Source organism: Micromonospora sp. WMMD975 (assembly GCF_029581215.1).
In the GTDB taxonomy this organism is placed as follows: domain Bacteria; phylum Actinomycetota; class Actinomycetes; order Mycobacteriales; family Micromonosporaceae; genus Micromonospora.
Map to the genome: position 1 here is coordinate 456,177 of NZ_CP120739.1, position 57,671 is coordinate 513,847.

General features: G+C 71.8%; 50 protein-coding genes and 2 pseudogenes (2 of these 52 cut by a window edge). 40 read left to right on the forward strand and 12 right to left on the reverse strand.

All coding sequences use genetic code 11. The features are described 5' to 3' along the window. Positions 1-962 carry the 5' portion of an alkaline phosphatase D family protein gene (locus O7613_RS02120; RefSeq protein WP_282291759.1) on the reverse strand. The gene continues 751 nt to the left of window position 1, outside the view, so 962 of the gene's 1,713 nt are visible here — the first part of the coding sequence; the start codon lies at positions 960-962; its stop codon lies beyond the left edge, outside the window. Positions 963-1,111: 149 nt separating this feature from the next. Between O7613_RS02120 and ftsY the strand changes: the two genes are divergently transcribed. The 10 genes from ftsY (at position 1,112) to O7613_RS02170 (ending at position 12,827) form a co-directional block, all read left to right on the forward strand. After that, positions 1,112-2,293: a signal recognition particle-docking protein FtsY gene (gene ftsY / locus O7613_RS02125; RefSeq protein ID WP_282291761.1), complete on the forward strand. Its 1,182-nt coding sequence runs from the start codon at positions 1,112-1,114 to the stop codon at positions 2,291-2,293. An 8-nt stretch (positions 2,294-2,301) separates the two neighbouring features. Beyond that, a complete protein-coding gene (locus O7613_RS02130) occupies positions 2,302-3,165 on the forward strand; it encodes an aminoglycoside phosphotransferase family protein (protein WP_281584466.1) in 864 nt (287 codons plus the stop codon). Between the two features lie 166 nt (positions 3,166-3,331). Beyond that, a complete protein-coding gene (locus O7613_RS02135) occupies positions 3,332-4,690 on the forward strand; it encodes an ammonium transporter (protein ID WP_282291763.1) in 1,359 nt (452 codons plus the stop codon). A gap of 25 nt (positions 4,691-4,715) precedes the next feature. Beyond that, entirely contained in the window at positions 4,716-5,054 is a 339-nt protein-coding gene (locus tag O7613_RS02140; RefSeq protein ID WP_174537509.1) for a P-II family nitrogen regulator, read from the forward strand. 17 nt (positions 5,055-5,071) lie between these two features. Continuing rightward, the gene (locus O7613_RS02145) at positions 5,072-7,441 is read left to right on the forward strand and encodes a [protein-PII] uridylyltransferase (RefSeq protein ID WP_282291764.1); all 2,370 of its coding nucleotides are present in this window, start codon (positions 5,072-5,074) and stop codon (positions 7,439-7,441) included. 188 nt (positions 7,442-7,629) lie between these two features. Next, positions 7,630-8,763 carry a sensor histidine kinase gene (locus O7613_RS02150; protein ID WP_282291765.1) on the forward strand — a complete coding sequence of 378 codons (1,134 nt, stop codon included), beginning with the start codon at positions 7,630-7,632 and terminating at the stop codon, positions 8,761-8,763. Beyond that, on the forward strand, positions 8,760-9,416 hold the full coding sequence (locus O7613_RS02155; protein ID WP_282291767.1) for a response regulator transcription factor: 657 nt from the start codon (positions 8,760-8,762) through the stop codon (positions 9,414-9,416). Before O7613_RS02150 ends, O7613_RS02155 begins: the two co-directional genes overlap by 4 nt. Positions 9,417-9,524: 108 nt before the next feature. Then, complete coding sequence (gene ffh / locus O7613_RS02160; protein ID WP_282291769.1) at positions 9,525-11,078, forward strand: signal recognition particle protein; 1,554 nt, start codon at positions 9,525-9,527, stop codon at positions 11,076-11,078. A gap of 69 nt (positions 11,079-11,147) precedes the next feature. Further along, on the forward strand, positions 11,148-11,729 hold the full coding sequence (locus O7613_RS02165) for a Uma2 family endonuclease (RefSeq protein ID WP_282291771.1): 582 nt from the start codon (positions 11,148-11,150) through the stop codon (positions 11,727-11,729). A gap of 18 nt (positions 11,730-11,747) precedes the next feature. Next, positions 11,748-12,827: an amidohydrolase family protein gene (locus O7613_RS02170; protein WP_282291773.1), complete on the forward strand. Its 1,080-nt coding sequence runs from the start codon at positions 11,748-11,750 to the stop codon at positions 12,825-12,827. Positions 12,828-12,833: 6 nt separating this feature from the next. On the opposite strand, the gene O7613_RS02175 is transcribed toward O7613_RS02170, so the two are convergent. After that, positions 12,834-13,409 (reverse strand): TetR family transcriptional regulator, encoded by a 576-nt coding sequence (locus tag O7613_RS02175; RefSeq protein ID WP_282291775.1) that lies wholly within the window; start codon positions 13,407-13,409, stop codon positions 12,834-12,836. 91 nt (positions 13,410-13,500) lie between these two features. Here O7613_RS02175 and proS point away from each other — a divergent pair, with 91 nt between their 5' ends. The 12 genes from proS (at position 13,501) to O7613_RS02235 (ending at position 21,792) form a co-directional block, all read left to right on the forward strand. Next, positions 13,501-14,907 carry a proline--tRNA ligase gene (gene proS, locus O7613_RS02180; protein WP_281584458.1) on the forward strand — a complete coding sequence of 469 codons (1,407 nt, stop codon included), beginning with the start codon at positions 13,501-13,503 and terminating at the stop codon, positions 14,905-14,907. A 75-nt stretch (positions 14,908-14,982) separates the two neighbouring features. Continuing rightward, positions 14,983-15,630, forward strand: coding sequence for a DUF402 domain-containing protein (locus O7613_RS02185; RefSeq protein ID WP_281584457.1), 648 nt, complete (start codon positions 14,983-14,985; stop codon positions 15,628-15,630). 242 nt (positions 15,631-15,872) lie between these two features. After that, the gene (rpsP, locus tag O7613_RS02190; protein WP_282291778.1) at positions 15,873-16,364 is read left to right on the forward strand and encodes a 30S ribosomal protein S16; all 492 of its coding nucleotides are present in this window, start codon (positions 15,873-15,875) and stop codon (positions 16,362-16,364) included. After that, entirely contained in the window at positions 16,339-16,599 is a 261-nt protein-coding gene (locus O7613_RS02195; RefSeq protein ID WP_176308690.1) for an RNA-binding protein, read from the forward strand. Before rpsP ends, O7613_RS02195 begins: the two co-directional genes overlap by 26 nt. Then, entirely contained in the window at positions 16,599-17,138 is a 540-nt protein-coding gene (gene rimM, locus O7613_RS02200; RefSeq protein ID WP_281584455.1) for a ribosome maturation factor RimM, read from the forward strand. The genes O7613_RS02195 and rimM overlap by 1 nt, the downstream gene beginning before the upstream one ends. A 13-nt stretch (positions 17,139-17,151) precedes the next feature. Continuing rightward, entirely contained in the window at positions 17,152-17,940 is a 789-nt protein-coding gene (gene trmD / locus O7613_RS02205; RefSeq protein WP_281584454.1) for a tRNA (guanosine(37)-N1)-methyltransferase TrmD, read from the forward strand. Positions 17,941-18,083: 143 nt separating this feature from the next. Further along, positions 18,084-18,443, forward strand: coding sequence for a 50S ribosomal protein L19 (gene rplS, locus O7613_RS02210; protein ID WP_091064199.1), 360 nt, complete (start codon positions 18,084-18,086; stop codon positions 18,441-18,443). 171 nt (positions 18,444-18,614) lie between these two features. Beyond that, complete coding sequence (gene lepB, locus O7613_RS02215; protein WP_281584453.1) at positions 18,615-19,496, forward strand: signal peptidase I; 882 nt, start codon at positions 18,615-18,617, stop codon at positions 19,494-19,496. After that, entirely contained in the window at positions 19,493-20,125 is a 633-nt protein-coding gene (lepB, locus tag O7613_RS02220) for a signal peptidase I (RefSeq protein ID WP_282291780.1), read from the forward strand. The genes lepB (O7613_RS02215) and lepB (O7613_RS02220) overlap by 4 nt, the downstream gene beginning before the upstream one ends. 37 nt (positions 20,126-20,162) lie before the next feature. Continuing rightward, a complete protein-coding gene (locus tag O7613_RS02225; protein ID WP_282291781.1) occupies positions 20,163-20,630 on the forward strand; it encodes an NUDIX domain-containing protein in 468 nt (155 codons plus the stop codon). Then, on the forward strand, positions 20,624-21,472 hold the full coding sequence (locus O7613_RS02230) for a ribonuclease HII (protein WP_282291783.1): 849 nt from the start codon (positions 20,624-20,626) through the stop codon (positions 21,470-21,472). Before O7613_RS02225 ends, O7613_RS02230 begins: the two co-directional genes overlap by 7 nt. Then, positions 21,469-21,792, forward strand: coding sequence for a DUF2469 domain-containing protein (locus tag O7613_RS02235; RefSeq protein WP_007075222.1), 324 nt, complete (start codon positions 21,469-21,471; stop codon positions 21,790-21,792). Before O7613_RS02230 ends, O7613_RS02235 begins: the two co-directional genes overlap by 4 nt. Before the next feature lie 7 nt (positions 21,793-21,799). On the opposite strand, the gene O7613_RS02240 is transcribed toward O7613_RS02235, so the two are convergent. Together O7613_RS02240 and O7613_RS02245 are read right to left on the reverse strand one after the other, a co-directional pair. Continuing rightward, the gene (locus O7613_RS02240) at positions 21,800-22,906 is read right to left on the reverse strand and encodes a sulfite oxidase (RefSeq protein WP_282291785.1); all 1,107 of its coding nucleotides are present in this window, start codon (positions 22,904-22,906) and stop codon (positions 21,800-21,802) included. Then, positions 22,903-23,553 carry a class I SAM-dependent methyltransferase gene (locus O7613_RS02245; protein WP_281584448.1) on the reverse strand — a complete coding sequence of 217 codons (651 nt, stop codon included), beginning with the start codon at positions 23,551-23,553 and terminating at the stop codon, positions 22,903-22,905. Before O7613_RS02245 ends, O7613_RS02240 begins: the two co-directional genes overlap by 4 nt. 203 nt (positions 23,554-23,756) lie before the next feature. Between O7613_RS02245 and O7613_RS02250 the strand changes: the two genes are divergently transcribed. Next, the gene (locus tag O7613_RS02250) at positions 23,757-24,386 is read left to right on the forward strand and encodes a M23 family metallopeptidase (protein WP_282294457.1); all 630 of its coding nucleotides are present in this window, start codon (positions 23,757-23,759) and stop codon (positions 24,384-24,386) included. A gap of 18 nt (positions 24,387-24,404) precedes the next feature. Here O7613_RS02250 and O7613_RS02255 read toward each other — a convergent pair whose 3' ends face one another. Then, positions 24,405-25,586, reverse strand: a complete 1,182-nt coding sequence (locus O7613_RS02255; RefSeq protein WP_282291788.1) for an aminotransferase class V-fold PLP-dependent enzyme — start codon at positions 25,584-25,586, stop codon at positions 24,405-24,407. 44 nt (positions 25,587-25,630) lie between these two features. Beyond that, positions 25,631-26,647 (reverse strand): tyrosine recombinase XerC, encoded by a 1,017-nt coding sequence (locus O7613_RS02260; protein WP_281584445.1) that lies wholly within the window; start codon positions 26,645-26,647, stop codon positions 25,631-25,633. Positions 26,648-27,210: 563 nt separating this feature from the next. Here O7613_RS02260 and O7613_RS02265 point away from each other — a divergent pair. Beyond that, a complete protein-coding gene (locus O7613_RS02265) occupies positions 27,211-27,552 on the forward strand; it encodes a hypothetical protein (protein WP_282291789.1) in 342 nt (113 codons plus the stop codon). Between the two features lie 194 nt (positions 27,553-27,746). Here O7613_RS02265 and O7613_RS02270 read toward each other — a convergent pair. From O7613_RS02270 to O7613_RS02280, 3 genes and pseudogenes are all read right to left on the reverse strand, one after another. Then, a pseudogene (locus O7613_RS02270) lies at positions 27,747-28,904 on the reverse strand (DNA-processing protein DprA); the annotation flags it as partial. Further along, a complete protein-coding gene (locus O7613_RS02275; RefSeq protein ID WP_281584442.1) occupies positions 28,901-30,421 on the reverse strand; it encodes a YifB family Mg chelatase-like AAA ATPase in 1,521 nt (506 codons plus the stop codon). The gene O7613_RS02275 and the pseudogene O7613_RS02270, both read right to left, overlap by 4 nt. Position 30,422: 1 nt before the next feature. Continuing rightward, a complete protein-coding gene (locus O7613_RS02280) occupies positions 30,423-30,782 on the reverse strand; it encodes a YraN family protein (protein WP_281584441.1) in 360 nt (119 codons plus the stop codon). 511 nt (positions 30,783-31,293) lie between these two features. Here O7613_RS02280 and O7613_RS02285 point away from each other — a divergent pair. The 3 genes from O7613_RS02285 to O7613_RS02295 all read left to right on the forward strand — a co-directional run bounded on the left by O7613_RS02285 (position 31,294) and on the right by O7613_RS02295 (position 42,485). Continuing rightward, a complete protein-coding gene (locus O7613_RS02285) occupies positions 31,294-34,836 on the forward strand; it encodes a LamG domain-containing protein (RefSeq protein ID WP_282291791.1) in 3,543 nt (1,180 codons plus the stop codon). Positions 34,837-34,996: 160 nt separating this feature from the next. Beyond that, positions 34,997-41,986: an RHS repeat-associated core domain-containing protein gene (locus O7613_RS02290; protein ID WP_282291793.1), complete on the forward strand. Its 6,990-nt coding sequence runs from the start codon at positions 34,997-34,999 to the stop codon at positions 41,984-41,986. Continuing rightward, positions 41,979-42,485 (forward strand): hypothetical protein, encoded by a 507-nt coding sequence (locus O7613_RS02295; RefSeq protein ID WP_282291794.1) that lies wholly within the window; start codon positions 41,979-41,981, stop codon positions 42,483-42,485. Before O7613_RS02290 ends, O7613_RS02295 begins: the two co-directional genes overlap by 8 nt. A 317-nt stretch (positions 42,486-42,802) precedes the next feature. On the opposite strand, the pseudogene O7613_RS30725 reads toward O7613_RS02295, so the two are convergent. Beyond that, positions 42,803-42,898: pseudogene (locus O7613_RS30725) on the reverse strand (GntR family transcriptional regulator); the annotation flags it as partial. Positions 42,899-43,033: 135 nt separating this feature from the next. Here O7613_RS30725 and O7613_RS02300 point away from each other — a divergent pair. From O7613_RS02300 to O7613_RS02340, 9 genes are all read left to right on the forward strand, one after another. Then, on the forward strand, positions 43,034-43,276 hold the full coding sequence (locus tag O7613_RS02300) for a hypothetical protein (RefSeq protein ID WP_282291796.1): 243 nt from the start codon (positions 43,034-43,036) through the stop codon (positions 43,274-43,276). A 188-nt stretch (positions 43,277-43,464) separates the two neighbouring features. Beyond that, positions 43,465-44,469: a hypothetical protein gene (locus O7613_RS02305; RefSeq protein ID WP_282291798.1), complete on the forward strand. Its 1,005-nt coding sequence runs from the start codon at positions 43,465-43,467 to the stop codon at positions 44,467-44,469. 327 nt (positions 44,470-44,796) lie between these two features. Beyond that, on the forward strand, positions 44,797-45,696 hold the full coding sequence (gene rpsB, locus O7613_RS02310; protein ID WP_282291800.1) for a 30S ribosomal protein S2: 900 nt from the start codon (positions 44,797-44,799) through the stop codon (positions 45,694-45,696). Positions 45,697-45,827: 131 nt separating this feature from the next. Continuing rightward, positions 45,828-46,655 carry a translation elongation factor Ts gene (tsf, locus tag O7613_RS02315; RefSeq protein ID WP_281584438.1) on the forward strand — a complete coding sequence of 276 codons (828 nt, stop codon included), beginning with the start codon at positions 45,828-45,830 and terminating at the stop codon, positions 46,653-46,655. Between the two features lie 156 nt (positions 46,656-46,811). Next, a complete protein-coding gene (gene pyrH, locus O7613_RS02320) occupies positions 46,812-47,579 on the forward strand; it encodes a UMP kinase (RefSeq protein WP_282291803.1) in 768 nt (255 codons plus the stop codon). 84 nt (positions 47,580-47,663) lie between these two features. Then, the gene (frr, locus tag O7613_RS02325; RefSeq protein ID WP_281584437.1) at positions 47,664-48,221 is read left to right on the forward strand and encodes a ribosome recycling factor; all 558 of its coding nucleotides are present in this window, start codon (positions 47,664-47,666) and stop codon (positions 48,219-48,221) included. A gap of 259 nt (positions 48,222-48,480) precedes the next feature. Beyond that, positions 48,481-49,767, forward strand: coding sequence for a phosphatidate cytidylyltransferase (locus O7613_RS02330; RefSeq protein ID WP_281584436.1), 1,287 nt, complete (start codon positions 48,481-48,483; stop codon positions 49,765-49,767). Between the two features lie 104 nt (positions 49,768-49,871). Then, a complete protein-coding gene (rlmN, locus tag O7613_RS02335) occupies positions 49,872-51,017 on the forward strand; it encodes a 23S rRNA (adenine(2503)-C(2))-methyltransferase RlmN (RefSeq protein ID WP_282291805.1) in 1,146 nt (381 codons plus the stop codon). Positions 51,018-51,039: 22 nt separating this feature from the next. After that, on the forward strand, positions 51,040-52,230 hold the full coding sequence (locus O7613_RS02340; protein ID WP_281584434.1) for a DivIVA domain-containing protein: 1,191 nt from the start codon (positions 51,040-51,042) through the stop codon (positions 52,228-52,230). 70 nt (positions 52,231-52,300) lie between these two features. Here the strand turns inward: O7613_RS02340 and O7613_RS02345 are convergent, their stop codons facing one another. Continuing rightward, positions 52,301-52,525 carry a DUF2631 domain-containing protein gene (locus O7613_RS02345; protein ID WP_281584433.1) on the reverse strand — a complete coding sequence of 75 codons (225 nt, stop codon included), beginning with the start codon at positions 52,523-52,525 and terminating at the stop codon, positions 52,301-52,303. A 192-nt stretch (positions 52,526-52,717) separates the two neighbouring features. Between O7613_RS02345 and O7613_RS02350 the strand changes: the two genes are divergently transcribed. Together O7613_RS02350 and O7613_RS02355 are read left to right on the forward strand one after the other, a co-directional pair. After that, complete coding sequence (locus O7613_RS02350; RefSeq protein WP_282291807.1) at positions 52,718-54,298, forward strand: Rieske 2Fe-2S domain-containing protein; 1,581 nt, start codon at positions 52,718-52,720, stop codon at positions 54,296-54,298. Positions 54,299-54,406: 108 nt separating this feature from the next. Beyond that, positions 54,407-55,042, forward strand: a complete 636-nt coding sequence (locus O7613_RS02355) for a TMEM175 family protein (RefSeq protein ID WP_281590453.1) — start codon at positions 54,407-54,409, stop codon at positions 55,040-55,042. A 53-nt stretch (positions 55,043-55,095) separates the two neighbouring features. On the opposite strand, the gene O7613_RS02360 is transcribed toward O7613_RS02355, so the two are convergent. Then, a complete protein-coding gene (locus tag O7613_RS02360) occupies positions 55,096-56,691 on the reverse strand; it encodes an NAD(P)/FAD-dependent oxidoreductase (RefSeq protein WP_282291809.1) in 1,596 nt (531 codons plus the stop codon). Between the two features lie 68 nt (positions 56,692-56,759). On the opposite strand from O7613_RS02360, the gene O7613_RS02365 reads away from it, so the two are divergent. Then, on the forward strand, positions 56,760-57,176 hold the full coding sequence (locus tag O7613_RS02365) for a 50S ribosomal protein L7/L12 (protein WP_282291811.1): 417 nt from the start codon (positions 56,760-56,762) through the stop codon (positions 57,174-57,176). A gap of 94 nt (positions 57,177-57,270) precedes the next feature. Further along, positions 57,271-57,671 carry the start of an alkaline phosphatase PhoX gene (locus tag O7613_RS02370; RefSeq protein WP_282291813.1) on the forward strand. The gene runs 766 nt beyond the window's last position, so the window shows 401 of its 1,167 coding nt (coding positions 1-401); it begins with the start codon at positions 57,271-57,273; its stop codon lies off the right edge, out of view.

Here is a 57,671-nt window from a genome sequence, read left to right on the forward strand (position 1 = left end):
CGGGTCCGCCCCAGGTCCAGCGCGTAGCTCCACTGGTACTGCACGGCCCGCCAGCGCTCGGTGTCGTGCGCCAGGTCGGCCTCGGTGTCCACCCGCTCACCGAACTCGTGCAGCACGCCGGTGGCGTCCTCGGCGGCCGTCACCTTCGCGTACACCGGGTCGGCGGCGATCTCGTCCGGGCTCAGGTTGCCCAGGTGCTGGTACACCCAGTAGGAGGCGAGGCCGCTGCGGATCCGCTCGGCCCACCACGGCTGCTCACGCATGTCCGCCCGCCACGACTGCGAGGTGTTCCAGTCGTCGATGACCTCGTGGTCGTCGAAGATCATCACGCTCGGCACGGTGGAGAGCAGCCAGCGGATCTCCGGATCGCGCCAGGACTCCAGGTAGAGCTTCGTGTACTCGTCGAAGCTCACCACCTGGGTCGCCGGGGCGTCCTTCGGTCGCCGCCGGCGTCGCTTCAGCAGCTTGCGCACCGTCGGCGAGGTCTCGTCGGCGTAGACCTGGTCGCCGAGCAGCACCAGCAGGTCGGGCAGCGCGACCTCCTCGGGTGCGGCCATCACCCGCCGGGCGTACGCGTCGAGCGCGTCCGGCGGCAGCTTGCGCGCGGTGGAGTGCTGGGTGGTCTCCCGGCAGGAGCCGAAGACCAGGTTCACCGGCTGGTCGGCGTCGTCGGCCGCGCGGGTGCGGATCACGCTGGGCGGGAAGTCGCTGTCCGGCAGTGGCCAGGCCACCTCGTCGTCGACCAGCACCTCGTAGCGGGTGGCGGCGTCCGGGGTGAGCCCGGTCACCACCACGAGCGCGTAGTGGTGGTCGTACGCGGAGAAGGTGGGCGCGCTGCCGCCCGCGCCGTCGGCCGTGCGGACGGTGACCACCGCGGGCGCGCTCGTCTCCACCCAGATCGTCGCCCGCGTGTCGACGACCCGACGCAGCAGCGGGCCGATGAGCAGGCGGGAACCGGGCACGAGGCTACCTCCGACAAGATCGTTTCGGTCACTTCCTACCCCGGCCGGCGGTTGCGGTACGCCGTCCAGCAGCGAGCGTACCCGCAGGTTGTTCGCGTGCCGAGGCGGTGAGTGGGACGCCGTCGCCGGCATCTGACAGGATTTCGGGCATGAAGGAATACCTCCTCGTCGCCCTCGCCCTGCTCGGCGTGCTCATCATCGGCGGCCTGAGCCTCGTGGTGCCCCGGCTGCGCCGGCGCCCGGAGCCGCCGCTGCCGCGCACGGAGGTCGACACCCGCACCGAGGAGGATCTGGCCGGCCCGCCGGTGGAGGCCCCGGAGGCGGACCTGAGCACCGGCGTGGTGGTCGAGGCGCCGCCGGTCGAGGCGCCGCCACTGGAGGTGCCCGAGCCCACCGCCGGCCGCCTGGTCCGGCTGCGCTCCCGGCTGTCCCGCTCCCAGAACGCCTTCGGCAAGGGCCTGCTCGGCCTGCTCAGCCGGGACCGGCTCGACGAGGACACCTGGGAGGAGATCGAGGACAGCCTGATCACCGCCGACGTCGGCATCGACTCCACCCGGGAGATCGTCGACCGGCTGCGGGAGCGGACCCGGGTGCTCGGCACCCGCACCGGCGACGAACTGCGGACGCTGCTCGCCACCGAGCTGGTCAACGCGCTCGACCCGAGCCTGGACCGGTCGCTGCGGACCACCCCGACCGACGGCGTCCCGGCCGTGGTGCTCGTGGTCGGCGTCAACGGCGCCGGCAAGACCACCACCTGCGGCAAGATCGCCCGGGTGCTGGTCGCGGACGGCCGGAGCGTGCTGCTCGGCGCGGCCGACACGTTCCGGGCCGCCGCCGCCGACCAACTGGAGACGTGGGGCGGCCGGGTGGGCGCGGAGACGGTCCGCGGGCCGGAGGCCGCCGACCCGGCAAGCGTCGCGTTCGACGCGGTCCGGCGCGGCATCGACACCGGCGTCGACACCGTGCTCATCGACACCGCCGGCCGGCTCCAGAACAAGGTCGGCCTGATGGACGAGTTGGGCAAGGTCAAGCGGGTGGTGGAGAAGCACGGCCCGATCGACGAGACGCTGCTGATCCTCGACGCCACCACCGGCCAGAACGGGCTGGAGCAGGCGCGGGTCTTCACCGAGGCGGTGAACGTCACAGGCGTGGTGTTGACCAAGCTCGACGGGACGGCCAAGGGCGGCATCGTGATCGCCGTGCAGCGCAAGCTCGGCATCCCGGTGAAGCTGGTCGGCCTCGGCGAGGGCAAGGACGACCTGGCCCCGTTCGACCCGGCGCAGTTCGTCGACGCGCTGCTCGGGACCGAGCCGCTCGGCCGGGACGCGTAGCCTCTCCCGTGACGAACGACGATCGCGCCTACGCGGGGTGGCGCGACCCCGACCACCCGGCGCCGCGCCTCGGGAGACCGTACGTGACTTCGCAGGAGATCCCGCTGCACGGCGGGAACGTCAGCACCGTGGTGCGGGTGGGCGACACGGTCCGGCGCAACGCCGGCCCGTGGACGCCCTCGGTGCACGCCCTGCTGCGCCACCTGGAATACGTCGGCTTCACCGGCGCCCCGCGCGCGCTCGGCATGGACGAGCGCAACCGGGAGGTCCTGTCCTACCTGGAAGGGGAGTGCGGGGAATATCCGTTGGCCCCGCACTGGGTGACCGACGAGGCCCTGGTCACCGTGGCCACCATGCTGCGGATGTTCCACGACGCCCAGTACGGTTTCACGCCGCCGCCCGGCGCGGTCTGGCGCTCGTTCGGGCCGCCCCCACCGGACACCGAGGTCATCTGCCACCACGACGCCGCGCCGCACAACGTGATCTGGCGGCCCGACGGCACGCTCGGGCTGATCGACTTCGACCTCGCCTCGCCCGGCGCCCGGATCTACGACGTGGCGTACGCGGCGTGGACCTGGGTGCCGATCTTCTCGGACCGGGACTCGATCACGCTCGGTTGGAAACACCCCGACCGGCCGCGCCGGCTGCGCCTGTTCGCCGACGCGTACGGGTTGATCCCGCGGGACCGGCACCGGCTCATCCGCACCATCCGCAAGCGCATCGTCGACCACGTCGAGGGCATCCGGCGGATGGCCGCCGCGGGTGAGCCGGCGTTCGTCCGGATCGTGCACAAGGGCCACCTCCGCCGGCCGATCCGGGACCTGCGCCTGCTCGACTACGAACGTCACCACCTCGAGCACGCGCTGCGCTGAGCAAGATCCACGTTCTTCACACGCCGGAAACAACCCGTCACGTGTCGGAAATCGAGCGGTGTCGGTGCCGGAAACAGCGGCCGACCAAGCTTCCGCGCAACCGGCTGACGGGCGATGCTGCCAGGACTCAGTCGGAGGGAGGAATACGACACCGAGAGGAGGCAGCGTGGAGATCGATACCGGGAACACTGCCTGGCTGCTTGTTTCAACTGCGCTCGTGCTGCTCATGACCCCCGGTCTCGCGCTGTTCTACGGCGGCCTGAACCGGTCCAAGGGCGTTCTGAACATGATGATGATGAGCTTCTCGTCCATCGGGCTCATCAGCATCCTGTGGTTGTTCTACGGTTTCACCGTCGCCTTCGGCGAGGGCGGCAAGTTCTGGGGTGACCTGGGCCAATACCTGGGCACCAAGACGTTCGTCGGCGAGAGCGACATGTGGGGCGAGACCGGTATCCCGCTCTACGTCTTCATCACCTTCCAGATGATGTTCGCCGTCATCACCGTGGCCCTGATCAGCGGGGCGCTGTCCGACCGGGCGAAGTTCGCCGGCTGGCTGCTGTTCGCCTTCGGCTGGGCCACCCTGGTCTACTTCCCGGTCGCCCACATGGTCTGGGGCGGTGGGCTGATCGGCGGCGACATCGGCGCGCTGGACTTCGCCGGTGGGACCGCGGTGCACATCAACGCGGGCGCCGCCGCGCTGGCGCTGGTGCTCGTGCTCGGCCGGCGGGTCGGCTGGCCACGGGAGAGCATGAAGCCGCACAACGTCCCGATGGTCGCCCTCGGCGCCGGTCTGCTCTGGTTCGGCTGGTTCGGCTTCAACGCCGGCTCGGAGTTGACCGCCGACGGGGTCACCGCGTTGGCCTTCGTCAACACCCAGGTGGCCACCGCCGGCGCGCTCCTCGGCTGGATCGTGGTGGAGTGGCTGCGGGACCGTAAGCCGACCCTGGTGGGCGCCTCGTCCGGCGCGGTCGCCGGTCTGGTCGCGATCACCCCGGCCTGTGCGTTCATCACCCCCGCCGCCTCGGTGCTGCTGGGTCTGGTGGCCGGCGCGGTCTGCGCCGTCGCGGTCGGGCTGAAGTACCGGCTCGGCTACGACGACTCGCTCGACGTGGTCGGCGTGCACTTCGTCGGTGGCTGGATCGGCTGTCTCTGGATCGGCCTGTTCGGCACCGCCTCGGTGAGCGAGCTGGTGACCTCCGACGGCCTGCTCGTCGGCGGCAACGCCTCGCTGCTCGGCAAGCAGTTCCTGGGCGCGCTGATCGTGACCGTCTACTCCTTCGTGATCGCGTACGCCCTCGGCTTCGTGATCGACAAGACGATCGGCTTCCGGGTCTCCGCCGAGGCCGAGGTGGAGGGCATCGACGTCGCGGAGCACGCGGAGAGCGGCTACGACCTGTCGCCCACCACGGGCAGCAGCGCCGGTGGCGCGTTCGCCATGGCCGGGCTCGGCGGCACCAGGCCGACCTCGGAGTCCGCCGACGAGGCGGACGAGTCCGCGCCGGTCAGCGAGAAGGTCGCCGGTTAACGTTCCAGGGATGGAGGGGTTGGACATGAAGCTGGTGACCGCGGTCATCAAGCCGTACCAGCTGGACGCGGTGAAGGAGGCCCTGCACGCGCTCGGCGTGGCCGGGCTGACCGTCAGCGAGGTTCAGGGCTACGGCCGGCAGAAGGGGCACACCGAGGTCTATCGGGGTGCCGAGTACACGGTGGAGTTCCTGCCCAAGATCCGGGTCGAGGTGCTCACCGATGAGATCGACGTGGACAAGATTGTCGACGCGATCGTCGGCGCCGCCCGGACCGGCAAGATCGGCGACGGCAAGGTCTGGGTGACGGGCGTCGAGGAGGTCGTCCGGGTACGCACCGGCGAGCGCGGGCTCGACGCCCTCTGAGCACGGAATTCGCCGACGTGACCTCGTTGACCACGGCAACCGGCCCCGGTGGGGGCGGCGTGTCCGCGGTCAACGAGGTCGTCGGCGTCCCCGGAGGCGTCGGTCAGGCGGCCCGGTCCGCCCGGGCCGACGCGTTCGACGCCTGGCTGCGTCGGATCTTCCCGGGCCGGGCCGGCGTGGCGCTCGTCGCGGTGGGCGGGCTGGGCCGCCGCGAGTGCGCCCCCTACGGCGACCTCGACCTGGTGCTGCTGCACGCCGGAGTGCCGGGCATCGACGAGTTGGCCGCCTCGCTCTGGTATCCGATCTGGGACGCCGGGCTGCGGCTCGACCACTCGGTGCGGACCGTCGCCGAGGCGCTGTCGGTGGCCCAGGACGACGTGAAGGTCGCGCTGGGCCTGCTCGACGCGCGGCACGTGGCAGGCGACCCGGCCCTGACCGACCAACTCGCCCGCACCGCCACCGACCACTGGCGGCGCACCGCGATCCGCCAGCTACCCGGGCTCCGCGAGATCACCACGGCCCGCTGGGAGGCCCACGGCGAACTGGCCTTCCTGCTGGAGGGCGACCTCAAGGAGGCCGCCGGCGGGCTGCGCGACGTCGGCATCCTGCGGGCCATCGCCACCGCCGGCGTCACGGACGCGCTCCGGCCGGCCGTCCACGCCGCGCACCGGCGCCTGCTGGACACCCGCGACGCCCTGCACCAGCAGGTGGGCCGCCGGGTCGACCGCCTGGTCGCCCAGGAACGCGACGGCGTGGCCGCCCTGCTCGGGCTGCGACAACCCCCGCTCGCCGTGCCCAACGGCGCCGTGGCCGACGCCGCCGTGCCCGACGCCGGGCCGGGCAGCAACGGGGCCGGCCCCGGCGACGCCGCCCCGCCGGCCGAGGGGGACGCGCTGCTGCGACTGGTGGCCGGGGACGCGCGTACGGTCCGCCACGCCCTCGACGACGCCTGGCGGGCCGCCGACCGGATCCGCTCCGGCCGGCACCGCGCCGCCCCCGGCCGGCCGCTGCGTCGCCCGGTCGCCCGCGACGTCGTCGAGCAGGACGGCGAGCTGGTGCTCGCCCGGACCGCGATCGGGGCCCGACCCGACCCGAGCCTGTCCCTGCGGGTCGCCGCCGCGGCGGCCACCACCCGGCTGCCCATCGCGCGCGCCACCTGCGAGTGGCTGGCCGCCTACTGTCCGCCGCTGCCCGCGCCCTGGCCGCCGGCCGCCCGGGCCGCGCTGATCACCCTGCTCGGCGCCGGTCCCGGTCTGGTGCCGGCCTGGGAGACCTGCGACAGGTACGGGCTGATCGACGGCTGGCTGCCCGAGTGGACCCGACTGCGCAGCCTGCCCCAGCACAACCCGGTGCACCGGTTCACCCTGGACCGGCACCTGGTGCAGACCGCGTACGAGGCGAGCCGGCACACCCGGGACGTGGAGCGACCGGACCTGCTGCTGCTCGGCGCGTTCCTGCACGACATCGGCAAGGGACTGCCCGGGGACCACTCGACCGTCGGGGCCCCGCTGGCCGAGGCGGTGGCCGCCCGGATCGGGCTGCCGCCGGCCGAGGTGGCGCTGATCGGCGCGCTGGTCCGGCTGCACCTGCTGCTGCCCGACGTGGCCACCCGGCGGGACCTGTCCGATCCGAAGACGATCGCCGGTGTCGCCGAACGGGTCGGCGACACCACCACCCTGGAACTGCTGCACGCCCTGGTCCGGGCGGACGCCGCCGCCACCGGCCCGGCCGCCTGGTCGGGTTGGAAGGGCCGGCTGGTCGCCGAGCTGGTGTCCCGGGTGCGCACCACGCTCGACACCGGCGTGGTGCCCGCCCCGCCCGCCCCCGACCCGGCGCTCGTCGCCGGGCCGCTGCCGGTCGTACACCTGGCGGAGGACCGGGTGTCGGTGGCCGCCGCCGACCGGCGTGGGCTGCTCGCCACGGTGGCCGGGTGCCTGGCGTTGCACCGGCTGGAGGTGATCTCCGCGGATGCCGCCACGGTGGACGGGCGGGCCCTGGTCGAGTGCCGGGTGCAGCCGCGTTACGGGCTGGCCCCGGACCCGATCGCGCTCAGCGCCGACCTGCGCCGCGCGGTGGCCGGCGACGTCTCGGTCATCCAGCGGCTGCGCGGCCGGGCGCTCGCGGCCCGGAGCCGGGGCGCCGCGCCCCGCGTCGTCTGGCACCGCGAGGCGGCCACCGACGCGGTGCTGCTGGAGTTGCGCGCCGCCGACGCGGCCGGCCTGCTGTACCGGGTCGCGTGCGCGCTCGACGAGGCCGGCGCCCAGGTGCGCGCCGCCCGGATCTCCACCCTGGGCGGGGACGTCGTCGACGCGTTCTACCTCATCGGCGGCTGGCCCCCCGACGAGCAACGCGCCCGCGTCGAGGCCGCCGTCCTCGCCGCCGTGTAAGGCGGGGCCCCCGCTTAACGCCTCCGGTAGAGGCGGGGCCCCCGCTTAACATCCACGGCGTGCGGTACGCCCGCTGACGTACCCCGGGAACCGCCGCCGGGCCGACGCGCCGGCGGCCCGGCGGCGGGATCCTCGGGCGTGAACCTGCCAGGGTGGACGCGGCGGGACGGTCGGGCCGGGACGGGGGCGTGGACGTGGATCGCGGGCGCGGTGACCGGCAGCGGTGGCTCCTCGACGGACTGCTCGGCCTGGCCCTGCTGGCGATCGGGCTGGCCGGCACCGCGCCGGCCGGGGAGAACCAGGGCGTGCACGCCGGTCCCGCTGCCTACCCGCCGGTCGTGGTGGCGGCGCTCGCGGTGACGGTGCGCCGGCGGTGGCCGCTGCCCACCCTGGCCGTGGTCGCCGCCGTGACCACCGCGTACCTGATGCTCGGCCAGCCGTACGGTCCGATCCTGCTGGCGTTCCTCGTCGCGGTCTACACGGTGGCCGCGCACCGGCCGGTGCGGGTCGCGGCGGTGGCCGGCGCGGTCGTGCTGGCGGCGCTGCTGGCGTACGTCCTCGTCGGTGTGCGTCCGCCCGGCCCGGTCGGTCTCATGCCGGTGGCCGCCTGGGTGGTGGTGCCGTTCGCGGTCGGGGTCACCGTGCGGCTGAGTCGGGAGGCCGCCGCCCGGAGCCGGACCGACGAGGCCCGGCGGCTGGCCGACGCGGAGCGGCTGCGGGTGGCCCGGGAGGTGCACGACGTGGTAGGTCACGGGCTCGCCGCGATCCACCTTCAGGCCGAGGTGGCGCTGCACCTGCTGGCCCGCCGGCCCGAGCAGGCCGAGGTGGCGCTCACCGCGATCAGCCGGACCAGCAAGGAGGCGCTGGACGAGCTGCGGGTCACGCTGACCGTGGTCCGCCGCGAGGAGCCCGCCGACGAGCGCGCGCCGGTGCCGGGCCTGGGCCAGCTCCCGCAGCTGCGCGAGCGGCTGGCCGGCGCCGGGGTGCCGGTCACCGTCGAGACGACCGGGGCGCCGCGCCCGCTGCCGGTGGCGGTGGACCTGGCCGCGTACCGGGTGGCGCAGGAGGCGCTGACGAACGTGCTGCGACATGCCGGGCCGGCCACCGCGACGGTTCGCGTCGGATACGCGCCGGGCGAGCTGACCGTCGAGGTCACCGACACCGGCCGGGGGCCGGCGACCGGGCCGGGCCGGACCGGCGGCTTCGGCCTGGCCGGCATGCGCGAGCGGGTCACCGCGCTCGGCGGTACGTTCAGCGCCGGGCCGGCCGCGCCCGCCGGTTTCCGGGTGTACGCCACGTTGCCCACCCAGGAGGTCGCATGATCCGCGTGCTGCTCGCCGACGACCAGGACCTGGTCCGGATCGGGCTGCGGGCCCTGGTGGACAGCGAGGACGACCTGACCGTCGTCGGGGAGGCCGCCGACGGGCTGGCCGCCGTGGCGCTGGCCCGCCGGGAACGCCCGGACGTGGTGCTGATGGACGTGCGGATGCCCGGTGTCGACGGCATCGAGGCCACCCGCCGCATCGTCGGCGACCCGGCGCTGGCCGGCACCCGGGTGGTGGTGCTGACCACGTTCGAGCTGGACGAGTACGTCTTCGACGCGCTCCGGCACGGGGCGAGCGGTTTTCTCACCAAGGACACCCGCCCGGTCGAGTTGCTGCGGGCGATCCGCCTGGTCGCCGAGGGGGAGGCGCTGCTGTCCCCGTCGGTGACCCGCCGGGTGGTCCGGGAGTTCGCCACCCGGCCGGCCCGGGTGCCGCGCCCGCATCCCCGGCTCGGCGCGCTCACCGACCGGGAACGTGAGGTGGTGGGGCTGGTCGGGGAGGGGTTGAGCAACGCCGAGATCGCCGGCCGGCTGGTGGTAAGTCCGGCCACCGCGCGTACCCACGTCAGTCGGGCCATGGTCAAGCTTGGCGCGCGGGACCGGGCCCAGCTCGTGGTCTTCGCGTACCAGTCGGGCCTGGTCGTCTCCTGACAGCCGGCCGGGTCGGAGCGGAGCGGGAGGCGGCGGGCTACCCTAACGGTGGGCTGGACAGCCGGCCCGGCCGCTGTGCCCGCCGATGACGACAAACGGGATGTTCGCGTGTTTGACACCTTGAGTGACCGCCTGTCCGGGATCTTCACCAAGCTCCGTGGCAAGGGCCGGCTCACCGACGCCGACATCGACGCCACCGCGCGCGAGATCCGGATGGCGCTGCTGGAGGCCGATGTCGCCCTGCCGGTGGTCAAGGGCTTCATCACGGCGGTGAAGGAGCGGGCCCGCGGGTCCGAGGTCTCCCAGGCGCTCAACCCGGCCCAGCAGATCGTCAAGATCGTCAACGAGGAGCTGATCAACGTCCTCGGTGGCGAGGGCCGGCGGCTCCAGTTCGCCAAGAACCCGCCAACGGTGATCATGCTGGCCGGCCTCCAGGGTTCCGGCAAGACGACCCTCGCTGGCAAGCTGGCCCGCTTCCTCAAGGGGCAGGGGCACCAGCCGCTGCTTGTCGCCGCCGACCTCCAGCGTCCCAACGCCGTCGGGCAGCTCCAGGTGCTCGGTGGCCGGGCCGGGGTCGAGGTGTACGCCCCGGCGCCCGGCAACGGCGTCGGCGACCCGGTGCAGGTCGCCCGCGACTCGATCGAGCACGCCCGCCGGGCCGCCCGCGACATCGTCATCGTGGACACCGCCGGCCGGCTCGGCATCGACGCCGAGATGATGCAGCAGGCCGCGAACATCCGCGACGCGGTCCAGCCCGACGAGGTCATCTTCGTCATCGACGCGATGGTCGGCCAGGACGCGGTCCGCACCGCCGAGGCGTTCCGCGACGGCGTCGGCATCACCGGCGTGGTCCTCTCCAAGCTCGACGGCGACGCCCGCGGTGGCGCGGCGCTGTCGGTCCGGGAGGTCACCGGCCAGCCGATCCTGTTCGCCTCCACTGGCGAGAAGCTGGAGGACTTCGACGTCTTCCACCCCGACCGGATGGCCAGCCGGATCCTCGGCATGGGCGACGTCCTCACGCTGATCGAGCAGGCCGAGGCGGCCTTCGACTCCGATCAGAAGGAGAAGATGACCGCCAAGCTGATGGGCGGGGAGACCTTCACGCTTGAGGACTTCCTCGATCAGCTCATCGCGGTCCGACGGATGGGCCCGATCGCCAACGTGCTGGCCATGATGCCCGGCATGGGGCAGATGAAGGACCAGATCGCCGAGCTTGACGACAAGCACTTCGACCGGGTCACCGCGATCATCAGGTCGATGACCCCGACCGAGCGCACCAACCCCAAGATCATCAACGGGTCGCGGCGGGCCCGCATCGCCAACGGTTCCGGCGTCACCGTGATGGACGTCAACCAACTGCTCAACCGCTTCGCCGACGCGCAGAAGATGATGAAGCAGATGGGCGGCATGATGGGCCTGCCCGGCGGCGGCCGGCGCAAGGCGACCAAGTCGCCGAAGAACAAGCGCAAGGGCACGAAGGGCGGCAACCGGCCGCGTACCGGGGCCGGCGCGGCGGCCGGCTTCCCCGGCGGCATGCCGCAGCTCCCGCCGGGCCTGGACCCGGGCGACCTGGCCGGCGGCCAGGGCCTGCCCCCGGGCTTCAAGCTGCCAAAGATCGACTTCAACAAGCTCGGCAAGGGCGGCGACAAGGGCCCGCGCTGAGGCGTGTCGGTGACGGTGGGCGACGCCATCTTCTCCTAGGGTGATGTCACCCCTTGGAAGGAGATGTCGATGACCGTGGCCCCGATCCTGCCGGAGCGGCCCGAGTGGACGGTCGACGACCTGGGCGACCTGCCCAAGGACCTTCCGTACGAACTGATCAACGGAAGGTTGATCGTGCCGTCGCCCACTCTGCTGCACCAGGACATGTGCGTCGAATTGCTGCTCGCACTTCGTGTGAACTGCCCGAAGGAGTTCCAGGTCGGGATCGACCTGTCGATGCGGGTCGACCACCGGAACGAGCCCCGGCCGGACGTGGTAGCGGTCGTCCGGGGGAACGCCGACCGGAGCCCGCTGCCGGTCGAGGACGTGGTGCTCGCCGTCGAGGTCGTTCCGACCGGATGGCACTTCGGCGACCTGTACGACAAGGCGAACGTTTACGCACGCGCCGGCGTCCAGACCTACTGGGTGGTGGACCCGACGCACGAGCGGATCGCGCTCACCGAATACACGCTCGGCGGCGCCGCCCGCGAGTATGAGCAGGTGACCCACACCGAGGACCTGTTCGTCACCGAGCGGCCGTGGAAGGTCTCCGTCGACCTGCCGGCCCTGACCGCGCGCCGCAACGACCTGCTGGCCGGCGCGGACGAGTGATCGGGTAGGACTGTGCACATGGCTCTGCATGTGCGCGGTGTGTTCCTTCCCGACGACGAGGTCCGGGACGCCTGGCTGGTCGGTGACCGGGTCACCTTCGAACCGGTGCCGGGCGCCGAGACGGTGGCCGACGGCGGGTTCGTGCTGCCCGGCCTGACCGACGCGCACTGCCACATCGGCATCGCCCGTGGCGGCGCCCCGATCACCTCGCTCGACCAGGCCCGGGAGTTGGCCCGGATCGACCGGGACGCCGGCGTGCTGGCCATCCGGGACGCCGGCTCGCCGTACCCGTACCCCGAGTTGGAGGACGAGCCGGGACTGCCGCGACTGGCCCGCGCCGGCCGGCACGTCGCGCCGCCCAAGCGCTACCTGCGCGACATCGGTGTCGAGGTCGGCGCGGCCGAGGTGGCCGCGACCGTGGCGGCGCAGGCCGCCGCCGGCAACGGCTGGGTCAAGCTGGTCGGCGACTGGATCGACCGGGGGGTGGGCGACCTCGCGCCGGCCTGGGACGCCGACACCATGGCCGCGGCGGTCGCCGCCGCGCACGCCGCCGGGGTACGCGCCGCGGTGCACACGTTCTCCGAGTCGGCGGTGGCGACGATGGTCCGGGCCGGGGTGGACTCGGTGGAGCACGGCACCGGCCTGAGCCCCGACCTGATCGACCTGATGGCCCGGCAGGGCACCGCGCTGGTCCCCACCATGATCAACATCCGGACCTTCGGCCACATCGCGGACCAGGCCCGGGAGAAGTTCCCCGGGTACGCCGACCACATGATCGCCCTGCGGGACCGCTTCCCCGACGTGGTGCGCGCCGCCCACGAGGCGGGCGTGCCGATCTACGTCGGCACCGACGCGGGCGGCGGCATCGACCACGGGCTCGCAGCCCAGGAGATGCTGCTGCTGCACGAGCGGGCCGGGATGTCCGCCGAGGACGTGCTGGCCGCCGCCTCCTGGCGGGCCCGGGAGTGGCTCGGCTTTCCCGGCCTGGTCGAGGGCGGCCTCGCCGACCTGGTGGTCTATCCCGAGGACCCACGCCGCGACCTGCGCGTGGTCACCGCACCCACCCGCATCATCCTGCGCGGCCAGGTGATCCGCTGACCGGCCTCAGCGTGCCGCGGTGGCAGCGAGGAAGAGGTGCACGGCCAGGTCGGCCAGGTGGGCGGCGGTGTCGTCCACCGGGGCTGACGGCAGCACGATGTGGCTCACCACCAGTCGGACGATGCTGTCCGCGGCGAACGCCAGGGCCGCCGGGTCGGCGTCCGGCAGGTGCCGACCCGCCCACTCCAGCAGCGCCCCGGTCGACTCGGCGAGCACCAGCTCGGACCGGGTGGTCAGATAGGGCAGCAGCTCGTCCGAACCGCCCCGCGCGCTGGTCAGGATCGCCTTGATCAGCGGATTGTCGGCGGCCGAGGCGAGCGTGCGGCCGATCGCCGCGTACGCGGCGGCACGGACGTCGGCGCCGTGCTCGTCGAGCGCGGCCCGGACCTCGCCGACGAACCGGTCCACCTCGTGCCGGGCGAGCGCCTCGGCCAGGCCCGCCTTGGTGCCGAACTCGTTGTAGACCGTCTGCCGGCTCACCCCGGCCGTCTCGGCCACCGCGCCCATCCGGACGCCGTCCCAGCCACCGGCCACGGCCTGTGCCCGGGCGGCCTCGACGATCGCGTCCCGTGCCTCACCCATCGCCGTCGAAGTCTACGGCCGCCGGCGCGACACGGCGGGGGTCGGCTCCCCGGCGCAGCGGCGGCGCGCGCGGCGCATAGGATGTGCGGTCATGGCACGCGTGCTCACTCCCCGTGCGGAGGACTTTCCCCGCTGGTACCAGGACCTGATCGCCAAGGCGAAGCTGGCCGACAACGGCCCGGTTCGGGGCACCATGGTCATCCGACCGGCCGGCTACGCCATCTGGGAGCGGATGCAGGCCGAGATGGACGCCCGGATCAAGGCGGCCGGCGCGGAGAACGCGTACTTCCCGCTGTTCATCCCGGAGAGCTACCTCAAGCGGGAGGCCGAGCACGTCGAGGGCTTCTCGCCGGAGCTGGCCGTGGTCACCCACGGTGGTGGCAAGCAGCTCGCCGAGCCGGTGGTGGTCCGCCCCACGAGCGAGACGGTGATCGGCGAGTTCATGGCCAAGTGGGTCGACTCGTACCGGGACCTGCCGCTGCTGCTCAACCAGTGGGCGAACGTGGTCCGCTGGGAGCTGCGCCCGCGGATCTTCCTGCGTACCAGCGAGTTCCTCTGGCAGGAGGGGCACACCGCGCACGCCACCCGGGACGACGCGCGCGCGTACGCGCGGCGGATCCTGCACGAGGCGTACGAGGACCTGATGGTCAACGTGCTCGGCATCCCGGTCGTGGTGGGGCTGAAGACCGCCCGGGAGCGTTTCGCCGGCGCCACCGCCACGTACACGTGCGAGGGCATGATGGGCGACGGCAAGGCGCTCCAGCTGGGCACCAGTCACGAGCTGGGCCAGAACTTCGCCAAGGCGTTCGACATCAGCTACTCCTCGGCCGAGGGTGGCCGGGAGCACGCCTGGACCACCTCGTGGGGCACGTCGACCCGGATGCTGGGCGGGCTGATCATGTGCCACGGCGACGACAACGGGCTGCGGGTGCCGCCGAAGCTGGCGCCGGTCCAGGCGTACGTCATGATCGTGAAGGACGGGGACGGCGTGGGTGAGGCGGCGGCCAAGGTCCGCGACGCGCTGCGCGACGCGGGTGTCCGGGTCGCGCTGGACGACCGGACCGACACCGCGTTCGGCCGCCGCGCCGTCGACGCCGAGCTGCGCGGCTACCCGGTACGCGTCGAGATCGGCCCCCGCGATCTGGCCGCCGGCAACGCGGTGGTGGTCCGGCGTACGGACGGCTCGAAGGCCCCCACGCCGGTGGCCGACGTGGTCGGCGCGGTGCTTGCCGCGCTCGACGCCGACCAGCGGGCGTTGCACGACCAGGCGCTCGACTTCCGCCGGTCCCGCACCGTCGAGGTGTCGACGCTTGCCGAGGCGATCGAGGCGACCGCCACCGGCTGGGCGATGGTGCCCTGGTCGGCGGTCGGTGTGCCCGGTGAGGCCGAGGCGAACGCGCAGGGCGTGACGGTCCGGTGCCTGCTGCGCGCCGACGGCTCGGTGCCGGACACCGAGGACGAGCCCGACCTCGTGGCCATCCTCGCCCGCGCCTACTGAGGTGTAAGGCGGGGGCCCCGGTTAACGCCTGAGGTAGAGGCGGGGCCCCCGCTTAACAAGTGAGGGATGGTGAGCGTGCGCTTCGAACCCGGCCGGCTGGTCCTGCACCGCAACGTGCGGCATGGGCGGATCGGGTGGGTCCGGGCGGCCCGCGTGGTCTCCGACGACGATCGCGGGCTGCTGCTCTGGGTGGCGCGGAACGCGCCGGTGGCGTACGAGGTGACCGCCGCCGGGCTGGGCATGCGGGCGGTGCCGTTCACCGAGTGGATCACCTCGTCGTACGCGCTGAAGCGCGACACGTGGAACGGGCCGTCGGTGCTGAAGTTCCTGCCCACGGGCGCCGCCCACTCGGTGTGGTGGTTCACCGACGAGCGGGGCCGGTTCCAGAACTGGTACGTCAACCTGGAGGAGCCCGGTGTCCGCTGGGACGACGGCGCGGTGGCCGGCGTCGACATCGTGGACCAGGACCTCGACGTGGTGGTGCACCCGGACCTGACCTGGGAGTGGAAGGACGAGGACGAGTTCGCCGAGCGGCTCGGCTTCCCGGAGCACTACTGGGTGACCGACGAGAAGGCGGTACGCGCCGAGGGGGAGCGGGTGATCCGGCTCGCCGAGGCGGGCGCGTTCCCGTTCGACGGGACGTGGCGTGACTTCACGCCACCGGCGGACTGGAACATTCCGGACGACATGCCGCCCGGCTGGGACCGCCCGCCGGTGCGCTGAACACGTGTCCTTCGTCACCGTCCGGCCCGCCCGGGGCGTACGCGCCGGGTCCGGTGTGAGCGTTCCGGCGCGGATCTGGCAGAATGGTCCGCTGGTATCCGGCGCGCGTCCGGCGCCCTCTAACCCGGGCGCGTCGCCAGTTCACCGAGCAGTCTCCGGCCCAAACCCCACTGTGCCGGTCGGCGCTCACCCGCCACACCGCCCGTACGGGCCGGTGAGATCGCAACAGGAGCGAAACAACTGTGGCCGTAAAGATCCGGCTCCTGCGGATGGGCAAGATCCGCAACCCGCAGTACCGCATCGTCGTCGCCGACTCGCGCACCAAGCGTGACGGTCGCGCGATCGAGTTCGTCGGTGTGTACCAGCCGAAGGAGGACCCTTCGGTGATCGAGGTCAGGTCGGAGCGGGTCCAGTACTGGCTGTCCGTCGGCGCTCAGCCGAGCGAGGCCGTGCAGCGCCTGCTGGAGCTGACCGGTGACTGGCAGAAGTTCAAGGGCCTGCCGGCGCCGCCGCCGCTGAAGGTCGCCGCGGAGCGGGCCGACCGCAAGGCGGCGTACGAGGCCGAGGCGAAGGCCGCCGCCGGTGTGGCGGAGACCCCGGCCAAGCCGGCCAAGAAGGCCGCCAAGGCGGAGGCCCCGAAGGCGGAGGCCGAGGCGCCGAAGACCGAGGCGCCGAAGACCGAGGCGCCGAAGGCCGCGGAGCAGACCGGTGCCGAGTCCGGTGAGCAGGCCTGACATGCCGCTGCGTCCCGCCCTGGAGCACCTGGTCAAGGGCATCGTCGACCACCCGGACGACGTCCGGGTGCGGATGGTCGATTCCCGTCGGGGCAAGCGGCTCGAGGTCCGCGTGCACCCGGAGGATCTCGGCACGGTGATCGGGCGGTCCGGCCGGACCGCCAAGGCGCTGCGCCAGGTGATCGGCTCCATCGGTGGGCGTGGGGTACGCGTCGACATCGTCGACTCGTACTGATGCTTCTCGTCGTCGGTCGGATCGGTAAGCCGCACGGCATCCGCGGTGAGGTCACCGTGGAGGTGCGGACCGATGAGCCCGAAGCGCGCTTCGCCCCCGGTTCGGTGCTGGTCACCGAGCCGGGGGCGGTTCCGGCCGAGCCGGGCGCCTGGCGGGTGCCGCCGGAGTTGACCGTGGAGTCGGCGCGCTGGCACCAGGGCCGCCTGCTCGTCGCGTTCGCCGGCGTGGCGGGCCGGGACGTGGCCGAGGCGCTGCGCAACACGCTTGTCGGCGTGGACAGCGCCGACGTCGACGCGCCGGAGGACCCGGAGGAGTTCCACGACCACCAACTGGTCGGGCTCGCGGTGGTCACCCCGGACGGTGAGCGGCTCGGCGAGGTGGACCGCATCGACCACGCACCCGCCTCCGACCTGCTTGTGGTGCGGCGTCCCGAGGGGCGCACCGCGCTCATCCCGTTCGTCAAGGCGATCGTGCCCGAGGTGGATCTCGCCGGCGGTCGCGTCGTCGTCGACCCGCCCGGCGGTCTGCTCGACCTGTAGCTGGAGCCACCGCATGCGCGTCGACATCGTGTCGATCTTCCCGGACTACTTCGCCCCGTTCGACCTGTCGCTCGTCGGCAAGGCCCGCGCCAACGGCACGCTGCGGCTGGCCGTACACGATCTGCGGAGCTGGACCCACGACGTGCACCGCACGGTCGACGACACGCCCTACGGGGGTGGTCCGGGCATGGTCATGCGGCCGGAGCCGTGGGGTGAGGCGCTCGACGCGCTGGCCCCCGACGAGCTGAGCCCGGACGGGCACACGCTGCCCCGGCTGCTCGTGCCGTCGCCGGCCGGTGTCCCGTTCACCCAGGCCATGGCGTACGAGTTGGCGGCGGAGTCGCACCTGCTCTTCGCCTGCGGCCGGTACGAGGGCATCGACCAGCGGGTGCTCGACCACGCGGCGACCCGGATGCGGGTGACCGAGGTCTCGCTCGGGGACTACGTGCTCTTCGGCGGCGAGGTGGCCGTGCTTGTCATCCTGGAGGCGGTCACCCGGCTGCTGCCCGGGGTGCTCGGCAATGCCGGCTCGCTGGACGAGGAGTCGCACGCGCACGGGTTGCTGGAGGCCCCGCTCTACACCAAGCCGGCGACCTGGCGCGGGCTCGACGTGCCCGAGGTGCTCCGCTCCGGCGACCATGCCCGGATCGCCCGCTGGCGGCGCGACGAGGCGCTGCGGCGTACGGCGGCCCGGCGCCCCGACATGGTCGATGCGCTGCCGTCGGAGAGCCTGGACGGGCGGGACCGGGCGGCCCTGGACCGGGGTGGGTTTCCGGTGCCTCCGGAGCGTGTGGCAGAGTAGAGGGGTTGCCGCATCCGTCCACGCCGTGGGCGGCTGCGAGGACCCTCGACCGGGGCCGGTGTCACCGGCCACCACCCGGGGGTCAGAATCACCCGTTCGCGCATCGACTGACGATGCGCCGTGAGCCTCACGAGGACACCGCGATGAACATCCTGGACGCCCTTGACGCCCAGTCGAAGCGCGCCGACCTGCCCGACTTCCGCGCCGGTGACACCGTCAAGGTGCACGCGCGGGTCGTCGAGGGCAGCCGGTCCCGGGTCCAGATCTTCCAGGGCGTCGTGATCCGTCGCCAGGGCGACGGCCTGCGCGAGACCTTCTCGGTCCGCAAGATCAGCTTCGGCGTCGGCGTGGAGCGGACCTACCCGCTGAACAGCCCCGGCATCGACCGCATCGAGATCGTGACCCGTGGTGACGTGCGGCGCGCCAAGCTCTACTACCTGCGCGAGCTGCGTGGCAAGAAGGCCAAGATCAAGGAGCTGCGGGAGAAGCAGCCGGCGAACTGACCCAGCGTTCGCCACGCCGCCCGAGCTGCGCGGATGTCGTATCGACCGGATCGCATTACCCTGGTCGGTACGGGCGCAGCCGGACAGCGCGAAGCGGTCCACTGCCGCCCGTGGGGTCTCCGCGAGGAGACTCCCGGGCGGTAGTGTCGTTTCCGCGGACCGGAGAGTGGCATGGTGCAGATGCTTGACGAGGACGGCACCGTCGATCCCTGGCGCCGGCGGCCCCGGCGCTCCCGCCGGCAGATGCCGCTCTGGCAGGAGTTGCCGCTGCTGCTGATCGTGGCGTTCTGCCTGGCGGTGCTGATCCGCACGTTCCTGCTCCAGGCGTTCTTCATTCCCTCCGGGTCGATGGAGAACACGCTGCTCATCGGCGACCGCGTGTTGGTCAACAAGGTCGTCTACGACATGCGTGACCCGATCCGGGGCGAGGTCGTGGTGTTCCGGGGCACCGACCGCTGGGTCGCTCAGGAGGCGCCGGCCCCGCCGACGAACCTCACCGGCAGGATCGGGCGCACCCTCGGTGATCTGATCGGCGTCAGCCGCCCCGGCGAGAAGGACTTCATCAAGCGCGTCATCGGAGTGCCCGGCGACAAGGTCTGGTGCTGCGACGACGGTCGGGTCGTGGTCAACGGCGTGCCGCTGGAGGAGCAGGCGTACGTCTCCGAGGACTCCCCGGTCGACCTTCCGCCCAACCCGAAGGAGTGCCGCTCCCGGCAGTTCACCGAGGTGGTGGTGCCGCCGGGGCAGATCTTCGTGATGGGCGACCATCGGCTGGTGTCGCAGGACGCCCGGTGTCAGGGTCCGGTGCCGATCGACAACGTCATCGGCCGGGCCTTCATGATCGTGTGGCCGTCGCAGCGGTGGACCAGTCTTCCCGTACCGGAGACCTTCGCGGGCCTGCCCCGCCCGGAGGCCGCGGCGGACCGTCCGGCCCCGGCCGACCCCGACCCGGTGGGCGGAGTCGTGCTGATCATTCCGGTCACGGCCACGCTCACCGTTCTCGCGGGTTCGGGGCGACTGCGCCGTACCCGGGGACGTAGGCTCCTCCCGTGATTGACGAGCAGACCGAAAAGCCGCGCAGCTCCTTCTGGAAGGAGCTGCCCATCCTCCTCGGTGTGGCGATCCTGGTCGCAGTGCTGGTTCGCGCCTTCGTGCTGCAGACCTTCTTCATCCCGTCGCCGTCCATGGAGAACACCCTCAAGATCGACGATCGGGTGCTGGTCAACAAGTTGGTCTACGACTTCCGTTCGCCGCACCGCGGCGAGGTGATCGTCTTCAAGGCGCCCACCGAGTGGAGCGGCAACCCCGACGGCGAGGACTTCATCAAGCGGGTGATCGGTGTCGGCGGCGACCACGTGGTCTGCTGCGACCGCGCCGGTGGGCAGGAACGGCTGATCATCAACGGCAAGCCGATCGACGAACCGTTCGTCTACCCCGGAAACAAGGTGGCCGACCAGGACTTCGACATCACGGTGCCGGAGGGTCGGCTGTGGGTGATGGGCGACCACCGGGAGGCGTCCGGCGACTCGCTGGAGCACTGGCAGCAGTCCGGCGAGGACATCACCGAGGCGACCATCCCGGAGGGTGAGGTCGTCGGGCGGGCCTTCACCATCTTCTGGCCGTTCGACCGTGCCACCTGGCTGACCGTGCCGGAGCAGTTCGACGGGATCCCCAATCCCTGAGTCGGCAGCGGTCCCCGGCGTCTGGCAGGCTGGTGCGGTGACCGTCCACACCCCACGTCGCGCCGCCCGGGTGCTGCTCGTCGACGCGTCCGAGCGGGTGCTGCTGTTCGACGGCAGCGATCCGGGCCGACCGGGGCACCGCTACTGGTTCACCCCCGGCGGCGGGCTCCACCCGGGAGAGTCCCCGGCCGAAGGCGCGGCGCGTGAGCTGGCCGAGGAGACCGGCCTGCGACTGGCCCCGGCCGAACTGGGCGCGCCGGTCTGGTCCGAGACGATCGATTTCCCGTTCGACGGCGTGTGGTACCGCCAGGAGCAGGAGTTCTACCTCGTCCGGGTGCCCGGGTGGGAGGTCGACACCGCAGGCTTCGACGAGATCGAGCGGGCCAGCGTGCACGGGCACCGCTGGTGGGCGGTGGCCGAATTGGCCGCCACCGCCGAGCGTTACTACCCGACCGACCTGCCCGACCGGCTCGGTCGCGTGCTGGCCGGGAGTGACGGATGCTGACCCCGCCGCGCACGGTGGTGCGCCGCGACGGCGGGCTCTACGCGCTGGAGCGGGCCCTGCAACGACGGGGCTTTCGGCACGTGGCGGGCGCCGACGAGGCCGGCCGGGGAGCGTGCGCGGGGCCGTTGGTGGCCGCCGCCGCGGTGCTGCCCGAGGGGCGACGCGGTGAGATCGACGAACTGGCCGACTCGAAGCTGCTCACCCCGGCGGCCCGGGAACGGGTCTATCACGAGGTGGTGGCGCGGGCCCTGGCGTACGCCGTGGTGATCATTCCGGCCGAGGAGGTCGACGCCCGCGGGCTGCACGTGTGCAACCTCGCCGCCATGCGCCGGGCGCTCGCCTCGCTTGCCACCCGCCCGGACTACGTGTTGACCGACGGTTTCGGCGTCGACGGGCTCGACGTGCCGGGGCTGGCGGTCTGGAAGGGCGACCGGGTGGCCGCCTGCGTCGCGGCGGCGAGCGTGCTCGCCAAGGTCACCCGGGACCGGATCATGGTGGACCTGGACGGGCGGTTCCCCGGCTACGGCTTCGCCGAGCACAAGGGCTACATCACCGTCGAGCACAGCGCCGCGCTGCGCGAGCTGGGGCCGTGCCGGGAACACCGCTTCTCGTACGTGAACGTGGCGGCCGTCTCCGGGCGGGATGGGCGGCCTCCCCGCGCCCGTCGACCGGCCTCACCGGAGCCCGGCGCGGCGGCGGCCGGGGCGTCCCCCGAGCGTCCGGACGAGCCGATGGAGCACTCCGGCCCGTCAGGGGGTACCGTCGGCGTGGCGTTGGGCGAGCAGCCGCGACCTCCGGTGTCGGTGGGGGAAGATGTGGTCATGGAAGGCGGAGTGCGATGAGCGCGGAAGATCTCGAGAAGTACGAGACCGAGATGGAGCTGCAGCTCTACCGGGAGTACCGCGACATTGTCCGCCAGTTCTCCTACGTGGTGGAGACCGAGCGCCGTTTCTACCTGGCCAACCAGGTGGACCTGCACGTCCGCAACTCCGATGGCGAGGTCTACTTCGAGGTCGAGATGCATGACGCCTGGGTGTGGGACATGTACCGTCCTGCCCGGTTCGTCAAGAACGTCCGAGTAATGACGTTCAAAGACGTCAATGTGGAAGAACTCGAAAAGCCCGACATCTCGCTTCCCGCAGATTCCGGCTTCGGCGGCTGAGCGTGGCTCAGTCCGCCGGCACCACCACCGTGACGCGCTGCACCAGGTTGTTCGCGAACCCGCCCCGGTTCCACGGCTGCTCCACCGGCTGCGTCCGCCCCGAGGCGTCCGTCGCCCGGGCCCCCAACACATGGCGCCCCGGCGTCGCCGCCCAGTCCACCGACCACCGGCGCCACGCCCACCCACCACCGGTGGGCTCGTCCAGGCACGCCGCCACCCACGTGTCGCCGCCGTCGAACGTCACCTCCACCGACGTCACCGGCCCGTGCCCCGACCAGGCCCGACCGTCCACCGTGCACCGGCCCGCCCGCACCACCCGGGTGCGGGACATGAAGTCGGGAAAGCCGGGCGGACGCACAAGCGCGCGCGGCTCGATCCGGGTCACCGGCACGCCCGGGTCGTCGGCGTCGGCCCGCAGCCGGTAGGCCACCGCGTTCTGGTAACCCTCGAACGGCGCGGTCGTCACCCGGATGTCGCGCAGCCACTTGACATGCGCCATGCCGTACCAGCCCGGCACGATCAGCCGCAGTGGGGCGCCGTGCTGCGGCAGCAGCGGAGCGCCGTTCATCTCGTACGCCAGCAGCACCTCCGCGCGCAGCGCGTCGGCCACCGGCAACGCCCGCTGGTAGTCCTGCTCGACGCCGCGCTCCACCCCGTGGTCGGTGCCGGTGAAGACCACGTCCACCGCGTCCGCGGACAGGCCGGCGTCCCGCAGCAGCGGGGCCAGCGGGGTGCCCGTCCACTCGGCGTTACCCACCGCCTCCACCAGCCAGGGCTGGCTGACCGGGCGCGGGTGCAGCAACGCCCGGCCGTTGCCGGCGCACTCAAGCGTGACCTGGTGGGTGACCCGGGGACGCGCCCGCAGCGCCGCCAGATCCAGCCGGACCGGGCGCTCCACCGCTCCGGACACGGTGAGCGTGTACGCGCCGTCGTCGACGTCCGGGATGTCGTAGTGGATGAGCAGGTAGTGCAGACCCGCCGGGGTCACGTCGTAGCGCAACGCCTCCAGCGGGATGCCGTGGTTGCGCGCGGCGAGCTGAAGCTCCTCGGCGCTGATCGCCTCGTCCGGCCCGGCGACCCGGCCGGGCCGGCTGACATCGTCCACGGTGGTCATCGCCGCTCCAACTCGTCGTAGCCCACGAACTCGAACATCCGCGCGCCCGGCGCCAGCGGTCGGGGCGTGCCGGTGAACCGGTGCGCGCCGACGCCCACGCCGTCGGCCGGGCTGCTCACCGCCACCGGGACGAAGCCCTCCTCGGCGAACCAGGCGCAGATGGCGGGCACCAGGTCCGGCGCCCGCCGGTGCCGGGTCCACAGCACCGTGCCACCGGTGGCGCAGAGCGACGCGCAGTGCCGCACCGTCGAGCGGATGTCGTCGTCGTCGATGTTGCCGAACACGCCGCAGACCAGCACCAGATCCGCCGGCGCCAGGTCGGCGTACCCGTCGGTCACCGCCGCGTCGCCGGTCACCACCTCCACGCCGGTCAGCCCCGCCTCCGCGACCGCCCGGCGGGCCAGCTCGGTGTTGCGCGGATCCAGCTCGACCAGCCGGGCGGTCACGTCGCCGCCGCGCGGATGGGCGGCGAGCACCGGGATCAGGTCGCGGCCCTGCCCGGCGCAGAGGCTGACCGCGCGCAGCGGGCCGGGCGGCGCCGCGTCAAGCGCCTCGACGATCCGCTGCCGCACCTCGTCGAGCCGCCGGGACAACGCGGAGTCGGGCTGGTCGTAGTCGCGGTGCCAGGCGAGCCAGTCCTTCGTCACGCGGCCAGCATAGGCGGACCGGCCGTAGCAGATCCGCCCCGATTTCGGGGGCCGTCCACAACCGGCCGTCGTCCACAGCGGGGCTCCCGCGCGGGCCCGTCACGTCGGGCATGCCCGGCAGAGTGCGCGCCATGAGGTTTCCGACCTGTCCGGCCCTGCTGCTGGTCCTGCTCCTCGTGCCGGGCCTGCCCGCCGAACCCGCCATGCCACCGGCTGGTCCTTCGCCGTACGTAGCTCCGGTGGCGTCCTCGGCGTCGTCGCTGTCCGTGGCTGTGGGACGGGCCGCCACCGGGTCGTCGGGGTCCGCAGGTCCCGTGCCGTCGGCAAAGCTGCCGCCGTCGGCAGGGCCGGCGGCGTCCGCGAGCCCGGCACCGGATGCGGCGGCGCCGCCCACCGTCGCCGGTACGGCGGCGCGCTTCCGGTGGCCGCTACCCGGCCCGCCCCGGCTGGCCCGGCGGTTCGACCCGCCACCGGAGCCCTGGCTGCCCGGGCACCGGGGCGTGGACCTGGCGGCCGAGCCGGGCGCCGCGGTCCACGCCGCGGGCGCCGGGACGGTCCTCTTCGCCGGCCCGGTGGCCGGACGGCCGGTGGTCACCGTCGGGCACGGCGACGGGCTGCGGACCACCTACGAACCGGTCCGACCCCGGCTCGCTGCCGGTGACCGGGTCGACGCCGGCACCCCGATCGGCGAGCTGCTCACCAGGCACCCCGGCTGCCCCGCCGTGGCGTGCCTGCACTGGGGGCTGCGGCGCGGCGACGACTACCTGGACCCGCTCAGCCTGCTCGGGCTGGGTCGGATCCGCCTGCTCCCACTCGGCCCGGCCGGTCCCTGAACCGGCACCCCGGGCCGCTCAGCGTCGGGCGAGCAACGCGGGCAGGCGCACCGCCAGCCGGTCGTACTCCTCGGCGGTGTTGTAGACCTGGCCGCACAGCCGCAGATAGCCGCGCCCGTTCCAACCGGCGACCGACACCTCCGCGCCGAGTCGGGCCGCGATCTCGGCCCGCAACGCCCGGGCGGCGTCCAGCGTCGTCGCGATGCCCGGCGGCAACGGCACGAGCCGCATGGCGACCGCCGGTCCGCCGGGCGCGAGCAGCCGCTCCGGCGCCACCCCCAGTGCGTCCCCGACGACCCGCTGCCCGTACGCGGCAAGCGCCGCGTTGTGCGCCCGGACCCGGTCCACACCGAGGCTACGCAGCGTGAACAGGCCGACCGGGGCGGCCAGCCAACCGGTGTAGTCGAGGGTGGCCTGCCACTCCACCCGGGTGGGAAACCCGCTGCCCTGCTCCCACGAGACGACGAGCGGCTGGATCCGTTCCCGCCACGGCTCCGCCACCACGAGCGCGGCGGTGCCGCGCGGCGCGTACGCCCACTTGTGCAGATTGCCGACCCAGAAGTCGGCGCCGACCGACGCCACCGTGGCCGGCAACATGCCGGGCGCGTGCGCCGCGTCCACAAGCACCGGCACGCCCCGCTCCCGCGCCACCGCGGCGAGCGCAGCCGCCGGAAACAGCCGGGCGGTCGGCGAGGTGAGCTGGTCGACGATCAGCAGCCGGGTCCGGCCGGGGCGCAACCCTGCCCGGACGATCTCGATCACCTCCTCGTCGGTGGCGGTCAGCGGCACCGGCAGGGTCCGGGACACCGCCCCGGTCCGCTCGCACTCCCGCGCCACCGACAGGGCGACCGCACCGTACCCGTGGTCGGTGGTCAGCACCTCGTCACCGGGCCGCAGCGCGAGCGACTGCAACACCACGGCCGCGCCGGCGGTGACGTTGCCGACCAGGGCGGTACCGTCCGGGTCGGCGCCGAGGAAGGTGGCCAGATGCCGCCGGGCGTGGGTGATCCGGTCGACCAGGCCCTCGCTGAAGAACCGCAGCGGATTGGTCTCCATCTCGTCGCGCAGGCGCTGCTGGGCGCGCTGCACGGCGATCGGCACGGCGCCGAACGAGCCGTGGTTGAGATGGCTGACGGACGGATCGAGGGAGAAGAGCAGCCGAGCCCCGGGGATCGGCTCGGGCGGCTGCGGCACCGTCATCCGTCGATCCTAGCCCGCCGTGGATCATCGCCTCGCCGCTTCGGTCAGGCCCGCGGATGCGCCTGCCGGTAGGCCGCCCGCAGCCGCTCGACCGAGACGTGCGTGTAGATCTGGGTGCTCGCAAGCGACGAGTGCCCGAGCAGCTCCTGCACGGCGCGCAGGTCCGCGCCGCCTTCGAGCAGGTGGGTGGCGGCCGAGTGGCGCAGCCCGTGCGGGGTCACCCGCGGCACCCCGGCCGCGTCGGCCCAGCCGGCCACGATCCGCCGCGCGGTGGTCGGGTTGAGCCGTCCACCCCGGGTGCCGAGCAGCAACGCGCCGCCCGAGCCCGGCGTCACCAGAGCGGGCCGGCCCGCGCCCAGCCACACGTCCAGCGCCCGCTGCGCCGGCACCCCGTACGGCACCGCCCGCTCCCGCCCGCCCTTGCCCAGCACGCGTACCACCCGGCGACCCTGGTCGACGTCCGCGACATTCAGGCCGCACGCCTCGCTGATCCGGACCCCGGTGCCGTAGAGCAGTTCGAGCAGCAGCCGATCCCGTAACAGGACCGCGGCTACGTCAGTCGTCGTGTCGGCGTCCGTTGTCGTGTCGGCGCGCGCCGTGGTGGCGAGGTCGGGCGTCCGGGCGGCGGCGCCGAGCGCCGGGGCGTCCATCAGCGCGGCGGCCTGGTCGGCGCGTAGGACGGTGGGCAGTTCCCGGCGGGCCCGAGGGCTGGCCAGCGGCGCGGCGACGTCGGCCGGAAGGAGCCCGGCCCGGTGCGCCCAGGCACTGAAGGTGCGGGCGGCGGCGGCGCGCCGGGCCAGGGTCGTCCGGGCGGTCCCCATGGTCCGCTGCTTGGCCAGCCAGCTACGCAGCACCGCGAGATCCAACCCGGCCAGCTCCGTGCAGCCCATCCGCACCGCGTGGTCCAGCAGGGAGACGAGGTCCGTGACGTACGCCCGGACGGTGTGCGCCGAGCGGTTGCGCACCCGGGACAGGTGGTCGGCGAAGTCGTCCACCGCCTCGCGCATCGGCGTCGGCAACTCCTGGTGCGCGACCTGCGTGCCACGCCGCCGCTCACCCATCTGGGGTCTCCGCCCGTACCCGGCGCGTGTGGTCGCGCCGACGGAGTCGGGTGCTGTGGTCGAACACCGGTCCAGACTACGGGCGGAGCCCGCCCCGCCCCGGGACGACCGGCCCACGCTCGTCAAACAGCGCGATGGCCCCACCCACGGCACCGGGCGGCCAGATGGTGTCGCACGCGAGTCGCGGTGTCGCCGGCAAAATCCGGCGGCTCGATCGCGGTGCCCCGCGACCGCCCCTGCCCGCCGCCGGCCGCCGTCACTGCCCACCGCCGTCGCTGGCCACCGCCGTCGCTGGCCACCGCCGTCGCTGGCCGCCGCCGTCGGTCGCCAGCGTCAGCCGACCGCCGTCGAATTTAGCCGTCTGGGTGCGTTTGTTGCTGCCTGGGCGACAACAAGTGCACCCCAATCCGGAAGACAACCACCCACGCCGAACGAGGGGTGGCCCGAGGGCTCTGGACAGGGGAAACTCGTGTGGCGAAGCGGTCGGTGCCGGTCAGATCGGGCTGGCTTGGCAGGGCAGGGCGTCGCCGCGACGGTGACGCCGGTGCGAGGAGGGACCGGGCGTGGGAGTGGATGCCGTCCTCTACCGGCGGGTGCGGGCCGGGGCGGACCGACGCCGACCGTCGTACGTGTCGATCGAGGTCGTGGCGGACCGGCAGGACGTGCTGCTCGACCTGCTCACGCGGGTCCGGGGCGGCGGGCGTACGCCGCTGCTGGACCGCGTCGAGCCGCTCGGTGAGCTGACCGTGGACGCCGGGCAGGTGCCGCACCTGCTCACCGAGCTGCGCTGCCTGCTGGAGGCGGCCCGGGCGCCGCGCGAGGTCGACCAGATCCGCCGGCTGGCCCGGCTCGCGCACCGGTGCCTGGAGGGCCGCGACGTCGAGCTGCGGTTCGAAGGCGACTGACCCCACCGGTGCGCTCACCGGTCGGCCCCGGCGTCACGCCGGTTGTCGATCGGCGGTGCCGAGGCGTCGGTCGGCGGGGTCGTGTCGTGCCGCGCGTCGGTGGACGGGGGCGTGCCGCGCGTGGCGTCGGTCGGCGGGGCCGTGTCGTGCCGCGCGTCGGACGGCCGGCGAGCGCGGCGTACGTCGTCGGTCGGCGCCAGCACGTAGCCGTCGTCGCGGCGTACCACCAGGGCCAACTCCTCCAGCATGGACAGCTTGCGCATCGCGGTGCGCAGGTCCACCCCGGCCCGCGCCGCGATGTGCTCCAGGTCGATCGTCCGACGGCGGGGCATCGCCTCCAGCACCTGGGCGGCGTCGTCGTCGAGCTGGTCCCGGGGCCGTTGCGGGGCCCGCGCGAGCGGTGCCAGGTCGTACCCGATCCGGCCCACCTCCTCCAGGACGTGCGCCACGTTGGCGACCAGCCGGGTTTCGGGTTTCTCGCGGAGCACCTGGTGCCCGCCCACCGACAGGGCGGAGGTGACCGGCCCCGGCACCACCATCGCCGGACGCTTGAGACCGAGCGCCCGGTTGAGGGTCTGGGTGGCGCCGCTGCGGGCGGCAGCCTCGACAAGCACCGTGCCCAGGGTCGCCGCGGCGATGACCCGGTTGCGGATGAGGAACCGTGGACGTAGCGGCTCCGCGCCCGGCATCCATTCGCTCACCAGCAGGCCGGTCTCGGCGATCCGGTCGAACAGCGCGGCGTTGCCCATCGGGTACGGGCGGTCCAGCCCGCAGGCGAGCACGGCGACGGTACGCCCGCCGGCGGTCAACGCCCCGCGGTGCGCCGCCGAGTCGATGCCGAACGCCCCGCCGGACACCACCGTCCACTCCCGATCGGCGAGCCCGTAACCCAGCTCGGTGGCGACGTGCGAGCCGTAGGGGGTGGCCGCCCGGGCGCCGACCACGGCCACCGAACGCTCCAGCGTCTCGCCGAGCGGCCAGCCGCCGCGTACCCAGAGACAGAGCGGCGGGTCGGTCTCCACATCGACCCGACGGGTGGCCTCGGGCAGCCGCAGCTTGCGGAGGTCGGCGACCCGCGTCGGCCACTCGTCGTCCTCCGGGGTGACCAACCGCGCCCCGATCCGTTCGGCGCGCGCCAGCGCCTCCGCCGCGACCGCGTGGGCGTCGCCGGCCGCCGTCCGGACCGCCACGGCCGCCCGGAGCAGCCGGTCCGGCGCGTCACCGGACAGCAGCAGGTCGAGCGCGGCCACCGGGCCGTGCCGCTTGACCAGTTCGTGCACCGCGCGGGTGCCCGGCTCGGCGAGCCAGGTCAACGCGATCCGGGCCAGCCTGCGGTCGTCGTCCTCGTTCACGTGCCCTCTCCCGTCCTCAATTGGATGGCCTCGGCGATGTCGTGCTCGTCCGGTCGATCCCGCCCGTCGAGGTCGGCGATGGTCCACGAGACCCGGAGGACCCGGTCGTATCCGCGCGCCGACAACGAGCCGGTGTCCAGGCGGCGGCGCAGCTCCCGGGTGACCCGCGCCGGCAGGTGCCACGGCGGGCGGCGCAGGTGGGGGCCGGGGACGTCGGCGTTCACCCGGTGCCCGGTGGGCGTCCAGCGGTCGGCCGCGGCGCGGCGGGCCTCGACCACCCGGGCGGCCACGGCGGCCGACGACTCGTGCGGCGCGTCCGTCCGCAGCAGCTCCGCCGCGCGTACGGGTGGCAGTCGGACCTGCACGTCGACCCGGTCGAGCAGCGGACCGGACAGCCGCCCCAGGTAGCGTCGCCTGGCCAGCGGGGTGCACTCGCAGTCGGTGTCCCCGGACGGCTTCGCGCAGGGACAGGGGTTGGCCGCCAGCACCAGTTGCGTACGGGCCGGGTATTCCGTCGCGCCCCGGGTGCGGGCGACGCGGACCACTCCGCTCTCCAACGGCTGGCGCAACGCCTCCAGCGCGCCCTTGCGGTATTCGGGGGCTTCGTCGAGGAAGAGCACGCCCCGGTGGGCCAGCGACACCGCGCCGGGCCGGGCCAGCCCGGAGCCGCCGCCGACAAGCGCCGGCACGGTGGCGGTGTGGTGCGGCGCCTGGAACGGAGGGCGGCGCAGCAGCCCACCCCCGGGTGGCAGCAGCCCGGCGATCGAGTGCAACGCGGTCACTTCCAGGGCCGCCTCGTCGTCCAGCTCCGGCAGGATCGACGGCAACCGCTCGGCGAGCATCGTCTTGCCGGCGCCGGGCGGGCCGAGCAGGGCGAGGTGGTGACCGCCGGCGGCGGCGATCTCGATGGCTCGTCGCCCGAGCGGCTGCCCGGCGACGTCGAGGAGGTCGGGACCGGGCGGGACGGCGACCGGGGCCGGCTCGGGCGGGGTCAGCAGGGGGGTGCCGTCGCGGACGTGGGCGACGAGCCGGTGCAGGGTGTCGACCGCGTGCACCCGTACGCCGGGGATGACGGCGGCCTCGGCGGCGTTGCCGGCGGGCACCACGACGCGCGGGTATCCGGCCCGGGCGGCGGCGGCGACCATCGGCAGGGTGCCGCGGACCGGACGGACCGCGCCGTCGAGGCCGAGTTCGCCGAGGATGACCGTGGCGTCGAGGGCGACCGGCGGCAACTCGCCGGAGCCGGCGAGGACTGCCACGGCGAGGGCCAGGTCGAACGCGGAACCGTACTTGGGCAGGGTGGCGGGGAGCAGGTTGAGGGTGATCCGGCGGTTGGGCCATTTCTGGCCGGAGTTGACGATGGCGGCGCGGACCCGGTCGCGGGCCTCGTGCAGCGCGGTGTCGGGCAGGCCGGAGATGAGCACGGCGGGCAGGCCCGGGGCGAGGTCGGCCTCGACCTCGACCACGTGTCCGGCCACGCCGGCCAGGCCGACGCTGAGCACCTTGGCGTAGCCCATGTCAGAACGCGCCCCGGAGGTGCTCGACCCGGGCGTGGCCGGCGGCCGGCAGCCGTACGGAGAGCACGTCGAAGCGGACCTCGTCGGCGGTGGTGCCGGTCTCGGCGAGCCAGCGGGCGGCCAGGCCGCGCAGCCGGCGGGCCTTGGCCCGGACCACGGCCTCGGCGGGGGAGCCGAACTGCTCGGTGCGGCGGGTCTTGACCTCGCAGATGGCGAGCACCTCGCCCTCCCAGGCGATGATGTCGATCTCTCCGTCGGGGCAGCGCCAGTTGCGGGCGACCGGGCGCAGGCCGGTCTCGATCAGGTGTCGCAGCGCGCACCGCTCGCCGTAGGCGCCGACGGCCTGGTTCCGGTTCGTCATGCCGGCCAGGATGCGACCGTTCGGCACCTTCGTGGGTGTCTCGTAGGGGCGGCCTGTGGACGACGGCCGATTGTGGACGGACCCGCGATCATCCCGCCGATGTGCTAGGCAGGGCGTCATGGCGGACGGTGATCGCACCGCCGCCCGCGGTACCACATGGGCGGTTTGTGGCTACCAGTTGTGACGTCCCTTTACAGCGGAAGTTGATGTTCCTTACTGTCACGTCGCCGACAGGTAATGAACGGGGGCTCGGATGGACCTGCGTAAGGCGTTGGCGGCACCTTGGTGTGGTGCCGACACGACGACGGCACGCACTCCCATGGTCGAATCCGCGGTGCGGCCACTGATCAGCGATCTTCCGTGGTGATCTACGCACGTCGACATGACCTGACCGTCGTCGCGGTATCGGCCGTCGTCGCCCCTGCCGTACCTGATTGACCCTCACTCACTTTCCCCGCGCACCGCGCGGGTCCTTCGGTGTGCCCATACATGCGCAATGAGGAGTGCTTTGGTGACAAGACGTGGATTCGCCCCGGAGCGGCACCGTCGCGGCCTCACCGCGTCGGTCGTCGCGCTGGCCCTGGTGGCCGCCGCCGGTCCGACCGCGATGCCGTCGCCGGCCCGGGCGGAACCGGCGGCCCCCGAGCCGGCGGCTGCCCCAAAGGCACCCCCGCTGAGCGAGGTCGACGCCCTGGCCCAGGCCGGGAAGCTGAAGGCGCCGGTGGAGGTGACCAGCCTCAGGAACGAGCACTCGCGTGTGTTGGCGACCCCTCGGGGCACCCTGGTGCTGGAGTCCTACGCGGAGCCCCAGTGGACCCGGGGCCGCGACGGCGGTCCGTGGCGGAAGATCGACACACGGCTCGAGCGGCGCGCCGACGGGTCGGTGGCGCCGGTGGCCACGTTGACAGACGTGACGTTCACCTCCGGCGGCGGCGGCCCGACGATCCAGATGCCGCTGGCCGAGGGGCAGGTGTCCCTGTCCTGGCCGGGGGATCTGCCGGCACCGACGCTCGACGGCGACACCGCCGTGTACGAATCGGTGCTGCCGAACGTGGACCTGCGGCTGCGCGCGCTTCGTGACGGGTTTACCTGGGCTCTGGTGGTGAAGTCCGCGCAGGCGGCGGAGAACCCGGCGTTGGACGAGCTGCGGTTCGCGCTGCGTACCACCGGATCGCTCGCCAAGCGGTCCCGGCCCGGCGGCGGATTCGAGGTCGCCGACCGCAAAGGTCGCCCGGTGCTGTCCGCCGGGGGAGCGCTGATGTGGGACTCGGCGGGGGCGGCACCGGCTGACCACGGTGCCACGGGCCGGGCGGCGAAGGAGTTTGCGGCGCAGGACCGGCGTGAGGCGTTGCGGGTGGCGCCGGACCGGGCGCGCAAGGCGGAGATCCCGACCGGGGTCCAGGGGGAGGAACTGGTCATCCGGCCGGATCAGTCGCTGCTGCGCGGCAAGGGCACCGTGTACCCGGTGGTCATCGACCCGTGGAGCACGATCGAGAAGACCCGGTGGGGCTACTCGAGCACCAACAACGCGACCCGCAACGACGGCGTGGCCCGGGTCGGGAAGGATCCCGACGGGTCCGGCACCTACCGGTCCTACTTCTCGTTCAAGCTGACCTCGCTGTCCGGCAAGACGATCCGCGACGCCAAGTTCCTCACCGAGATGACGCACTCGTGGGACTGCGGCAACACGCCGGTGAACCTGTGGCGGACGGCCGACATGGCGACCACCGGCAAGCAGGCATGGTCCGGCCCGAGCTTCTCCAAGTGGCTGGAGGAACGGTCGGCGCACGCGCACAAGCCGTCGGGCGGTGCCGGCTGCGACGACGACCCGCAGCCAGACAAGCCGATGGAGTTCTCCAGCCAGAACGTCATCAACGACATCAGCGCCAACCGCGGCCAGGACATCTACACGCTGGCGCTGTCGACCCGGCAGTCCGACGGGTCATCGGAGTCGACGAGCAACTGGTGGAAGAAGTTCGACCCGGTGCAGACCAAGCTGACGATCGAGTACAACACCAACCCCAACACCCCTACCGCGGCGCAACTGTCGACCCACGCCGGCTACACCGCGCCGGCGCAGGCATGCCTGACCGGCACGTCGCGGCCCGCGGTGCGCTCGGACTTCCCGTGGCTGAAGGCGACGGTGAGCGACCCGGACGGTAGTGGCGGCGGGAGTCTCTCCGGCGTCTTCACGCTCCAGAGGCTGGTGAGCAGCACCTGGACGAACGTGTCCGGCTGGCCGAAGACCGACTCCGGGGTCGCGCCCGGGGCCAAGGCGGAGTTGCAGTTGACCACGAAGACGGTCAACGGCGAGCTCTACCGGTGGCAGGTGCAGACCAAGGACACCCTCGGCGGGGTGTCGGCGAGCGCGTCGCCGTGGTGCGAGTTCTCCATCGACTACTCCGCGCCCGCCTCGACCCCGACCGTCACGGCGGCCGACGGGCTCTATCTGGAGGCGCCACCGCGTGGCACCGATCTCGACTCGCACGGCTCACCCGGCTATTCGGGACGATTCACCTTCTCGGCCAACGGAGCGGCGGACGTCTACGACTACGTCTACCAGGTCAACGGCGGCCCGGAGATGACAGTACGCGCGAGCCAACTGGGAGGCCCGGCCACGGTCTGGGTGACGCCGACCGTGCGTCTGGAGAACGTGGTGACGGTGCGCAGCCGCGACCAGGCCGGCAACCCCTCCGCCGCGTACGACTACGTCTTCTACGCTGGTGACCCGTCTGCCCCGGTCGCCCACTGGGCGATGGACGAGGGCACCGGCACCGCACTGGCCAACAAGATCGACGGTGGGGTCACGGCGACGCTGACGCCGTCGCCGAAATGGACGGACTCCCGGGTGTTGGGCACGCACAAGCAGTCCGGCAAGGACTGGGCGATCGAGCTCGACGGCGTCGACGACCAGGTGGCGACTGCTGGAGCGGTGATCGACACGACCCGCAGCTTCTCGTTCGCCGCATGGGTGCGCGCCGACGCCGTCGCTGGAGTCGTCGTGGCGCAGGCGGGCACCAACAAGAGCCCGTTCGAGCTGCAGTACTACCCGACGAAACAGCGCTGGTGTTTCGTCAGCTACGCCTCCGACACCGCCTACGCGGCTTCCACCCCTTCACCCGCCTGTGCCGCCGACCCGGTACAGCCGGGGGTGTGGGTGCATCTGGCCGGGGTCTACGATGCCGGTGCCAGCAGCCAGCTCGCCCTCTACGTCAACGGCGTTCGCAAGGGCACCGGTGCCACCAGCGTACCGCCGTGGTCCGCGACCGGTCCGCTGTTGATCGGTGCCGGGCGCAACGGGTCGCCGACCGGATGGGTCAAGGGGGCGATCAGTGAGGTACGCGTCTGGAACCGGGCCATCGACCCGGACATCGACCTGGTCGACCTCGTCCGTCCTGTTCGGGTGGGCCAGTGGGACATGGAGGACGACGACCAGGAGGAGCCGCGCCAGGCCGGTGACTCGTCCGGCTATCAGCACCTGCTGAACCTCACCGCTTCGCCGTCGGCTGAGTGGACCGCGGACGGCTTCGACTCCATGGGGTTGAACTTCGACGGTGTCTCGGGTGCGGCCGTGACGGACGGTCCGGTTCTGCGTACCGACCAGTCCTACACGGTGTCCGCGTGGGTCCGCTTCGGCGGGGGACCCGGTGCGCGGACGGTCATCGCGCAGGACGGTACGAACATCTCCAGCTCGTTCCTGAGCTGCCGCACCGACGCCAACGGCTCCAAGTGGTCGGTGATGGTCCGGTCGGGCGACTCGACGGCCGCTTCCGGGCTCTACGTGAACGGCAGCGACTGCGTGGTCAACCAGTGGGTGCACCTAACAGCCGTGCAGGACGTGACCACCAGGACCATCAGCCTCTACGTGAACGGTGCGCTGGTCAAACAGAGCACGCCCGCCTTCGCGCCGTGGCACGGCGCGGGCGGCCTGTCGATCGGACGGGGCAGGTGGGGCGCGCCGACCGACTACTTCAACGGCGACATCGACCGGGTCCAGGTGTGGCAGGGGGCGCTCAGCGCCGCCGAGGTAAATGCCGTGTTCGCCGGATTCTGACCCTGCACCGCCTTCTTCGATCTTCGGTCGGTCCGGGCGCCATACGGACATGAGCGTGGCGCCCGGACCGCCCAGCAACCTCCCGGTGAACACACGTGACCCTTGAAGGGACCCGATGAGAACAGTCAGAGCTGGTCGGCCGTACCGCAATCGCGGGCGGATGCCGGCCGTCAACGCCATGGGGAACGGGGCCCGCCGCGCCCTCACCGTCGGTCTGGTCGCGTTGCTCGCCGCCGCAGTCGGAGGGCAGATTCCCGCGCAGGCGCAGCGCCCAGCCACGGCGCCACACCTTGAGCCGCAGCGGTATCCGTCCGCCCCGCTGCACGCTGTCAAGCGAACCAAGCCGACCAAGGACACCGGCGTCGCGGAGGTGAAGCGGCCCGCACCGGTGTGGCCGACCGCTGCTGCCGCAGACGTGGCGCTGCCGGCGACCGGCACCAGCGACCGGTCGACCCGGGTCGCCGCACGCGCCGGTACCCTTCCGGTGACGGTTCGGCCTGTCGCCGGTCCGTCGACGGCCCGTTCGGCCGCCTCCACTCCCGGCAAGGTGCGGGTGCAGGTGCTGTCGCGCGCTCAGACCGCTGTGGCCGGGGTGAACGGGTTGCTTCTGCGGGTGGGGCGCTCGGACGGAACCCGCTCCGCGGGACAGGTCGAGATCGGCGTCGACTACGCCGCCTTCGCCTCCGCTTACGGGGCGGACTGGTCGTCGCGTCTGCGACTTGAGCATCTGCCCGAGTGTGCGTTGACCTCACCCGCGACCAGGGACTGCGGGCCTGTCGCGTTGGATTCGCGCAACAACGTCCGTACCCACACGGTTTCGGCGACCGTTTCGGCGGCCCCGGTGAGCGGGGCGTTGTCTCCGGCGGAGGCCAAGCGGCTCGGCGTGGCTCCGGCCGCCGCCAGCGCGGGGACGCTCGTCGCGCTGACGAGCGGCCCGTCGGGTGGGGCGGGCGACTTCACCGCGTCCAGCCTCAGCCCGTCCGCCTCGTGGAGCCACAGCGGTGCCACGGGCAGCTTCCAGTGGTCCTATCCGATGCGCACGCCGCCCGGGCCGGGCGGGCCTTCGCCCTCGCTCAGCGTCGGCTACTCGTCCCAGTCCGTGGACGGCCGGCACGCGGCGTCCAACAACCAGCCGGGCGCCTTCGGCGAGGGCTTCGACTACTCTCCGGGCTTCATCGAACGTCGTTACAAGGCCTGCTCCGACGACATGGGCGGCAATGCCAACAACACGGTCAAGACCGGTGACCTGTGTTGGGGGCCGGACAACGCCGTGATGTCGCTCAACGGCAGCTCCGTGGAACTGCTCAAGGGCAGTGATGGCAAGTGGCATCCGCGCAACGAGGACGGCTCGAAGATCGAGCTGGCCACCACGCCTGCCTACAACAACGGCGACGACAACAACGAGTACTGGAAGGTCACCACCACCGACGGCACGCAGTACTGGTTCGGCCGCCACCAGTTGCCGGGATGGTCGTCCGGGAAGCCCACGACGAACTCGGTGCTCACCGTCCCCGTCTACGGCAACAACCCGGATGAGCCTTGCCACGCCGCCACGTTCGCCGCCTCCGACTGCAACGGCAAGCGGCAGGCCTGGCGCTGGAACCTGGACTATGTCCAGGACATCCACGGCAACACCATGTCCTACTGGTGGTCGAAGGAAACCAACTACTACGCCAAGAACAAGGTCACCTCGACCCCGGTCGTCTACGACCGGGCCGGCTACCTGACCCGCATCGACTACGGCAGCGATAACCGGGACAACAACGAGTACGCCGCCACCTCGCCGTACGTCGAGAACGTCCCGGTGCGCGTCGAGCTGACGAACATCGACCGTTGTCTGTCAAACTGCACGACCAGGAATGAGACGACCTGGCCGGACACCCCGTGGGACCAGGAGTGCCTCTCCTCCACCAAGCCCTGCCTCAACGGGTCGCCCACGTTCTGGTCGGCCAAGCGGACCACACAGATCCTGACGAAGGTGCGGAAGGGAAACGCTTACCAGAACGTCGACTCCTGGACTTTCCGGCAATCGTTCCCGGACCCGGGCGACGGCACCCGCGCCGGCCTGTGGCTCGAGGGCATCACCCACAAGGGCCTCAACGGCGGCACCGTTACCGCCCCGGAGGTGACCTTCGAACGAGTCCAGATGCAGAACCGGGTCGACGCGGCGGGCAGCGACTGGGCCCTCGCCATGAACTGGCACCGGGTCAAGCAGATCAACCTGGAGACCGGCGGCAAGATCTTCGTCACCTACAGCGACCCGGAGTGCGTCAAGGACAGCAAGATGCCCTCGAAGAGCGCGCTGGACAGCAACACGCTGCTCTGCTACCCGGTCAAGTGGACGCCACCGGGGCTCACCGACAAGGTGACCGACTTCTTCCACAAGTACGTGGTGAAGGAGGTCCAGCAGATCGACGAGGTCGGCGGAGCACGGCCGGTGCGCACCGCCTACGACTATCTCAACGACAACGACGAACCGCTGTGGCACTACGAGGACGACACCGGCATCACCCCGGACGACGCCCGCACCTGGTCGCAGTGGCGGGGGTACCCGACGGTCGTCACCTACCGAGGTGAGGGCGCCGACCGCACCAAGACCGAGACCCTGTACTACCGCGGCATGTACGGCGACAAGCTCGTCGGGGGCGGTACCCGCACCACCAAGGTGCAGGGCAGGGAGGGTGGTCCGGCAAACGACTACGAGCACTTCGCGGGCAGCCCTCGCGAATCCATCACCTGGCTCGGATCCACGGTCCTCGCCGCCACCGTCAACGACATGTGGCGTTCCGACCCGCCCACCGCCACCCGTTCCGGCACACCCGTCGCGGAAGCCCGGTACGCCCGGATCGGCGCAACGCACGCCCGCGGGGCTACCGACGGCGGTGTCCGGCGGACCACGACCACCACCAGCTATGACGAATACGGCATGCCGACCAGCGTGGAGGACGGCGGAGACGACACCAAGACTGGTGACGAAGCATGCGTGAAGACCGAGTACGGCCGTAATGCCACGAAGTGGTTGCTCGACCCGGTGCGGCGGACGCATGGCTGGGTCGGCGGGTGCGGCACCAGTCCCACCGCGGAGAACCAGATCACCGCGGACACCCGCTTCAGCTTCGACTCGCTGGCGTACGGTGCGGCGCCGACCGACGGTCTGGCGACCGCGGTGGAGACGATCACTGGGTTCAGCGGCGGTACCCGGACGTACAAGACGGTGTCCTCGGCCACCTATGACGCCTACGGTCGGGTCGACGCGAGCTTCGACATCGCCGGGGAGAAGACCGACACCGATTACGTGCCGGCATCCGGCGGGCCGGTCACGCAGGTGATAACCACGAACCCGCTGTCGTGGAAGAGCATCGTCGATCTCGACCCCGCCTTCGGTGTGCCGATGAAGATCACCGACCCCAACAACCGGGTAACCGAGATCACCTACGACGCCGTGGGCCGCACCACCGCGGTCTGGCTGCCCAACCGAGACCGTGCCATCTACGGGTCTGCGCCTTCGAACAGCTACACCTACACCCTGTCCAAGACGCAACCCTCGGTCGTCACCACCAAAGCGTTGAACGCCCGTGGCGGCACCGACACCTCCTACCTTCTCCTCGACGGTCTGGGACGCCCCCGGCAGGCACAGGAGTCGGCATACGGTAGCGGGCGCATCCTCGCCGACACCTTCTACGACGCCGCCGGACGCATCTACAAGGAGAACGCCGCCTACTTCGACGCCGGTGCCATCGACACCACCGTCGTCAAGTTCCGCGACGACAAGGACGTCCCCAGCCAGACCAAGACCCTGTACGACACGGCCGGACGTCCGATCCACTCACTCCTGCTCGGCACCAACGCCGGCGTACAGGTGGAGAAGGCCCGGACCTCCACGACCTACCACGGCGATCACACCACCGTGACGCCGCCGACGGGTGACGCGGCCACCACGGTGTGGACGGACCTGTACGGCCGGACCGAGAAGCTCTGGCAGTACCACGGTCCGACCGCGACCGGGACCTACGACGAGACCAGCTACACCTACCACCCGGTGGGGCAGTTGGCGACCGTCAAGGACCCGTCCGGCAACACCTGGTCGTACTCCTACGACATCCAGGGCCGGCCCACCTCCACCACGGACCCGGACACTGGCACCTCAACCAGGCACTACAACGATCTGGGTGAACTCGAGCGGACGACCGATGCCCGTCCGGACACCCCGGACGTCTGGTACACCTACGACCGCATGGGTCGGCCCCTGACGACCCGTGAGGGCAGCCTCACCGGTCCGAAGCGGACCGAACTCACCTACGACTCGCCGATCAAGGGCGCGACGAAGTCCTCCTCGCGTTGGATCGGCACCGAGGAGTACCGCAGCGAACTGGTCTCGGTCGACAAGATGGACCGACCCACCCAGACCAAGCTGACCCTGCCCTCCTCGCAGGCCGGTTTCTGCGGCATCGGTGCGGTCACCTGCACCTTCACCTCGAAGGCCAGCTTCCTCGCCGACGGGTCGCCGAACACTCGCACCCTTCCGGCAGCCGGCGGGCTCAGCGAAGAGGTCCTCAACTACCAGTACGACACCACGTACGCGATGCTGGACAAGCTCGCCACCAACTACGGTGACGCCAGCTACTACGCGATCGGGTCCGAGTACACCAACCTGCACGAACTCAGCCTGATCACGCGGTCCACCCAGTTGACGGGCACGAAGTCCGTCCAGACGAAGAACAACTTCGACCCGGCCACCGGCCGGGTCACCAGCAGCTCCGTCCAGCGTTCGGCCGCTCCGGTGCCGGTGGCGAACACCTTCTACGAGTACGACGCCAGCGGCAACATCCTGAAGGTCGACGACAACTCCGGTGCCCGTCCTCGCGACACCCAGTGCTTCGCCTACGACCACCAACGCCGACTGACCGAGGCCTGGACACCGGCCTCCTACGACTGTGGTGCAAAGCCGCAGAACGAGTCGGAGTTGGGCGGCCCGGCACCGTACTGGCAGCAGTGGTCGTTCGGCGCGCCGGACGACCCGAAGGGGCGTGTCGGCAACCGTCTCACCCAGATCGAACGCGGCACACCGACCGGAACGGTCACTACTTCCTATTCCTATCCGGCGGCCAAGGCGGCGCAGCCGCACCGGCTCGACGGTTGGAGCAGGACCGACAACACCGGCACGACCACTGGCTCGTACACGTACGACGAAGCCGGCAACATGAAGAGCCGCCCCGGCAAGTCGGGGCAGCAGACCATGACCTGGGATGTCGAGGGACACCTGACCTCGGTGACAGACAGCACCGGGACCAGTTCCTACATCTATGACGCCAGCGGCAACCGGCTCATCGCGACCGACCCGACCGGAAGCACGCTGTTCCTCGGTGACCAGGAGGTGCGCAAGAACGGCAGCAACGGCCAGGTGAGCGCCACCCGGTACTACGGTTTCAACGGCGAGGTCATCGCCCAGCGCACCGTCACCGGCATCACCTGGCTGGCCAGCGACCACCAGGGAACCTCCCAGGTCAGCATCGCCAACGACACCAACCAGACCATCACCCAACGTCGCCAGACGCCCTACGGCGGCCCGCGCGGCGCCGCGGTCACCTGGCCGAACCAACAAGGTTTCCTCGGCGGCTACCAGGATTCCACCGGTCTGACGCATCTGGGGGCGCGCGAGTACGACCCGTCGATCGGCCGGTTCATCTCGGCCGACCCGATCAACGACGTCGGCAACCCGCAACAGATGCAGGCGTACGCCTACGCCTCCAATAACCCCACCACCTACGCCGACCCCAGCGGCGAGATCATCCCCGAGTACGCCGGAGTCGACACCCCCACGGGGCTGTGCCCTCACTCCATCGATGGTTACGCCTGTCAGGACGTTGTGGAGAAGTACAAGCCACAGTCGACCCGTCGTGACAAGGGCCTGGTCAACAACAAGGTGCTTCACGACGCGGCGGGGGTGGTGTCCTGGGTGCCGGGTCTCGGCACGGGAGCCGACGTGGCCGATGCCGCGCTCTATCTCCACGAAGGCGACACGAAGTCGGCCATCATCACGATGGCTCCGGGCCCGCCGGCCTGCAAGTTCGTGAAACGGGCCTGCAAGTGGGTCAGTGAACAGCTCGGCAAGAAGGCGGAGAAAAAAGCCGTCAAGGTCCTGAGCAAAGAGGCGCTGGAAAAGCTCACGCCGAAAATCAACCCGCGCCAGGAGTTGGCCGAGATGGCCATGCTCAAGGCGGAGGCGCGGGCCAAGGATCTCGCGAAGGTCAAGCCGAAGGCGCCACCCGCTCCCACGAAGAAGCCGGACCCGGGGACGAAGGGCAAGCCCGCAACAAAGAACACCGATGCGCCGCCGGAGAAGTCGTGCAAGCACAGCTTCGCCACGGACACCCCGGTCCTGTTGGCGGACGGAGAGAGCAAGCCGATCGGGGAGGTCGTCGAGGGTGACGAGGTTCTGGCCCATGATCCAGAAACCGGTGCCACCAGCGCAGAGCCCGTTGACGCCGTCCACGTCAACGAGGACGAGGCGTTGACCGATCTGTCGGTCCGTGACGGCGACGGCGAGTTCGTCACCCTGCACACGACGCAGCACCACCCCTTCTGGAGCGAGAGCCGCGACGACTGGGTCGAAGCGGCGGACCTTCAGCCGACGGAGGAGTTGCTGTCGCCGGACGGAGTCGCCGTCACGGTGGCGAAGGTCGACAACTTCAGCGGGCAGCGCACGATGCGCGACCTCACGGTCCGCAGCGTCCACACCTACTATGTGCTTGCCGGCAACACACCTGTCCTTGTCCACAACTGCGGCAACGCGGCGGGTGGTGAAAGCGGGCTGGCTGCCGCCGAGCGGGCTCGTGATCAGGCTGGCTTGAAGCCTGACGGTACGCCGAACCGCCAGTCGCCCATCTATGTCGGAGGCTATGACGCGAAGGGCAATGTGATTGGCACAGGCAATGGCCCTCGAGGTAGCGACATTCATGCCGAGGACATCATCCAGGAGCGTATGCCCGGCGCGCAGATGACTCAGCCTTACGGTTGGCGAAGGAATAAGGCTACGGGAGAGCTGGAATGGAGATCGCATACTGTGTGCCCGAGGTGTCAAGCAAAATATCCTCCTTCCCTGTTCCCGCCCGGTACGCGGGGCGAATCTGGAGGTGTGTGGGGTGACTGAAGTAGGTGCTGGCTTCGTCGGCCTTGCTGAACGGCTGATCGAAGCAACTGATTGGGGTAGCTACCGGCAGCTCGGCGGTGTTTCGGCGGCAGAAATCGGCAAATTTCTAACGTCGCTTCTTAGCTCGGGCCCTGAAATGATCGATTCCGTCGAGGACTCTTTAGAGAACAGAATTGTGCCCCAAGCCAATCTCTGCAGTGTGGCTGAGCCGGCGGTGAGTGTCTTAGCGGCCGCGCTGGCCGACCCCCGGCCGCGTTGGGTCCGAATTACGGTACTTGAATTGATGTTTCTCATTCTGTCCGGTGCGCCAGTTGTTGATGAGGTCGAACGCGGAAACGGTGCCCTACTCGAACGATGTATCGATCGAGTTCGAGAATCGCTTTGGCTGATTGTGCGGGAAGGGCTCACCGATGCAAGCTGCCATGAAGCCGCGCTTGACGTACTCGACATCGCTGATCCGGCGGGGACTGCCGCCAATCTTGTTCGATCAATCCCTTGACATGGCATCGTGACGTTGCGTGGCAGGAGCGTATCACTGGTCGCCTGAGATCGCTTGCGTTGTCGTCACGGTTGTCGTCATGGAAGTGACGAACATTTAGAATCGTCGATCACCAGATGTGCGCCTGGATCCGGCTCATGGCGGACGTCGCACGGCAGATGGCCGGACTTCTGGCTGACGGTCGGCATTGCTGGGCGTGTGCGCGGGGCCGTAGGCCTTTAGCGTGTGCGCGCAGCCCGCTTCGGCCGGGCCGGCTTGATCCTGTAGGGCAGTTTTGAGCCAGTCGGATCTTGGTCGAGGGCCTTGGTCCGGCTGGCTTACTGCTTTGGTGCGCGGTTGCGGCTGCTGCGAGGGCGCTTGGCGGGCGGCGGGCCCCGCTCGTCGTTGCTGGGCCTGCGGAGGAGTTCAGGCTCCTAGGTTGTCGAGACCGTCGGATTTTACCGAGAACTGCCACACGGTGACCCTCATGGTCCGTCTCTCACTGAGGTGCTGGGGGGTGGTGAGGAAGCGATACGTGAACGGACTGCAGAATACTTGGCTGCGGTGCAGTGCTGGCTGTCACCGCAGAAAACGTCTTCGACGTGTTCGAGGATTACGGGATCCCCCTCGGACATCTGGCTATGAAGACCGATGGCCGATGGGTGTGGCCCGCAGATCTTTCACATTATGTGTGTAAGTACAACATTCAGCTTCCGGAGCGTTTCTTGGACTGGATTCGTTCCGTTGATTGGATTGCGCCCGAGCTGTCGCAAGAAGAGCTTCTTGAAGTTGAGGAAGATTTTTTGGGTTGACCAGTAGGTGGTCAGCAGCCCGGAATCGCCCGAGCTGTCGGCGGCTGCCAAGCAGGTGAGCCTGAGCGGCGGTGGCGATCCTCGAATCCGCCGCCGTTCTGGGCGCGCTGCTGTTCAGGGTAGGCGGTTGGTGGAAGACCGTGTTGGCCGAATGGCGCGGCTGGTGGCGGTCGCATACCGTGCCGGTCGTGGACGGACGACGCAGCTACCCCGAGGACCAGCAGGAACCGCGGTGGAGCGACCGCGGGTACGAGTCGGACTGGCGCGCCGCGGGGGAGCCGCGCTACCGCGACGACGACTACCGCACCCCGGAGCAGCGCGCCGGCGAGAGCCGCTACGGGGGTTACTCCGCAGCCGATCCGCTCGTCGACGACACCAGCGGTTGGCGGTCGCAGCGCCCGGACGACCCGGAGGTCTCCGGTGAGCTGCCCGGCCGCGCGGGTCGACGGGCGGCCCGGGAGGCGGCCGGCGCGACCGGCGGTGAGGATCCGCTGTCCCGCAGCGGCGTGGACGCGCTCGGCACGGCGTCGCGCGGGGCGACGAACCCGCTGGCCGACCCGATCCAGGCCGCCCGTGGCGGGGGCACCGACCCGTACGGGCTCGGGGCGCAGGGCGCCGACGCTCTGGCCGGCAATGCCGATCCGGCCCGCCCCGGCCCGCTGGGCGGCTACCCGATCGTGGACACCGGCCGGTCGGCGGAGCCCACCACGACGGGCGGGACGCAGATCTCGGTCGGCGGCCGGACGGATCCCGGCGCGGCCACCCCGCTGCGGGTGGGGGAGCGTCCGACCGCTGCGGCGGATCCGGCCGCGCCGGTGAATCCGCTGGAGATGCCGACCGGCCCGATGCCGGCGGTGGTGCCCCGGACGGACACCCCGCCGCCCGGTGACGGCGTCTACCGGACCCGGCGTCCGGCGCTGGCGGTGCTGCTGGCGGTCCTGGTGCTGGTGCTGGAGGTGCCGGCAGTGCGGGTGTTGCTGCACGGGCTGGTCGGGGACCCGGTGTCGACGTCGCACGTCGTGGTGGGCACGTTCCTGGTGGTCGGGCTGCCGATCTTCGGCGCCGGGCTGTACGGCCTGCGTACCGGTGGGCTGGCGCTTGCCGACGGCAGTCGTGGCTGGCTGCGCCCGCCGACCGCGTACCTGACCGTCGGTCTGGTGCTCTTCGTCGCCGCCGCGCTCGCCGCGCGCTGACCGCGCCGCCCCAAGATCCACGCCGGTACGCCGAGGTGGTGGTATCCGGGCCGCCGTGATGCCGCCACCTCGCCGAGCTGGAGTGGATCAAGCCCACCCCGCGGGCTCCGTACCCCGGGGCCGGGGTACGGGGAGAGCGCGTACACTCGACAACTGGCGACCGCCTCGCGCGGTCGACCTCGCGCGCCCTCTCCACGGTCTTTCCGCGGAGCGGCGGCCTCCCTGGTCCCGGTTCTTCACCCGGGCCCACCCTGGCCGACGACCGGGCGCCAGGCGTCCGGCCGCCGGCTGGACGGACAACCAGGGACACAGTAGGAGTTAGCCACCATGGCCGTCGTGACCATGCGTCAGCTGCTGGAGAGCGGTGTGCACTTCGGGCACCAGACCCGGCGCTGGAACCCGAAGATGAAGCGTTTCATCTTCACCGAGCGCAACGGTATCTACATCATCGACCTGCGCCAGACCCTCGACTACATCGAGAAGGCGTACGAGTTCATCCGCTCCACCGTCGCGGGCGGCGGCAGCATCCTGTTCGTCGGCACCAAGAAGCAGGCCCAGGAGGCCATCGCCGAGCAGGCGACCCGGGTCGGCCAGCCGTACGTCAACCACCGCTGGCTCGGTGGCATGCTGACCAACTTCCAGACCGTGTACAAGCGGCTCCAGCGGATGAAGGAGCTTGAGGCCCTCGGTGACCTGAGCGGCACCGCCGCCGGTTACACCAAGAAGGAGACCCTCCAGCTCTCCCGCGAGAAGATCAAGCTGACCCGCACCCTGGGTGGCCTGCGGGACATGCAGAAGCTCCCGGCCGCGGTCTGGATCGTCGACACCAAGAAGGAGCACATCGCCGTCGACGAGGCCCGCAAGCTGGGCATCCCGGTGATCGCGGTGCTCGACACCAACTGCGACCCGGACGAGGTCGACTTCCCGATCCCGGGCAACGACGACGCCATCCGGTCGGCCGAGCTGCTGACCAAGGTCGTCGCCGCGGCCGTGGCCGACGGTCTGATCGCCCGCTCCGGCCGTGGCCGGGGCGGCGACGAGAAGCCCGAGGCGGGTCAGGTCGGCGCCGACGAGCCGCTGGCCGAGTGGGAGCGCGAGCTGCTTGAGGAGCCGAAGAAGGCCGACGAGCAGCCCGCCGCCGCGCAGCCCGCCGCTGCCGAGCAGCCGGCCGCCGCCGAGGAGCCGAAGAAGGCCGACGAGCAGCCGGCGACCGCCGCCGCCGAGTGATCGCAGCGCCGTGTCCCGCCGTCGCAGGGCGGCGGGACACGGCGGACACACCGGGGCACACCGGCCCGGTTCCGGGTAACCGGCAGCTTGACCAACCCACCGCAGTAGTCACAGACACCGAAGAGAGAGTCATGTCCAACTTCACCGCCGCGGACGTCAAGAAGCTCCGCGACCTCACCGGCGCCGGCATGATGGACTCCAAGAAGGCGCTGACCGAGGCCGAGGGCGACTTCGACAAGGCCGTCGAGATCCTGCGCGTCAAGGGCGCCAAGGACGTCGGCAAGCGGGCCGGCCGCACCGCCGCCAACGGTCTCGTCGCCCACTCCGGCCAGGCGCTCCTCGAGCTCAACTGCGAGACCGACTTCGTCGCCAAGAACGACGCCTTCATCTCGCTGGCCCAGCAGCTCGTCGAGCACGGCGTGACCAGCGGCGCCGCCAACGCCGAGGAGCTGCTCGCCAGCACCCTCGACGGCAAGAGCGTGGCCGACCTGATCCAGGAGCAGTCCGCCAAGATCGGCGAGAAGCTGGTGCTCAACCGCTTCGCCAAGCTCGACGGCACCACCGCGGTCTACCTGCACCGCAAGAGCCAGGACCTGCCCCCGGCGGTCGGCGTGCTGGTGCAGTACGCCGGAAAGACCGACGAGGCGGCCGACGCCGACGCGCGCGGCGTGGCCATGCAGATCGCCGCCATGCGGCCGAAGTACCTCACCCGCGACGAGGTGCCCGCCGAGACGGTCGAGTCCGAGCGGCGCATCGCCGAGCAGACCGCCCGCGAGGAGAACAAGCCCGCGGCGGCGCTGCCGAAGATCGTCGAGGGTCGGGTCAACGCCTTCTTCAAGGACTTCGTCCTGCTGGAGCAGGCGGCCGTGGCCGACAACAAGAAGACCGTCAAGCAGGTGCTGGCCGAGGCCGGCATCGAGGTGACCCGCTTCGTGCGGTTCGAGGTCGGTCAGGCCTGAGCCGCCGCGCCCGGCCGGTGAGCCCGGGCGCACGGAGAACGTCGACGAGGAGGCCGCCGGTGTACGCGACAGGCACCGCGGCCTCCTCGTCGCATAGGGTCGGCAAGGGCAGGTACGCGATGCCCGCGCGATGCGCGGGGAGAAGGGGCGGGGCGGATGACGCAGGTTGTGAGTGACCGGATCCTGGCGGCGGATGACCCGACCGCCCCGCCGCCCGGTCGGTCCCGTCGGGTGGTGCTGAAGCTTTCCGGTGAGGTCTTCGGCGGCGGCGCGATCGGCGTCGACCCGGACGTCGTGCAGGGCATCGCCCGGCAGATCGCCACCGTGGTCCGCCGTGGGGTACAGGTCTCCGTGGTGGTCGGTGGCGGCAACTTCTTCCGTGGCGCCGAGTTGCAGAAGCGGGGCATGGACCGGGCCCGCGCCGACTACATGGGCATGCTGGGCACCGTGATGAACTGCCTCGCGCTCCAGGACTTCCTGGAGAAGGAGGGCATCGAGACCCGGGTGCAGAGCGCCATCACCATGGCCCAGGTCGCCGAGCCGTACATCCCGTTGCGCGCGATCCGGCACCTGGAGAAGGGCCGCGTGGTCATCTTCGGCGCCGGCGCCGGGATGCCCTACTTCTCCACCGACACGGTGGCCGCCCAGCGCGCGCTGGAGATCCGCGCGGACGTGGTGCTGATGAGCAAGAACGGTGTGGACGCGGTCTACACCGCCGACCCCCGGATCGACCCGACCGCGAGCAAGCTCGACTCGATCACCTTCTCCGAGGTGCTGCGCCGTAACCTGCGGGTGGCCGACGCCGCCGCGTTCAGCCTCTGCATGGAGAACGGCCTGCCGATGCTGGTCTTCGGCGCCCAGGGCGACGACACCATCGTCCGGGCCGTCGGCGGTGAGAAGATCGGCACGCTGATCACCGCCTGAGTGGTCCGCCGGACCGGCAGCGGTCCTCTGCCACAGCCCCACAGCACAGCCAACGACGAGCGACAGAAGGAGGCGAGGAGACCGGTGATCGACGACACCCTCCTCGAGGCGGAGGAGAAGATGGAGCGTGCCATCGAGCACGCCAGGGAGGAATTCGGCGGGATCCGCACCGGTCGCGCCAACGCCGCCATGTTCTCCCGGATCGCCATCGACTACTACGGCAGCCCGACCCCGCTGCCGCAGATGGCGTCCATCGCGGTGCCCGAGCCGCGCATGGTGATCATCAAGCCGTACGACAACTCGCAGTTGGCTGCGATGGAGAAGGCGATCCGCGACTCGGACCTCGGGGTCAACCCGAACAACGAGGGCACCCAGTTGCGCATCGTGCTGCCGCAGATGACCGAGGAGCGGCGGCGGGACATGATCAAGATCGCCCGGCAGAAGGGCGAGGAGGCCAAGGTCGCCGTCCGCAACATCCGTCGCAAGGGCAAGGAAGAGCTGGACCGCCTGGTCAAGGACGGCGAGGTCGGCGAGGACGAGGGCCGGCGCGCGGAGAAGGACCTGGACGACCTGACCCAGCGCTTCGTCGCCACCGTGGACGAGATGGTCAAGCACAAGGAGAGCGAGCTGCTCGAGGTCTGAGCGGCCCGCGTACCCGTCACGGCACCGCGTCGCCGCCGTCCGCGACCCGGGCGGCGGCCCGGTGCCGTCGTCGTGCCCGGACGGCGTCGACCCTCGGCGCGTTCCGGGTGCAGTAGGCTCGGCACGATACCCGACCACTACGGGGTGAACGGCGGGAATCGCCCGGCCGTCGGTCGGTCAAACAGGAAGTCTCACGCCGGTAGGGGATGGTCTTGGTCTTGCGTCATGTGGTGGCTTTCGTACCCTCTGCCGGTGCGTGATGTCCCACCCCGACCCCTACGGCAGCGCCGAGCCGCGAGGCTGGGACCGCCCGGCCCCCGCTCTGCCCTGGCCGGAGACCGACCTGGAGCCCGGCCCGTGGCGGCGTCCCGCGCCCGGCCCGGACGGGTACGCCCCGCCCGCTGGCCCGGACGCGTTCGCGCCGCCCGTCGACCGGGAGGCGTACGCCCCGCCGTACCCGAACGGTTCGCCGCGCCGCGACGGGCCGCGGCCGTACGACGGACCTCCGGCCGCGGAGCGTGGTCGGCCGGTCGGGCCGGGGCCCGGCGGTCCCGGCCCGCGGCCCGACGACGAGTATCCGACCGCGCAGATCGCCCCGGTGCGGGACGAGCCGACCGAGCACCTTCCGGTGGTACGCGACGAGCCCACGCCCGAGCCGCCGGCCGGTCGCCGGTCGAAGGGGCGTCGGCGGGCGAGCGCGGAGCGTCCCCCGACGGCCGCGCCCCGGGCGTCGAAGGCGGGGCGCAACCTGCCGGCGGCGATCGGCGTCGGGGTGGGTCTCGGCGCGGCGATCGTGGTGCCGCTCTTCTTCTTCCTGCCGGGGTTCCTCGCCGTGCTCGTCGCCGCCGTGGCCATCGGCATCTGGGAGATGGCCCGGGCGGTGCGGCGCAGCGGCGCCCATCCGCCGCTGGTGCCGCTCGTGGCCGGCGGGGTGATCATGATCGGGCTGGCCTGGTTCGCCGGCCCGGACGCGCTCTGTCTCGGGCTGCTGGTCACCGTGCTGGGCACGATGATCTGGCGGCTGGGCGACGGGCCCGGCAACTACCAGCGTGACCTGACCGCGGCCACGCTGATCACCGTCTACGTGCCCTTTCTCGCCGGCTTCGCCGCCCTGCTCGCCGCCGCGCCCGACGACGGTCACCTGCGGGTGCTCGTCACGCTTGTGGCAGTGGTGCTCTCCGACACCGGCGGGTACGCCGCCGGGGTGGCCTTCGGTAAGCATCCGATGGCCCCGAGGATCAGCCCGAAGAAGTCCTGGGAGGGCTTCGCCGGCTCGGTGACCGCCGCCGCGGCGGGCAGCGCATTGCTGTTGTGGCTGCTGTTCGAGGTGGCGCCGTGGTGGGGCGCGCTGTTCGGGGTGGCGATCTCCTGCGCGGCGGTGCTCGGCGACCTCGGCGAGTCGATGATCAAGCGGGATCTGGGCGTCAAGGACATGAGCAACCTGCTGCCGGGTCACGGCGGCTTGATGGATCGGCTCGACTCGATCCTGTTCGCGGTGCCGACGGCGTACCTGCTGCTCGCGGTCTTCGTGCCGGTGGTGGGTTGAGGGATGGATCACCTCGGCGCCCCCGGGCGGAATGGCCGGTCGGTCACGATTCGGGACCCACGGACGGGTGCGTGCGGCGCGGCGCGTGTCAGACTGGACCCGTCATGACGAGCCTCCCGCTGATCTCCGTAGACCCCGACGCCCGTGGCCGCCGGCCCACGATGCCTCCCCGCCACCTCGCCGACCTGGACCTGTCGGGCCGGCAGGCGCTCGTCACCGAGCTGGGCGAGCCCGCGTTCCGCGCCAAGCAGGTCTCGAACCACTACTTCGGCCGGCTGGTCCGCGACCCGGAGCGGATGACCGACCTGCCGGCGGCGACCCGGGAACGGCTGGCCGGCACGCTGCTGCCCACCCTGCTCACGCCGGTGCGCGAGCTGGCCTGCGACGACGGCGCGACCCGCAAGGCGCTCTGGCGGCTGCACGACGGCTCGCTCGTGGAGAGCGTGCTGATGGGCTACCCGGACCGGGTCACCGTCTGCATCTCCAGCCAGGCCGGCTGCGGGATGGCCTGCCCGTTCTGCGCCACCGGCCAGGCCGGGCTGACCCGCAACCTCTCCACCGCGGAGATCGTCGACCAGGCGGTCTACCTGGCCGGGGTGGCCGCCTCCGGCGCGGTCGCCGGTTCGCCGCCGCGGCTGTCGCACGTGGTGTTCATGGGCATGGGCGAGCCGCTTGCCAACTACTCGCGGGTGGTGGCGGCGATCCGCCGGCTGGTGTCGCCGGCGCCGGAGGGCCTCGGCCTGTCCCAGCGGCACATCACCGTTTCCACGGTCGGGCTGGTCCCGGCCATCCGCCGACTGGCCAGCGAAGACCTCTCGGTGACCCTTGCGTTGTCGCTGCACGCCCCCGATGATGGGCTGCGCGACGAACTCGTCCCGGTCAACCAGCGCTGGAAGGTGTCCGAGGTGCTGGACGCGGCGTGGGGCTACGCGGCCACGACGGGGCGTCGCGTGTCCATCGAGTACGCGATGATCAAGGACGTGAACGACCAGCCGTGGAGGGCCGATCTGCTCGGGCGGCTGCTGGCCGGCAAGTTGGCCCACGTGAACCTGATCCCGCTCAACCCGACTCCGGGCAGCCGCTGGGACGCCAGCCCGAAGCCGGTCGAGCGGGAGTTCGTCCGGCGGTTGCGCGACGCCGGGGTGTCCACCACGGTGCGGGACACCCGAGGTCGCGAGATCGACGGAGCGTGTGGGCAGCTCGCCGCCGCCGAGGACATGGACAGCGACCCACGCGCGGCAACCGCGTAGCGGTACGAGACCAGGAGACATAGTGGCGAGTCAGGGTCAGCGTTTCCGGCGTAAGGCACTCCGCCGGGGATACAAGGTCGACGAGGTGGACGCCTTCCTGGACCGGGTCGAGGCGACCCTCGACGGCCAGCCGGTGGGCGCGCCCGTCGCCTCCCAGGAGGTCCACGACGTCGTCTTCCGGGTCCGGTTCAACGGCTACGACGAGTGGCAGGTCGACCTGCACCTCGACCGGGTCGAGCGGCAGCTCGCCGAGCTGGAGGAACGCGCTGGCGCTCCCGGCGGGCGGGGCGTCGATCCCCGGATGGCCGACCGGCTCGGCCCGCCGATGCGCGACGATCGTGGCCTGTCCCCGGTGTCGCAGCCGCCGATGCCGCCGCGGCAGATGCCGGCGCAGGCCGGTCCGCCCGCCGACCGCTACGGCAACCGCTACGACGAGCCGACCGGCGCGTTCGCCGGTGGCTACGACAACCCGCGCGGCGGCTACGACGCGCCGCGTGGCCCGGCCGGTCCGGGTCCGATGGGTCCGCCGCCGGGCGCGCCGATGGGCCACGGCGGCCCGCCGCCGCGTGGCCTGCCGCCCGGCCCGAGCGGGTACGGCCAGGACCCCGGCCACGGTGGCTACGGTCCGCCGGACCAGGGCCCGGGAGGGTACGGCCCGGAGCCCGGCCAGGGTGCGTACGGCGGCCCGAGTGACAGGTTCGACGGCTTCGAAGCGGGCCGGCACGGTCGCGCCGACATGACCGCGGAGATCCGGATGCCCGAGCGTGACCTGCGTGAGCTGCGCGGACGCGGCCCGGCCGGTCCGCCGGCGCTGCCGCAGCAGGGCTACGGCCCGCCGGATCCGGGCTACGGCCCGCCGGACTCCGGCTACGGCGGTGGCCCCTCGATGACGGGTCCGCCGCTTGTCGGTCCGCCGGCCGCCGGCCCGCCGATGGTGGGTCCGCCGATGGCCGGCCCGCCCGGCAGCGACCTCTACCGGGTCGACCAGATCCGGCGCAGCTTCCAGGTCCGCCGGTTCGGCAGCGGGTACGACCCGGACCAGGTCGACCGGTTCTTCGAGACGCTGCTCGGCGGCATGCAGGGGCGCAACGCGATGCCGGTGAACCCGAAGGACCTCGACACGCTGCGGTTCGGGCTGGTGCCCGGCGGCTACTTCGAGGCGGAGGTCGACGCCGCGCTCAAGGACGTACAGGACATCCTGCTGGGTCGTTGAGCCCGGTGCCGACGGCGAAGGGCCCGCCCCCCGGGGGACGGGCCCTTCCGCGTACCGCCGGCGGCGGGTGTCAGGACCGCAGGCCGTTGCGGCGCAGCACCGCGTCGCCGATGACGATGGCGAGCAGCAGCGCGGCGATCCCGAACAGCCAGATGTCCTCCACCCGGCCTTCCTCGGTGCCGCAGAGCGCCATCAACACCAGGGCCACCGCCGACACCACCGCGCCGATCCGCCCGGACCTGCGGTGCCCGGGCCTGTGCTGATCTGGCGCGGTTACCGGCTCGTCTCCTGCCACTGTCGGTCCTTCCCTCGCGATCGGATCTCCGGTTAGTCTGGCACGCCCCGTGATCGGCCCGCCGCAGGGTCCGGCCGGACGGGACACGGATGACCCGCGAGGGCGACCGCTACGGGCGTCGCGGAACGGCGACCACACTGTCTCCGGTAGCGTCGTGGCGTACGCCTGATGCCTTTTTCGAGGGGGACTACGGTGCGAGTGACCGGTACGGGCCACGCCAGCATGCGGATCGACACGCCCGCGGGCAGCATCCTGTGCGACCCGTGGGTCAACCCCGCCTACTTCGCCTCGTGGTTCCCCTTCCCGGACAACTCGCAGCTCGACTGGGCGACGCTGGGCCAGGTCGACTACCTGTACGTGTCGCACCTGCACCGGGACCACTTCGACGCCAAGCACCTGCGCGACGTGATCTCCAAGGACGCCACCGTGCTGCTGCCCGAGTTCCCCACCTCCGAGATGGAGGACGAGCTGCGGGCGTTGGGCTTCACCAAGTTCCTCAAGGCCCCGAACGAGCAGGTCGTGGAGCTGCCCGGCGGGCTGAAGATCATGATCCAGGCGTTGACCAGCCCGACCGACGGCCCGATCGGCGACTCGTCGCTCTGGGTCGAGTACGACGGCGTCCGGCTGCTCAACCAGAACGACGCCCGCCCCACCGACCTGACCGCCTTCGCCGAGTTGGGCCATGTGCACGCGCACATGCTCCAGTTCTCCGGCGCGATCTGGTATCCGATGGTCTACGAGCTGCCGCAGTCGGCGAAGACCGCGTTCGGCAAGCAGAAGAGGGACCGGCAGTTCGACCGCACCTGGCGCTACATCGACGACCTGAAGGCCGACAACGTCTTCCCGATCGCCGGCCCGCCGTGCTTCCTCGACGACGAGCTGTGGCAGTTCAACGACATCTTCGGCGACGAGGGCAACATCTTCCCCGACCAGTCGGTCTTCCTGGCCGAGTACGCGAAGGTCGGCGGCACCAACGGCATCGTGCTGCTGCCCGGCAGCGTCGCCGAGGTCACCACGTCCGGCACGACCACCACCCATCCGCAGCCGGTCGAGGAGTTCTTCGCGAACAAGGTCGCCCACCTGGAGGAGATGCGGGCACGCAAGCGTCAGGTCATCGAGGCGGAGAAGGCGTCCTGGCGGCACCCCGAGATCGACGTGCTGGGCGAGATGAAGCGGCGGATCGAGCCGCTGCTCGACGAGTCGATCTACCTGGCCAAGGGTGTCGGCGGTCCGGTCCGCTTCGACCTGGTGGGCTACGACGGGGACGACGTCGAGTCGATCGTGGTGGACTTCCCGGGCAAGGAGGTCCGGCCGTACGCGGACGAGAAGGTCCGCTACCGCTTCCGCACCGAGCGGGCGCTTGTCGAGCACCTGCTGCACATCGGCGAGGTGGACTGGGTCAACTCGCTCTTCCTGTCCTGCCGGTTCTCCGCGGCCCGGATCGGCCAGTACAACGAGTTCGTCTACGCCTTCTTCAAGTGCCTTTCCGAGGAGCGCCTCCAGTACGCCGAGGGCTGGTACGACGAGCACGAGCGGGCGGTCGACGCCGAGGACATCACGCTCGACGGCTGGGTGGTGCAGCGGCGCTGCCCGCACCTGAAGGCGGACCTGAGCCGGTTCGGCATCGTCGACGGCGACCAGCTCACCTGCCAGTTGCACGGCTGGAAGTTCGACCTGCCCAGCGGCCGTTGCCTGACCAGCGTCGGGCACAAGGTCCGCGCCCACCGGGCCGACGCGGAGACGCCGGCGCCGGCCGGGGACGCGATCATCTGACGCTTTCGCCCCGCCGTCCGTCCCCGACGCGCGACGATCTCCTGGTGAGGGGGCGGCGTGACGGGGGCGGACAGGGAGCCGGAGTACCGGTTCGGGCGCGGGAGCGAGATGGCGCGGGACGCCTCCCGGGTGGAGGCGTTCAGTGACGCGGTGATCGCCATCGTGCTCACGCTGATGGCGGTCGAGCTGCTCCAGTTCGGTCCGGACGCCCCGGACGACAAGGGGCTGCCGGCCGCGCTCGGGCACGAGTGGCGGGCCTACCTGGCGTACGTGATCACGTTTGCGGTGGTCGGTCAGGTCTGGTTGACCCACCACAACATGTGGCGTTACGTCTGCCGGGTGGACCAGATGCTGCTGGTGTTCAATCTGCTGTTGTTGATGTTCGTGGCGGCCATCCCGTTCACCGCGAACCTGCTGGCGGACTACCTGCGCGGCACGGCCGGCGAACAGCGGTTGACCGCCGCGCTCTACGTCGGCACGGTGCTCGGTGAGGCGTTCTTCTTCAACCTGAGCTGGTGGTGGGCGCGCAGGCGGGGGCTCCTGCACCCGGATCTCGACCCGCGGCTGGCCCGGGCGGTGGCCCGCCGGTTCCGGCTCGGCCCGCTGCTCTACCTGGTGGCGTTCGCGGTGGTGTTCGTCGACCCGATCCTCAGCCTGCTGGCGTACCTGCTGCTCGTCGGCCTCTACGTGATCCGGGGTCCGGGTGACCTCCCGCGCGCCGGCCAGGAGGCCGCCTCGCCGTGAGGTGTTAAGCGGGGGCCCCGCCTATACCGCAGGCGTTAAGCGGGGCCCCCGCCTTACATGTCGGCGAGGATGCGGCGGGCGGCGTTGTGGCCGGCGGCGCCGATCACGCTGCCGGCCGGGTGGCAGCCGGCGCTGCCGGCGTAGACGCCCGGCACGCCTGTGGCGTACGGCATCCGGTCGGTGAACGACGCCGTGTTGTCGACGTGGTGGATGTGCCCGCCGGTGATGCCGAAGTGGGCCTCGATGCCGGGCGGGGGCAGCGGCACCGCGTCCGCGATCAGGTCGCCGACGCCCGGCGCGTACCGCTCGCAGATCGCGACCAGCTTCTCGACGTAGCCGGGCAGCGCCGCGTCCCAGGTCGTGCCGGCCAGCTCGTAGGGGACCGACTGGACGAACAGCGCCGACGAGTGGTGCCCGGCGTCGTCTCGCAGCGACGGGTCGACGGTGGTGTGCAGGTACCACTCGATGGTCGGCTCGTCCGGCAGCCGCCCGGCCCGCACGTCGGCCCACATGCCGCGCAGCGCGGTCATCGGCGACGCGCCGCCACCGCCGACCAGCGAGTCGGAGCCGGGGAGCAGGTGGATGGTGGAGCCGAACGGGCTCGGCGCGTCGGCCGGCAGGCAGGAGAAGCGCGGCAGCCCGGTGAGCGCCAGGTTGAGCTTGAGCGTGGTGCCGGGCCGGCGGACCGCCGCCATCCGCGCGCCCAGCTCCGCCGGGAGCGCGCCGTCGGGCAGCAACCCCATCAGCCGGTACGGGTCGCACGCCCCGAGCACCACGGACGTCGCCACCTCGCGGCCGTCGGCGAGCACCACGCCGGAGGCGGCGCCGCCGTCGAGTGTGATCGCGGTGACCGGGGCGCCGGTGACGATCCGGGCGCCCGCGGCCCGGGCGGCGTCGGCGAAGGTACGCGACACCGTGCCCATGCCGCCCTCGGCGATCATCCAGGTGCCGCCCGCGCCCGGTAGCCGGCACATGTTGTGCACCAGGAAGTTGTGCCCGGTGCCCGGGTCGTCCGGCCCGGCGTTGAGCCCGGACAGGCCGTCGGTCACCGCGTACATGCTGACCAGCAGCTCGGAGCGGAAGTCGAAGCGGGCCAGGTAGTCGGCGACCGAGCCACGGACCAGGTCGACGAAGACCTGCCGCAGCGCCGGCCGGACGTAGCGTTCGGCGGTCTCCTCGACCGGCAGCGGCTCGGCCAGCCAGGCCGGCCCCAGGTCGTCGCGGAGCTGGGCCAGTTCGGCCTGGAGCGCGTCGTCGGCGGCCACGTCCGCCGCCGAGAACATGTCGGTGAGCTGCCGCCGGGTGGCCGCGGTGTCGCGGCCGAAGAGGAGGTACGGCGAGCCGGGCCCGCCGGGCGTGGGCAGGAAGTAGTGCGGGTCGCGCCGGAGCACCGGAATGGTCACGTCGAGCGTGGCGAGCAGCTCCGGCGGCATCAGCCCGAGCAGGTACGACCCGGTGGAGTGGCGCAGCCCGGGCACCAGCGGGAACGGGGTCTCGGTGCGGGTGGCCCCGCCGATCACCCCGGCGGCCTCCAGCACCAGCACGTCGAGGCCGGCGCGGGCCAGCAGGACGGCCGAGACCAGACCGTTGTGCCCGGAGCCGACCACCACGACGTCGGCGCGGGACGGCAGCTCACTCCCGTCGTTCATGGGACCGGAGCCTACTGCCGGGCCGACCCCGGCGGGAGGGTTCGCGGCGGGACGCTACCGTGGCGCGCATGTCCGAGGGTGTCCAGTTCGCGCTTCTGGCGGGGCTCGCCGTGCTCCTGCTCGTGTTCGTGTTGCGGCGTGCCGCCGGCCGCCCCCGGGAGCTGGTCGCCCCGGATCCGGCCACCGGCGGCGGGCAGGCCGAGGTGCTCCGGCTGGCCCGCGCGGGACGGACGGTCGAGGCGGTCAAGCTGCTCCGCCAGCAGACCGGGCTGCCGCTGCTGGAGGCGAAGCAGGCGGTCGACGCGCTGCGGGCGGGCGGCACGCTGCCGGTCGTGCCCGCCGGTCCGGCCGACCCGGACGGTGAGGTGCGCGCCGAGGCGACCCGGCTCGTCCGCACCGGGAAGAAGATCCACGCCGTCAAGCTGGTACGCGAGCACACGAGCTGGTCGCTGGCCGAGGCGAAGCGGTACGTGGACCGGCTCTGACGTCACCCCGCGTTCACCGGGCAGAGGCAGCGGTCGATGCCGACGCGGCGCTACGGTCGGCGCAGAGCCAACCGCCACCCCGGGAGGTCAACCGATGGATCGTCGTACCGTCCTGCGCGCCGTCACCGTGGCCGGTGGCACCGCCTTCGCCGGCAGTCTCTGGGCCGCGGCGGCCCCGGCCACCCCCGCCCAACCCGGCCCCGGCCCCTACGGCGACCTGCTGGCCGCCGACGCCAACGGCCTCCAGGTGCCCGCCGGCTTCACCGGTCGGGTGGTCGCCCGGTCCGGCCAGCGCGTCCCCGGCACCTCGTACGTCTGGCACCCGGCGCCGGACGGCGGCGCGTGTTTCCCGGCCGGCGACGGCTGGATCTACGTCTCCAACTCGGAGGTCCCGCTTGTCGGCGGCGCCTCGGCCCTGCGGTTCGCGGCCGACGGGTCGGTCGCCGCCGCGTACCGGATCCTCAGCGACACCAACACCAACTGCGCGGGCGGGGC

Bases quoted from the DNA above. Each gene is read 5' to 3' on its own strand.
- ftsY (WP_282291761.1), top strand. From the start codon at position 1,112: ATGAAGGAATACCTCCTCGTCGCCCTCGCCCTGCTCGGCGTGCTCATC.
- O7613_RS02140 (WP_174537509.1), top strand. From the start codon at position 4,716: ATGAAGCTGGTGACCGCGGTCATCAAGCCGTACCAGCTGGACGCGGTG.
- O7613_RS02155 (WP_282291767.1), top strand. From the start codon at position 8,760: ATGATCCGCGTGCTGCTCGCCGACGACCAGGACCTGGTCCGGATCGGG.
- O7613_RS02165 (WP_282291771.1), top strand. From the start codon at position 11,148: ATGACCGTGGCCCCGATCCTGCCGGAGCGGCCCGAGTGGACGGTCGAC.
- O7613_RS02170 (WP_282291773.1), top strand. From the start codon at position 11,748: ATGGCTCTGCATGTGCGCGGTGTGTTCCTTCCCGACGACGAGGTCCGG.
- O7613_RS02175 (WP_282291775.1), bottom strand. From the start codon at position 13,409: ATGGGTGAGGCACGGGACGCGATCGTCGAGGCCGCCCGGGCACAGGCC.
- proS (WP_281584458.1), top strand. From the start codon at position 13,501: ATGGCACGCGTGCTCACTCCCCGTGCGGAGGACTTTCCCCGCTGGTAC.
- rimM (WP_281584455.1), top strand. From the start codon at position 16,599: ATGCTTCTCGTCGTCGGTCGGATCGGTAAGCCGCACGGCATCCGCGGT.
- trmD (WP_281584454.1), top strand. From the start codon at position 17,152: ATGCGCGTCGACATCGTGTCGATCTTCCCGGACTACTTCGCCCCGTTC.
- rplS (WP_091064199.1), top strand. From the start codon at position 18,084: ATGAACATCCTGGACGCCCTTGACGCCCAGTCGAAGCGCGCCGACCTG.
- lepB (WP_281584453.1), top strand. From the start codon at position 18,615: ATGGTGCAGATGCTTGACGAGGACGGCACCGTCGATCCCTGGCGCCGG.
- O7613_RS02230 (WP_282291783.1), top strand. From the start codon at position 20,624: ATGCTGACCCCGCCGCGCACGGTGGTGCGCCGCGACGGCGGGCTCTAC.
- O7613_RS02235 (WP_007075222.1), top strand. From the start codon at position 21,469: ATGAGCGCGGAAGATCTCGAGAAGTACGAGACCGAGATGGAGCTGCAG.
- O7613_RS02240 (WP_282291785.1), bottom strand. From the start codon at position 22,906: ATGACCACCGTGGACGATGTCAGCCGGCCCGGCCGGGTCGCCGGGCCG.
- O7613_RS02250 (WP_282294457.1), top strand. From the start codon at position 23,757: ATGCCACCGGCTGGTCCTTCGCCGTACGTAGCTCCGGTGGCGTCCTCG.
- O7613_RS02255 (WP_282291788.1), bottom strand. From the start codon at position 25,586: ATGACGGTGCCGCAGCCGCCCGAGCCGATCCCCGGGGCTCGGCTGCTC.
- O7613_RS02260 (WP_281584445.1), bottom strand. From the start codon at position 26,647: ATGGGTGAGCGGCGGCGTGGCACGCAGGTCGCGCACCAGGAGTTGCCG.
- O7613_RS02275 (WP_281584442.1), bottom strand. From the start codon at position 30,421: ATGGGCTACGCCAAGGTGCTCAGCGTCGGCCTGGCCGGCGTGGCCGGA.
- O7613_RS02280 (WP_281584441.1), bottom strand. From the start codon at position 30,782: ATGACGAACCGGAACCAGGCCGTCGGCGCCTACGGCGAGCGGTGCGCG.
- O7613_RS02290 (WP_282291793.1), top strand. From the start codon at position 34,997: ATGCCGGCCGTCAACGCCATGGGGAACGGGGCCCGCCGCGCCCTCACC.
- rpsB (WP_282291800.1), top strand. From the start codon at position 44,797: ATGGCCGTCGTGACCATGCGTCAGCTGCTGGAGAGCGGTGTGCACTTC.
- tsf (WP_281584438.1), top strand. From the start codon at position 45,828: ATGTCCAACTTCACCGCCGCGGACGTCAAGAAGCTCCGCGACCTCACC.
- pyrH (WP_282291803.1), top strand. From the start codon at position 46,812: ATGACGCAGGTTGTGAGTGACCGGATCCTGGCGGCGGATGACCCGACC.
- O7613_RS02330 (WP_281584436.1), top strand. From the start codon at position 48,481: ATGTCCCACCCCGACCCCTACGGCAGCGCCGAGCCGCGAGGCTGGGAC.
- rlmN (WP_282291805.1), top strand. From the start codon at position 49,872: ATGACGAGCCTCCCGCTGATCTCCGTAGACCCCGACGCCCGTGGCCGC.
- O7613_RS02355 (WP_281590453.1), top strand. From the start codon at position 54,407: ATGGCGCGGGACGCCTCCCGGGTGGAGGCGTTCAGTGACGCGGTGATC.
- O7613_RS02360 (WP_282291809.1), bottom strand. From the start codon at position 56,691: ATGAACGACGGGAGTGAGCTGCCGTCCCGCGCCGACGTCGTGGTGGTC.
- O7613_RS02365 (WP_282291811.1), top strand. From the start codon at position 56,760: ATGTCCGAGGGTGTCCAGTTCGCGCTTCTGGCGGGGCTCGCCGTGCTC.